This is a genomic window from Devosia sp. 1635 (genome assembly GCF_013185955.1).
GTDB lineage: Bacteria > Pseudomonadota > Alphaproteobacteria > Rhizobiales > Devosiaceae > Devosia.
In genome coordinates this window covers 1,059,500-1,115,431 of record NZ_JABAOM010000001.1, presented here as the reverse complement: position 1 = coordinate 1,115,431, position 55,932 = coordinate 1,059,500, and the positions used below count along the sequence as shown (strand labels likewise).

Annotated in this window: 57 protein-coding genes, 1 tRNA gene and 1 pseudogene (2 of these 59 only partly in view); 25 read left to right on the top strand and 34 right to left on the bottom strand. The window is 62.2% G+C overall.

From position 1 onward, the window contains the following. The 18 genes from HRU92_RS05755 to HRU92_RS05670 all read right to left on the bottom strand — a co-directional run. Window positions 1-1,359, bottom strand: partial view of an NADH-quinone oxidoreductase subunit M gene (locus HRU92_RS05755; protein ID WP_172123306.1) — the 5' portion only. The gene continues 150 nt to the left of window position 1, outside the view; 1,359 of the gene's 1,509 nt are visible here — the first part of the coding sequence; the start codon lies at window positions 1,357-1,359; its stop codon lies off the left edge, out of view. After that, a complete protein-coding gene (gene nuoL, locus HRU92_RS05750) occupies window positions 1,359-3,470 on the bottom strand; it encodes an NADH-quinone oxidoreductase subunit L (RefSeq protein WP_172123305.1) in 2,112 nt (703 codons plus the stop codon). The genes HRU92_RS05755 and nuoL overlap by 1 nt, the downstream gene beginning before the upstream one ends. 11 nt (window positions 3,471-3,481) lie before the next feature. After that, window positions 3,482-3,790, bottom strand: coding sequence for an NADH-quinone oxidoreductase subunit NuoK (gene nuoK, locus HRU92_RS05745; RefSeq protein WP_127755220.1), 309 nt, complete (start codon window positions 3,788-3,790; stop codon window positions 3,482-3,484). 14 nt (window positions 3,791-3,804) lie between these two features. Then, window positions 3,805-4,413 (bottom strand): NADH-quinone oxidoreductase subunit J, encoded by a 609-nt coding sequence (locus HRU92_RS05740; RefSeq protein ID WP_127753048.1) that lies wholly within the window; start codon window positions 4,411-4,413, stop codon window positions 3,805-3,807. Between the two features lie 11 nt (window positions 4,414-4,424). Then, on the bottom strand, window positions 4,425-4,913 hold the full coding sequence (gene nuoI, locus HRU92_RS05735; protein ID WP_127753047.1) for an NADH-quinone oxidoreductase subunit NuoI: 489 nt from the start codon (window positions 4,911-4,913) through the stop codon (window positions 4,425-4,427). Next, on the bottom strand, window positions 4,913-5,995 hold the full coding sequence (nuoH, locus tag HRU92_RS05730) for an NADH-quinone oxidoreductase subunit NuoH (RefSeq protein ID WP_248305287.1): 1,083 nt from the start codon (window positions 5,993-5,995) through the stop codon (window positions 4,913-4,915). The genes nuoI and nuoH overlap by 1 nt, the downstream gene beginning before the upstream one ends. Before the next feature lie 21 nt (window positions 5,996-6,016). Next, window positions 6,017-8,083, bottom strand: a complete 2,067-nt coding sequence (gene nuoG, locus HRU92_RS05725) for an NADH-quinone oxidoreductase subunit NuoG (protein ID WP_172123304.1) — start codon at window positions 8,081-8,083, stop codon at window positions 6,017-6,019. A 6-nt stretch (window positions 8,084-8,089) separates the two neighbouring features. Beyond that, window positions 8,090-9,397 (bottom strand): NADH-quinone oxidoreductase subunit NuoF, encoded by a 1,308-nt coding sequence (gene nuoF / locus HRU92_RS05720; RefSeq protein ID WP_127753044.1) that lies wholly within the window; start codon window positions 9,395-9,397, stop codon window positions 8,090-8,092. 2 nt (window positions 9,398-9,399) lie between these two features. Then, window positions 9,400-10,581 (bottom strand): NADH-quinone oxidoreductase subunit NuoE, encoded by a 1,182-nt coding sequence (gene nuoE, locus HRU92_RS05715; RefSeq protein ID WP_172123303.1) that lies wholly within the window; start codon window positions 10,579-10,581, stop codon window positions 9,400-9,402. Then, the gene (locus tag HRU92_RS05710) at window positions 10,581-11,777 is read right to left on the bottom strand and encodes an NADH-quinone oxidoreductase subunit D (protein ID WP_127753042.1); all 1,197 of its coding nucleotides are present in this window, start codon (window positions 11,775-11,777) and stop codon (window positions 10,581-10,583) included. Before HRU92_RS05710 ends, nuoE begins: the two co-directional genes overlap by 1 nt. Beyond that, window positions 11,774-12,391 carry an NADH-quinone oxidoreductase subunit C gene (locus tag HRU92_RS05705; RefSeq protein WP_127753041.1) on the bottom strand — a complete coding sequence of 206 codons (618 nt, stop codon included), beginning with the start codon at window positions 12,389-12,391 and terminating at the stop codon, window positions 11,774-11,776. Before HRU92_RS05705 ends, HRU92_RS05710 begins: the two co-directional genes overlap by 4 nt. 12 nt (window positions 12,392-12,403) lie before the next feature. Continuing rightward, entirely contained in the window at window positions 12,404-12,988 is a 585-nt protein-coding gene (locus tag HRU92_RS05700) for an NADH-quinone oxidoreductase subunit B (RefSeq protein ID WP_127753040.1), read from the bottom strand. Further along, the gene (locus tag HRU92_RS05695) at window positions 12,979-13,344 is read right to left on the bottom strand and encodes an NADH-quinone oxidoreductase subunit A (RefSeq protein WP_127753039.1); all 366 of its coding nucleotides are present in this window, start codon (window positions 13,342-13,344) and stop codon (window positions 12,979-12,981) included. Before HRU92_RS05695 ends, HRU92_RS05700 begins: the two co-directional genes overlap by 10 nt. 271 nt (window positions 13,345-13,615) lie before the next feature. Next, window positions 13,616-14,182, bottom strand: a complete 567-nt coding sequence (locus HRU92_RS05690; RefSeq protein ID WP_164854804.1) for an outer membrane beta-barrel protein — start codon at window positions 14,180-14,182, stop codon at window positions 13,616-13,618. A 245-nt stretch (window positions 14,183-14,427) separates the two neighbouring features. Beyond that, window positions 14,428-14,985: an outer membrane beta-barrel protein gene (locus HRU92_RS05685; RefSeq protein WP_127753037.1), complete on the bottom strand. Its 558-nt coding sequence runs from the start codon at window positions 14,983-14,985 to the stop codon at window positions 14,428-14,430. 281 nt (window positions 14,986-15,266) lie between these two features. After that, entirely contained in the window at window positions 15,267-15,809 is a 543-nt protein-coding gene (locus HRU92_RS05680; RefSeq protein ID WP_172123302.1) for a porin family protein, read from the bottom strand. Window positions 15,810-15,880: 71 nt separating this feature from the next. After that, window positions 15,881-16,543, bottom strand: a complete 663-nt coding sequence (gene msrA, locus HRU92_RS05675) for a peptide-methionine (S)-S-oxide reductase MsrA (protein ID WP_349236737.1) — start codon at window positions 16,541-16,543, stop codon at window positions 15,881-15,883. 169 nt (window positions 16,544-16,712) lie between these two features. Beyond that, on the bottom strand, window positions 16,713-17,525 hold the full coding sequence (locus HRU92_RS05670) for a DUF1206 domain-containing protein (protein ID WP_173087784.1): 813 nt from the start codon (window positions 17,523-17,525) through the stop codon (window positions 16,713-16,715). Window positions 17,526-17,840: 315 nt separating this feature from the next. Here HRU92_RS05670 and HRU92_RS05665 point away from each other — a divergent pair, with 315 nt between their 5' ends. Then, a complete protein-coding gene (locus tag HRU92_RS05665; protein WP_127753034.1) occupies window positions 17,841-18,302 on the top strand; it encodes a MucR family transcriptional regulator in 462 nt (153 codons plus the stop codon). 133 nt (window positions 18,303-18,435) lie between these two features. Here HRU92_RS05665 and HRU92_RS05660 read toward each other — a convergent pair. Then, window positions 18,436-18,512 (bottom strand) — tRNA-Asp (locus tag HRU92_RS05660). A gap of 590 nt (window positions 18,513-19,102) precedes the next feature. Then, the gene (locus HRU92_RS05655; RefSeq protein WP_172123300.1) at window positions 19,103-19,690 is read right to left on the bottom strand and encodes a hypothetical protein; all 588 of its coding nucleotides are present in this window, start codon (window positions 19,688-19,690) and stop codon (window positions 19,103-19,105) included. A gap of 457 nt (window positions 19,691-20,147) precedes the next feature. Between HRU92_RS05655 and HRU92_RS05650 the strand changes: the two genes are divergently transcribed. The 9 genes from HRU92_RS05650 (at window position 20,148) to HRU92_RS05610 (ending at window position 28,006) form a co-directional block, all read left to right on the top strand. Continuing rightward, on the top strand, window positions 20,148-23,093 hold the full coding sequence (locus HRU92_RS05650) for a monovalent cation/H+ antiporter subunit A (protein ID WP_172123299.1): 2,946 nt from the start codon (window positions 20,148-20,150) through the stop codon (window positions 23,091-23,093). Next, window positions 23,093-23,434 carry a Na+/H+ antiporter subunit C gene (locus HRU92_RS05645; RefSeq protein ID WP_172123298.1) on the top strand — a complete coding sequence of 114 codons (342 nt, stop codon included), beginning with the start codon at window positions 23,093-23,095 and terminating at the stop codon, window positions 23,432-23,434. The genes HRU92_RS05650 and HRU92_RS05645 overlap by 1 nt, the downstream gene beginning before the upstream one ends. Then, a complete protein-coding gene (locus HRU92_RS05640; protein ID WP_172123297.1) occupies window positions 23,431-25,059 on the top strand; it encodes a monovalent cation/H+ antiporter subunit D in 1,629 nt (542 codons plus the stop codon). Before HRU92_RS05645 ends, HRU92_RS05640 begins: the two co-directional genes overlap by 4 nt. Beyond that, complete coding sequence (locus tag HRU92_RS05635) at window positions 25,056-25,544, top strand: Na+/H+ antiporter subunit E (protein WP_172123296.1); 489 nt, start codon at window positions 25,056-25,058, stop codon at window positions 25,542-25,544. Before HRU92_RS05640 ends, HRU92_RS05635 begins: the two co-directional genes overlap by 4 nt. After that, window positions 25,541-25,822, top strand: a complete 282-nt coding sequence (locus HRU92_RS05630) for a K+/H+ antiporter subunit F (protein ID WP_127753029.1) — start codon at window positions 25,541-25,543, stop codon at window positions 25,820-25,822. Before HRU92_RS05635 ends, HRU92_RS05630 begins: the two co-directional genes overlap by 4 nt. Then, window positions 25,819-26,199 (top strand): monovalent cation/H(+) antiporter subunit G, encoded by a 381-nt coding sequence (mnhG, locus tag HRU92_RS05625; RefSeq protein WP_172123295.1) that lies wholly within the window; start codon window positions 25,819-25,821, stop codon window positions 26,197-26,199. Before HRU92_RS05630 ends, mnhG begins: the two co-directional genes overlap by 4 nt. A gap of 280 nt (window positions 26,200-26,479) precedes the next feature. Next, on the top strand, window positions 26,480-26,893 hold the full coding sequence (rnk, locus tag HRU92_RS05620) for a nucleoside diphosphate kinase regulator (protein ID WP_172123294.1): 414 nt from the start codon (window positions 26,480-26,482) through the stop codon (window positions 26,891-26,893). A 124-nt stretch (window positions 26,894-27,017) separates the two neighbouring features. After that, window positions 27,018-27,569 carry a nucleoside-diphosphate kinase gene (locus tag HRU92_RS05615; protein WP_172123293.1) on the top strand — a complete coding sequence of 184 codons (552 nt, stop codon included), beginning with the start codon at window positions 27,018-27,020 and terminating at the stop codon, window positions 27,567-27,569. A 44-nt stretch (window positions 27,570-27,613) separates the two neighbouring features. Beyond that, window positions 27,614-28,006 (top strand): GreA/GreB family elongation factor, encoded by a 393-nt coding sequence (locus HRU92_RS05610; RefSeq protein WP_127753025.1) that lies wholly within the window; start codon window positions 27,614-27,616, stop codon window positions 28,004-28,006. Between the two features lie 664 nt (window positions 28,007-28,670). Here HRU92_RS05610 and HRU92_RS05605 read toward each other — a convergent pair. From HRU92_RS05605 to HRU92_RS05560, 10 genes are all read right to left on the bottom strand, one after another. Next, the gene (locus tag HRU92_RS05605; RefSeq protein WP_164854802.1) at window positions 28,671-29,396 is read right to left on the bottom strand and encodes an RraA family protein; all 726 of its coding nucleotides are present in this window, start codon (window positions 29,394-29,396) and stop codon (window positions 28,671-28,673) included. 55 nt (window positions 29,397-29,451) lie between these two features. Beyond that, window positions 29,452-30,627, bottom strand: a complete 1,176-nt coding sequence (ugpC, locus tag HRU92_RS05600) for a sn-glycerol-3-phosphate ABC transporter ATP-binding protein UgpC (RefSeq protein WP_172123292.1) — start codon at window positions 30,625-30,627, stop codon at window positions 29,452-29,454. Between the two features lie 17 nt (window positions 30,628-30,644). Next, on the bottom strand, window positions 30,645-31,541 hold the full coding sequence (locus HRU92_RS05595) for a carbohydrate ABC transporter permease (protein WP_172123291.1): 897 nt from the start codon (window positions 31,539-31,541) through the stop codon (window positions 30,645-30,647). Continuing rightward, window positions 31,528-32,505, bottom strand: coding sequence for a sugar ABC transporter permease (locus HRU92_RS05590; RefSeq protein WP_248306964.1), 978 nt, complete (start codon window positions 32,503-32,505; stop codon window positions 31,528-31,530). The genes HRU92_RS05595 and HRU92_RS05590 overlap by 14 nt, the downstream gene beginning before the upstream one ends. Before the next feature lie 121 nt (window positions 32,506-32,626). After that, window positions 32,627-33,970: an extracellular solute-binding protein gene (locus HRU92_RS05585; RefSeq protein WP_172123290.1), complete on the bottom strand. Its 1,344-nt coding sequence runs from the start codon at window positions 33,968-33,970 to the stop codon at window positions 32,627-32,629. Window positions 33,971-34,283: 313 nt separating this feature from the next. Continuing rightward, window positions 34,284-34,580 carry a YciI family protein gene (locus HRU92_RS05580; RefSeq protein WP_164854799.1) on the bottom strand — a complete coding sequence of 99 codons (297 nt, stop codon included), beginning with the start codon at window positions 34,578-34,580 and terminating at the stop codon, window positions 34,284-34,286. Between the two features lie 4 nt (window positions 34,581-34,584). Beyond that, window positions 34,585-35,487: an NAD(P)-dependent oxidoreductase gene (locus HRU92_RS05575; RefSeq protein ID WP_172123289.1), complete on the bottom strand. Its 903-nt coding sequence runs from the start codon at window positions 35,485-35,487 to the stop codon at window positions 34,585-34,587. A 2-nt stretch (window positions 35,488-35,489) separates the two neighbouring features. Then, complete coding sequence (locus HRU92_RS05570; RefSeq protein WP_172123288.1) at window positions 35,490-36,395, bottom strand: amidohydrolase family protein; 906 nt, start codon at window positions 36,393-36,395, stop codon at window positions 35,490-35,492. A 53-nt stretch (window positions 36,396-36,448) separates the two neighbouring features. Continuing rightward, entirely contained in the window at window positions 36,449-37,225 is a 777-nt protein-coding gene (locus tag HRU92_RS05565) for an RraA family protein (RefSeq protein WP_172123287.1), read from the bottom strand. Between the two features lie 206 nt (window positions 37,226-37,431). After that, on the bottom strand, window positions 37,432-38,127 hold the full coding sequence (locus HRU92_RS05560; RefSeq protein WP_127753016.1) for a GntR family transcriptional regulator: 696 nt from the start codon (window positions 38,125-38,127) through the stop codon (window positions 37,432-37,434). A 144-nt stretch (window positions 38,128-38,271) separates the two neighbouring features. On the opposite strand from HRU92_RS05560, the gene HRU92_RS05555 reads away from it, so the two are divergent. The 3 genes from HRU92_RS05555 to HRU92_RS05545 are packed head-to-tail and all read left to right on the top strand — an operon-like array spanning window position 38,272 to window position 42,061. Then, window positions 38,272-39,498, top strand: coding sequence for a CoA transferase (locus HRU92_RS05555; protein WP_172123286.1), 1,227 nt, complete (start codon window positions 38,272-38,274; stop codon window positions 39,496-39,498). Beyond that, the gene (locus HRU92_RS05550; RefSeq protein ID WP_172123285.1) at window positions 39,495-40,283 is read left to right on the top strand and encodes an enoyl-CoA hydratase; all 789 of its coding nucleotides are present in this window, start codon (window positions 39,495-39,497) and stop codon (window positions 40,281-40,283) included. Before HRU92_RS05555 ends, HRU92_RS05550 begins: the two co-directional genes overlap by 4 nt. Before the next feature lie 20 nt (window positions 40,284-40,303). Next, window positions 40,304-42,061 (top strand): DUF4038 domain-containing protein, encoded by a 1,758-nt coding sequence (locus HRU92_RS05545; protein WP_172123284.1) that lies wholly within the window; start codon window positions 40,304-40,306, stop codon window positions 42,059-42,061. Between the two features lie 117 nt (window positions 42,062-42,178). Here HRU92_RS05545 and HRU92_RS05540 read toward each other — a convergent pair whose 3' ends face one another. Then, the gene (locus HRU92_RS05540) at window positions 42,179-42,955 is read right to left on the bottom strand and encodes an RraA family protein (protein ID WP_172123283.1); all 777 of its coding nucleotides are present in this window, start codon (window positions 42,953-42,955) and stop codon (window positions 42,179-42,181) included. A 25-nt stretch (window positions 42,956-42,980) separates the two neighbouring features. Beyond that, window positions 42,981-43,193 (bottom strand): annotated as a pseudogene (locus HRU92_RS05535) (RpiB/LacA/LacB family sugar-phosphate isomerase); the annotation flags it as partial. A gap of 30 nt (window positions 43,194-43,223) precedes the next feature. Here HRU92_RS05535 and HRU92_RS05530 point away from each other — a divergent pair. Then, on the top strand, window positions 43,224-44,294 hold the full coding sequence (locus HRU92_RS05530; protein WP_172123280.1) for a M42 family metallopeptidase: 1,071 nt from the start codon (window positions 43,224-43,226) through the stop codon (window positions 44,292-44,294). A 15-nt stretch (window positions 44,295-44,309) separates the two neighbouring features. Here the strand turns inward: HRU92_RS05530 and HRU92_RS05525 are convergent, their stop codons facing one another. After that, entirely contained in the window at window positions 44,310-44,693 is a 384-nt protein-coding gene (locus tag HRU92_RS05525) for a rhodanese-like domain-containing protein (RefSeq protein WP_172123279.1), read from the bottom strand. Window positions 44,694-44,847: 154 nt separating this feature from the next. Between HRU92_RS05525 and HRU92_RS05520 the strand changes: the two genes are divergently transcribed. The 7 genes from HRU92_RS05520 to HRU92_RS05490 all read left to right on the top strand — a co-directional run bounded on the left by HRU92_RS05520 (window position 44,848) and on the right by HRU92_RS05490 (window position 50,399). Then, a complete protein-coding gene (locus HRU92_RS05520; protein WP_172123278.1) occupies window positions 44,848-45,318 on the top strand; it encodes a GNAT family N-acetyltransferase in 471 nt (156 codons plus the stop codon). 77 nt (window positions 45,319-45,395) lie between these two features. Beyond that, window positions 45,396-45,902, top strand: coding sequence for an SH3 domain-containing protein (locus tag HRU92_RS05515; RefSeq protein WP_172123277.1), 507 nt, complete (start codon window positions 45,396-45,398; stop codon window positions 45,900-45,902). 152 nt (window positions 45,903-46,054) lie between these two features. Then, complete coding sequence (locus HRU92_RS05510; protein WP_172123276.1) at window positions 46,055-46,528, top strand: BA14K family protein; 474 nt, start codon at window positions 46,055-46,057, stop codon at window positions 46,526-46,528. Window positions 46,529-46,758: 230 nt separating this feature from the next. Then, window positions 46,759-46,995, top strand: coding sequence for a hypothetical protein (locus HRU92_RS05505; protein WP_172123275.1), 237 nt, complete (start codon window positions 46,759-46,761; stop codon window positions 46,993-46,995). A 101-nt stretch (window positions 46,996-47,096) separates the two neighbouring features. Next, window positions 47,097-47,393 (top strand): DUF2934 domain-containing protein, encoded by a 297-nt coding sequence (locus HRU92_RS05500; protein WP_172123274.1) that lies wholly within the window; start codon window positions 47,097-47,099, stop codon window positions 47,391-47,393. Between the two features lie 268 nt (window positions 47,394-47,661). Then, window positions 47,662-49,674, top strand: coding sequence for an ATP-dependent zinc metalloprotease FtsH (gene ftsH / locus HRU92_RS05495; protein WP_172123273.1), 2,013 nt, complete (start codon window positions 47,662-47,664; stop codon window positions 49,672-49,674). A gap of 32 nt (window positions 49,675-49,706) precedes the next feature. Beyond that, window positions 49,707-50,399: a VIT family protein gene (locus tag HRU92_RS05490; protein WP_127753001.1), complete on the top strand. Its 693-nt coding sequence runs from the start codon at window positions 49,707-49,709 to the stop codon at window positions 50,397-50,399. A 100-nt stretch (window positions 50,400-50,499) separates the two neighbouring features. Here HRU92_RS05490 and clcA read toward each other — a convergent pair whose 3' ends face one another. Further along, a complete protein-coding gene (gene clcA / locus HRU92_RS05485; protein WP_172123272.1) occupies window positions 50,500-51,840 on the bottom strand; it encodes a H(+)/Cl(-) exchange transporter ClcA in 1,341 nt (446 codons plus the stop codon). 890 nt (window positions 51,841-52,730) lie between these two features. On the opposite strand from clcA, the gene HRU92_RS05480 reads away from it, so the two are divergent. The 4 genes in view from HRU92_RS05480 to HRU92_RS05465 are tightly spaced (each overlapping or abutting the next) and all read left to right on the top strand, a layout consistent with a single transcriptional unit that may run on beyond the window. Beyond that, window positions 52,731-53,894: a transporter substrate-binding protein gene (locus tag HRU92_RS05480; protein ID WP_210259489.1), complete on the top strand. Its 1,164-nt coding sequence runs from the start codon at window positions 52,731-52,733 to the stop codon at window positions 53,892-53,894. Next, window positions 53,891-54,499, top strand: coding sequence for an ANTAR domain-containing protein (locus tag HRU92_RS05475; protein WP_172123271.1), 609 nt, complete (start codon window positions 53,891-53,893; stop codon window positions 54,497-54,499). Before HRU92_RS05480 ends, HRU92_RS05475 begins: the two co-directional genes overlap by 4 nt. Continuing rightward, entirely contained in the window at window positions 54,477-55,391 is a 915-nt protein-coding gene (locus HRU92_RS05470) for an ABC transporter permease (RefSeq protein WP_172123270.1), read from the top strand. The genes HRU92_RS05475 and HRU92_RS05470 overlap by 23 nt, the downstream gene beginning before the upstream one ends. Beyond that, a protein-coding gene (locus HRU92_RS05465; RefSeq protein WP_172123269.1) for an ABC transporter permease crosses the window boundary here: on the top strand, window positions 55,388-55,932 show its 5' portion. It continues 376 nt past the right edge of the window; only the first 545 of its 921 coding nucleotides appear in the window; its start codon is at window positions 55,388-55,390; its stop codon lies beyond the right edge, outside the window. The genes HRU92_RS05470 and HRU92_RS05465 overlap by 4 nt, the downstream gene beginning before the upstream one ends.

Genomic DNA, 55,932 nt, shown 5'->3' with positions numbered 1-55,932 from the left:
CGTCAGTTTTTCGCGCAGGTTGAGGTCGAGCATACCCCGCAGCGTTTCCTTGGTGAACGCGCCAAAGATCACACGTCGATACAGCCACAGCGCGTAGCAAGCCGACAGGATAATGCCGAAGGCCGCGAAGAACGCCACCCAGGTATTGACCTGGAAAGCACCCATCATGGTCAGGAACTCGCCGACAAAGCCGGACGTGCCGGGAAGGCCGACATTGGCCATGGTGAAGACCATGAACGCCACGGCATAGCGCGGCATGGGCGAAACCAGCCCACCATAAGCGGCAATGTCGCGCGTATGCAGCCGGTCATAAATGACGCCAACCGACAGGAACAAGGCACCCGAGACCACGCCGTGCGAGAGCATCTGGAAGATGCCACCCTGGATGCCGAACTGGTTGCCGGCAAAAATACCCATCGTCACAAAGCCCATATGGGCCACAGACGAATAGGCGATCAGCTTCTTGATGTCCTGCTGCACGAGGGCGATCAGCGAAGTGATGATGATCGCCGCCACCGACAGTACGAAGATGACATTGGCAAACTGTGCCGAAGCATCGGGGAACATGGGCAGCGAGAAGCGCAGGAAGCCATAGCCACCCAGCTTGAGCAGGATTGCCGCAAGGATCACCGAGCCAGCGGTCGGCGCTTCGACGTGCGCTTCGGGCAGCCAGCGGTGCAACGGCCACATCGGCATCTTGACCGCGAGCGAAGCGAAGAACGCCCACCACAGCCAGGGCTGCATTTCGATGGGGAAATCATGGGTCAACAGGCGCGCGATATTGGTGGTGCCGGCACTCCAATACATGGCCATCATGGCCAGCAGCATCAGCACCGAGCCGACAAAGGTGTAAAAGAAGAACTTGTAGCTGGCCTGGATCCGGCGCTTGCCGCCCCAAATGCCGATGATCAGGAACATCGGCAGCAAGGTGCCTTCGAAGAACACATAGAACATGGCCAGATCGAGCGTGGTGAAAACGCCGATCATCAGCATCTCGAGCACGAGGAAGATGCTCATATATTCCTTCACCCGGAAGGATATCGACTCCCAGCTGGCCAGGATGCAGAACGGCATCAACAGTGCCGAGAGCACCACAAACAGCACCGAGATGCCGTCCACGCCCACACGGTAACCGATATTATCGCCGATCCAGGGGCGGTCGACGACGAACTGGAAACCGGGATTTGCCGGGTCGAACATCGACCACATCCACAGCGACAGCACGAAGGTCACCACCGTGGTCGCCAATGCGGTCCAGCGGATCGCGTCGAACGCCGTCCTGGGCATGAAGAGGATCGCCACTGCGCCAAAAAGCGGCAGGAAAGTCAGGATCGTCAGGATAGTGTTGGCGAAGGTCATCAGATCAGTCCCCCGGCCGCAATGGCCCAGGTCAAAAGCGCCGCAATGCCGATCAGCATCACAAATGCGTAGTGGTAGAGATAGCCGGACTGGAGCTTGACGACCCATGAGGTGACGTTGTTGACCCGCCGTCCAACACCTTCGGTCAGCTTGGCATCGATCAACCAGTCATCAAAGCCATGCCAAAGCGCGCGGCCGATCCACAAGGCAGGACGCACGAAGATCGTGTTGTAGAGCTCGTCGAAGTACCACTTGTTGAGCAGGAACTTGTAGAGGCCAGGATTGGTCTCAGCGAGCCGGCGTGGGGTTTCAGGCGAGCGGATATACATATACCAGGCCGTCACAAACCCAATGATCATCGCGAAAGTGGCTGACCACTTCACCCACAATGGCACATGGTGCGCAGCCTCGATGATCTCAGGCTCAATAACGACCGAGCCGGCGAAGAAGTGTTCGATATGGCCCACGTCATGGAAGAACATGCCGTAGAACACCGCACCCGAGAACACTGCGCCAACTGCGAGCACATATAGCGGCACCAGCATGACATTGGGCGCCTCGTGGGCGTTGTAATAAGCACTGCCGTGATGACCATGAGCATGATCGTCATGGGCAGCATGCGCATCGCTGGCCGTCGCCGGCTCATGATGGGTTTCGGAGTCGCTATGCTCTGGCTCGGGATGAGCCGTCAGCGCATGCTGGGCATCGCGGGGCGAGCCGTGGAAGGTCAGGTGAATGAGGCGCCACGAGTAAAAGCTCGTGAACACGGCCGCGATCACCAGCAGCCAGAAGGCCATCGAGCCCACATTGCCGCCATAGGCGTAAGCCGCCTCGATGATGGAGTCCTTGGAGAAGAACCCGGCAAAGCCGATGAACTCGGTGCCCGGAATACCCACACCCGTCAGCGCCAGGGTGCCGATCAGCATCATGGCATAGGTGATCGGGATCTTCTTGGCGAGGCCACCCATGTTGCGCATGTCCTGCTCGTGATGCATGGCGTGGATCACGGCGCCCGCACCCAGGAACAGCAATGCCTTGAAGAAGGCGTGCGTGAAGAGGTGGAACACGCCGGCCGTATAAGCCCCCGTCCCCAGCGCCACGAACATGTAGCCCAGCTGCGAACAGGTGGAATAAGCGATCACGCGCTTGATGTCGTTCTGCACCAGACCGACCGTCGCGGCAAAGAACGCGGTGATCGCGCCGATGACGATGATGAAGGTCAGTGCCGTCGGCGAGGTTTCGAATAGCGGCGACAGCCGTGCAACCATGAACACGCCGGCCGTCACCATGGTCGCGGCATGGATCAGCGCAGACACGGGCGTTGGGCCTTCCATGGCGTCGGGCAGCCAGGTGTGGAGCAGGAACTGCGCCGACTTGCCCATGGCACCCATGAACAACAACAGGCAGATCACCGTCATCGCATGCAGGTCCCAGTTCAGGAACCGCATGCTCGCTTCGGCTGCCTCTGGGGCAGCATGGAACGCGCTGTCAAAGTCGAGATGGCCGAGCACCATGAAGGCGCCAAAGATGCCGAGCATGAAGCCGAAGTCGCCCACGCGGTTGACGATGAAGGCCTTCATGGCGGCAGCATTGGCCGATGGACGGGTGTACCAGAAGCCGATCAGCAGATAGGAGGCGAGGCCCACGCCTTCCCAACCAAAGAACATCTGGAGGAAGTTGTCGGCGGTCACCAGCATCAGCATGGCGAACGTAAAGAGCGACAGATAGGCGAAGAAGCGCGAGCGATGCGGATCCTCGGCCATGTAACCAATGGAATAAACGTGCACGAGGCTGGAAACGGTGGTGACGACCACCAACATGATAGCCGTGAGCGTGTCGACGCGCAGCGTCCAGTGCATGTTCATGCTGCCGACCTGAATCCAGCGCATCAGGTCGACCTTGAGCACCGCGGCATGGCTGCCCTCGGCAATCTCGGCTCCGACCAGCCCGCCGCCAAAGGCGATGGGCAGGAAGACGATCCAGCTCAGCACTGCGGCAATGATCAGCAAGCCGGTGGTGACGAATTCGCTCGGCCGATGGCCGATAATACGGCCCAGCAGGCCGGCAATGAGGGCGCCCGCGAGGGGCAGGAAAACAATCGCTTGGATCATAGCGGTGCTGCTTAGCCCTTCATCTGGTTGACGTCTTCAACCGCAATCGAGCCGAGATTGCGGTAGAAAATTACGAGAATGGCGAGGCCAATGGCCGCCTCGGCAGCCGCCACCGTCAGGATCAACAGCGCAAAGACCTGCCCCTGCAGATCGCCCAGATGCGCGCTGAATGCCACGAGGTTGAGGTTGACCGCCAGGAGGATCAACTCGATCGACATCAGAATAACGATGATGTTGCGGCGGTTGAGGAAAATGCCGAACACGCCCAGCGTGAACAGGATTGCCGCGACGGTCAGGTAGTGACCGAGGCCGATTGCCAAGCCCATGATTGCTCCTACAGCCCTTGACCGCTTTTGACTTTGACGACTTCCAGCGTGTCCGCGGGCTGGCGATTGACCTGCACCGACGGGTCCTGGCGCTTGATGCCGGGCTTGTGGCGCAGCGTCAGCACAATTGCACCGATCATTGCCACCAGCAGAATCGCGGCCGCGCCCTGGAACAGGAACACGTAGCGCGTATAAAGCACCTGCCCTAATGCGCGCGTATTTTCAACGCCCGCGTCGATCGGCAAAGCGCCAATTCCACCTGCTTCCGGTGCGATCCAGGAGCTGCCGGCCACGAGCAGGAGCTCGAGCAGCAATACGATCCCCACAAGGACGCCGATCGGTGCATATTGCAGCGAGCCGCGGCGCAGGTCCTTGAAGTCAACGTCCAGCATCATGACGACAAACAGGAACAGCACTGCCACAGCGCCGACATAAACCACGATCAGGATCAGGGCGAGGAACTCGGCGCCGGCCAGCATGAAGAGGCCTGCAGCGTTGACGAACACCACGATCAAAAACAGCACCGCGTGCACGGGATTGCGCGAGGACACGACCATGAACGCCGAAGCGATCGCCACGACCGAGAAGAGATAGAAAAAGAACAGGGGAAGGCTCATCCGGTCTTCCTTCAGCGATAAGGTGCGTCGGTGGCGATGTTGTGAGCGATTTCGCGCTCCCAGCGGTCGCCATTGGCCAGCAGACGCTCCTTGGAGAAGTAAAGCTCCTCACGCGTTTCGGTGGCGAACTCGAAATTGGGGCCCTCAACGATCGCATCCACCGGGCAGGCTTCCTGGCAGAAGCCGCAATAGATGCACTTCACCATGTCGATGTCGTAGCGCACCGTGCGCCGGGTGCCGTCATTCTGGCGGGGGCCAGCTTCGATGGTAATGGCCTGTGCAGGACACACCGCTTCACACAGCTTGCAGGCAATGCAGCGCTCTTCCCCATTGGGGTAGCGGCGCAGGGCATGCTCGCCACGAAAGCGCGGGCTTACCGGGTTCTTTTCGAACGGGTAGTTCACCGTCGGCTTGGGCGTGAAGAAGTAGCGCATGGCGAGGAAGAACCCCGTCACGAACTCCTTGAGCAGCAGCGAATTTACAAATCTCAGGGCGTGCATCAGGCAACCCCTCCATGCCAGCCCCAGCCAGTCAGCTGCAGGACGAATGCGAGAACAATGACCGAAACCAAGGAAAGCGGCAGGAAGATCTTCCAGCCCAGGCGCATCAACTGGTCATAGCGATAGCGCGGCACGATGGATTTGGTCATGGCGTAAAAGAAGAAGAAGAAACACACCTTGAGCACGAACCACACCGCACCCGGGATCCAGGTGAAGGGCGGCAGGTCGATCGGCGATGTCCAGCCGCCCATGAACATGATGGTCATCAGCGCGCACATCAGGATGATGGCGATATACTCGCCCAGCATGAACAACAGGTAAGGCGTAGAGGAATATTCCACCATGAAGCCGGCCACCAGTTCCGACTCTGCTTCGGGCAGGTCAAATGGCGGGCGGTTGGTTTCGGCCAGAGCCGAAATCATGAACACGATGAACATCGGGAACAGCGGCAGCCAGAACCAGTTGAGGAAGGTCAGCCAGGGCAGCCCGATCATGTGCGCCAGGCCCATCTCATACTGCGCCTGCACGATATCGGTCAGGTTCAGTGAGCCCACGCAGAGCAGCACCGTGATGATCACGAGGCCGATCGAGACTTCGTAGCTGACCATCTGCGCCGCCGAACGCAGCGCGCCCAGGAACGGGTATTTCGAGTTCGAGGCCCAGCCGCCGATGATCACGCCGTAAACGCCGAGCGAGGAGATCGCGAGCACGTAAAGAATGCCCACATTGATGTCGGCAATCGCCCAGCCGGGGCTGATGGGAATAACCACCCAGGCCGACAGCGACAGGGTCGCAGTGATCAGCGGCGCCAAAAGGAACATGAGCTTGTCCGACCCAGCGGGCAGGATAGGTTCCTTGAACACGAATTTGAGTAGGTCGGCAAAGCTCTGCAGCAGGCCAAACGGGCCCACGACGTTGGGGCCACGGCGGATCTGCACGGCCGCCCAGATCTTGCGGTCGGCGAGCAGGATGAAGGCGGTGAAAATCAGCAGCGTAACGAGGAGCAGCAGCCCCTTATACACGAAGCCGACCTGGGTCCCCCCGAGGAAGGGCACGCCAAGCAGGTAGTCAAGAACGGCCATAACAGAGTCCATAGCGCTCCCCTACTCCGCTGCCTGACGCAGGCCGGCGGCCATGGCAGCGCATTCGCCCATGGTTGCCGATGCGCGCGCGATCGGGTTGCTGAGATAAAAATCACTGACCGGAGAAGCAAAGCTGAGCTTCTTGCCGCGGGTCGAGCCCTTGGCCAGCTTGGTGATGTCGGCCAGCTTCGTGGGCGCAACATCATCGATCCGGGCCAGATGCGGGTATTCAGCATAAAGCGCGGCGCGCAGCTGCGGCAGCGAATTGAACGGCAGGGTCACGCCGGCAACTGCCGAAAGCGCCCGCAGGATGGCCCAGTCTTCCTTGGCCTCACCTGGGGGGAACACGGCGCGGTTGGTGACCTGCACCCGCCCTTCCGTGTTGACATAGGTCGCGCTCTTTTCGGTATAGGCGGCGCCGGGCAGGATGACGTCGGCGCGGTGAGCGCCATTGTCGCCGTGGGTGCCCAGATACACCACCATGGTGTCGCCAAGACCGGTCAAATCGTGTTCGTCGGCGCCCAGCAGGAACAACACGTCAACGCCGCCCGCCAGCATGGCCGCCGTATCCGCAGCGCCCTTGGCGGGCACGAAACCGACATCGAGAGCGCCGACGCGAGCTGCCGCATTGTGCAGCACGGCAAAGCCGTTCCAGCCTTCTGCCAGTTCCGGATTGCCGGTGGCGAGCTGTGCGGCCGCAGCCAGGACATCGGCCGTGGCAGCGCCTTCGCCCACGATCACCAGCGGTCGCTTGGCCTGCTTCCAGGTATCGGCGAACGAGCCGAGACCCGCAGCCAGGTCCAGCAGCGTGTTGTTACCGTGACCAAGGTGCTCATAGGTGTAGGTCAGGTCAGCGGCTTCTCCGATCACGCCGATCGGCAGGCCGGTGGCGCGCCACACCTTGCGGATGCGGGCATTGAGCACGGCCGCTTCACGGCGGGGATTGGTGCCGACGAGGAGAATGGCGTCAGCCTGCTCGATCCCGGCAATAGTGGGATTGAACACATAGCTGGCGCGACCGCCGGCAGGGCTCAGGGCCGATCCAACCGGGCGCGCATCGATATTGCTCGAGCCGAGCGAGGCCAAAAGCGTCTTGAGCGCAAACATTTCCTCAACGCCGGCAAGGTCGCCGGCAATGGCACCGATGCGCACGCCCGGCTTCTTGACGGCCTTGGCAACGGTCGCGAACGCGTCTTCCCAGGTGGTGGGAGCCAGTTTGCGGTTGCGCCGGACATAGGGGCGGTCAAGGCGCTGGGACTTGAGCGCATCCCACACATAGCGGGTCTTGTCGGAAATCCACTCTTCGTTGATCGCCTCATTGACGCGCGGCAGGATGCGCATCACTTCGCGACCACGGCTATCGACGCGGATGGCCGAACCCAGGGCATCCATGACATCGATGCTCTCGGTCTTGCTCAATTCCCACGGACGGAACGAGAAGGCATAGGGCTTTGATGTGAGCGCGCCCACCGGGCACAGATCAACCACATTGCCCTGCAGCTCGCTCGACAGCGCCTTTTCGAGATAGGAGGTGATCTCGGCGTCCTCGCCGCGACCCAGCAGGCCCATCTCGGCAATGCCGGCCACTTCGGTGGTGAAGCGAACGCACCGCGTGCAGTGAATGCAGCGGTTCATCGAGGTCTTGACCAGCGGCCCAAGATACTTGTCCTCGACCGCGCGCTTGTTTTCGGCAAAGCGGTTCTTGTCCACGCCATAGGCCATGGCCTGGTCCTGCAGATCGCACTCGCCGCCCTGATCGCAGATCGGGCAATCGAGTGGATGGTTGATCAGCAGGAATTCCATCACGCCTTCGCGGGCCTTCTTGACCATTGGCGTGTTGGTGAACATTTCGGGCGGCTCGCCATTGGGGCCGGGACGCAGGTCCTTGACCGCCATGGCGCAGGACGCCTGTGGCTTGGGGGGGCCGCCCTTCACCTCGACCAGGCACATGCGGCAGTTGCCGGCCACCGACAGGCGCTCATGGTAACAAAAGCGCGGGATTTCGGCGCCGGCCGCTTCGGCAGCCTGCATCAGGGTGAAGTGATCGGGAACTTCGACGAGTTGGCCGTCGACTTTGATATTTGCCATCGGGCCCTACTCCGCCGCGATCGACGGCACCGCGCCGTCGGAGGTGGATGAATATGTGTACTGGTCGATCCGCTCTTCGATCACGTGCCGGAAGTTGCGGATCAGGCCCTGGATCGGCCAAGCCGCGGCATCGCCCAGCGCGCAAATGGTGTGGCCCTCGATCTGCTTGGTCACTTCGAACAGCATGTCGATCTCGCGCTTCTGGGCGCGACCTTCAACCATGCGATCCATGACGCGCATCATCCAGCCCGTGCCTTCGCGGCAGGGCGTGCACTGGCCGCAGCTTTCGTGCTTGTAGAAAGCGGCAAGGCGCCAGATGGCCTTGATGATGTCCGTCGACTTGTCCATCACGATGATGCCGGCGGTGCCGAGCGAGCCGCCCACTTCGCGCAGGCCGTCGAAGTCATAGATGGCGTGGCGGATCTTTTCGCCGGGCACGCAGGGCACGGACGAGCCGCCGGGGATCACGGCGAGCAGATTGTCCCACCCGCCGCGAATACCGCCGCAATGCTTCTCGATGATCTCTTCAAAGGTGCAGCCAAGCGCTTCCTCGAAGGTCGCGGGCTTGTTGACGTGCCCCGAAACGCACATCAGCTTGGTGCCGGTATTGTTGGCGCGGCCGATAGAAGCGAACCAAGCGCCCGAACGACGCAGGATTTCGGGCACAACGGCGATGGACTCGACATTGTTGACCGTGGTCGGGTTGCCGTAAACGCCCATGCCGGCGGGGAATGGCGGCTTGAGCCGGGGCTGGCCCTTCTTGCCTTCCAGCGATTCCATCAGCGCAGTTTCTTCGCCGCAGATATAGGCCCCCGCGCCGTGATGGACGATGATGTCCAGGTCCCAGCCATGGATGTTGTTCTTGCCGATCAGCTTGGCGTCATAGGCCTCCTGAACGGCCTGCTCCAGGTGCTGCCGCTCGCGGATGAATTCGCCGCGCACATAGATAAAGGCCAGGTGCGCATCCATGGCGCGGGCCGCCAGAAGGCACCCCTCCACCAGATGGTGCGGATCATGGCGCAGAATATCGCGGTCCTTGCAGGTGCCGGGCTCGGATTCGTCGGCATTGACCAAGAGGTAATGCGGGCGCCCGTCAGACACCTTGGGCATGAAGGTCCACTTCAGCGCCGTCGGGAACCCTGCCCCGCCGCGGCCGCGCAAGCCCGAAGCCTTGACCTCGTTGGTGATCCAGTCGCGGCCAGCATCGATGAACTCGCGGGTGCCTTCCCAGGCACCGCGCGAGCGCGCACCGGCCAGTGTCCAGTCGCCCTGACCATAGAGATTGGTGAAAATGCGATCTTTGTCAGCGAGCACGATTATGACTCCGACTTGTCGTCGTTGGAGATGTCGCCGCCATGTTCCACGGTCGGCTTCAAATCCTCGGTTTTGGGCTTGCGGCGCCGAACGGGCTTTTTGGCCGCAGCATCAACGGCTGCCGCGTCTTCCCCGCTCAACTCCTTGCTGTCGACCACCGTGCTGCCGGAGGTCGATTCCGCTTCTTGGGCATCTGGCTGCGTACCGCCGCCGGCGGCGCCATCGCTGCTGCCCGAGCGGCTTTCCTTGCCTGGAGCCTTGCCACCGTCGATCTTGCTGGCGTCGCTTTCCGCGCCAGTGGCGTCAGGCCGCATCGCCTTGTTGGGCTCGCCATCGGCATTGGCTTCGCGGTCGAATTCCTTGCGCTCGGCTTCGGCATGGGCCTGTGAAACCTTGCCCTGGGGCGCCGGTCCCTTGAAGGCAGGTGCAGAGTCTTCGTTGACATCACGCGGCTTGGCCGCAGTGGTCGGCGCCTGGGGCGCTGCCGGCTTGGGTGCAGCAGGCGCGGCACCTGCCGGTGCGGCAGCGTCGGCCGGAGGCGCTGGCGGCACGAACTTTTCGCGCTTCGCGGTCGGTGGCTCGTTGAGCGTCGTGCGTCCGCCTTCGGCCGCGGAATTCAGCCGCTCGATCTGGGTGCCCGTCTTGATGCTGGCGCCCTGCCCCGCCGCAAAGGCATCGACGATCTCTTCGAAGCGCTCTGGGCTCAGGTCTTCGTAGGTGTCGTGGAAGATGGCGACCATGGGAGCATTGACGCAGGCGCCCAGGCACTCGACCTCTTCCCAGGACATGGTGCCATCCGCATTGGTATGGCGCTGTTCAGGATGGATCTTGCTTTTGCACACCTTAATCAGCGCTTCCGAACCGCGCAGCATGCAGGGCGTCGTGCCGCAAACCTGAATATGGGCGCGGGTGCCGACAGGTGCCAGTTGGAACTGCGTATAAAAAGTCGCAACTTCCAGCACCCGGATATAGGCCATGCCAAGCATATCCGCGATCGTCTCGATCGTGGCCCGGGTGACCCAGCCATCCTGATCCTGTGCCCGCATCAGCAGCGGAATCACTGCCGATTGCTGGCGTCCTTCGGGATAAAGGCCAATGGTGCGTTCCGCCCAGCGGGCGTTTTCCGAATTGAACGCGAAAGTAGCCGGTTGAACCGACTCGTCTGCAAGGCGACGCGCAACCATCAGCGATCAACCTCTCCGAACACGATGTCTAGTGAGCCCAGGATCGCCGAAACGTCCGCCAGCATGTGGCCGCGACACAGGAAATCCATGGCTTGAAGATGGGCAAAGCCGGGAGCCCGGACCTTGCAGCGATACGGCTTGTTGGTGCCGTCCGAGACCAGATAGACGCCGAACTCGCCCTTGGGCGCTTCGACGGCGGCATAGACCTCGCCGGCGGGCACCTTGAAGCCCTCGGTATAAAGCTTGAAGTGATGAATCAGCGCTTCCATCGACCGCTTCATCTCACTGCGCTTAGGGGGCACGACCTTGCCGTCGAGCGCAGCGATCGGACCCTTGCCTTCCGGGGCATTAAGGCGATCGATGCACTGCTTCATCAGCGAGGTCGACTGGCGCATTTCTTCCATGCGGATCAGGTAGCGATCATAGCAATCGCCATTCTTGCCGATCGGAATGTCGAACTCGAGCTCTTCGTAGCACTCATAGGGCTGGCTCTTGCGCAGGTCCCAGGCAGCGCCGGCGCTGCGCACCATGATCCCCGAGAAACCCCAGTTCCAGGCATCCTCGAGTGACACGACGCCGATATCGACATTGCGCTGCTTGAAGATACGGCTGTCCGTCAGCAGCGTGCCGATATCCTCGAGCGCTGAAGGGAAGGTCTTGGTAGCAAAAGCCTCGATATCGTCGATCAGGTCCTGCGGCAGGTCCTGGTGCACGCCACCGGGGCGGAAGTAAGCGGCGTGCAGGCGACTGCCCGACGCGCGCTCATAAAACATCATCAGCTGTTCGCGCTGCTCAAAGCCCCAAAGCGGCGGGGTAAGTGCGCCGACGTCCATGGCCTGGGTGGTCACGTTCATCAGGTGCGACAGCAGCCGGCTGATTTCACAGAACAGAACGCGGATCAGTTGCGCGCGGCGCGGCACTTCGATGCCGAGCAGCTTTTCCACTGCAAGGCAGAAGGCGTGCTCCTGGCTCATCGGCGCGACATAATCGAGGCGATCGAAATAGGGCACGGCCTGCAGATAGGTCTTGTGCTCGATCAGCTTTTCGGTGCCGCGATGCAAGAGGCCAACATGCGGGTCCACGCGTTCGATGATTTCGCCATCAAGCTCAAGGATGAGGCGCAGCACGCCGTGCGCCGAAGGGTGCACGGGACCGAAATTGAGTGTGAAATTGCGGACTTCGGCTTCTAAAGTCATTGCTTCGCCTTCTCGTCGCCCGGCAGCACGTAATCGGTGCCTTCCCAGGGCGACAGGTAATCGAAAGAGCGGAATTCCTGGTGCAGCCGGACCGGCTCATAGACCACCCGCTTGCGCTCCTCATCGTAGCGAACTTCGATGAAGCCAGTGAGCGGGAAGTCCTTGCGCAGGGGATGACCGTCAAAGCCGTAGTCAGTCAGCAGACGTCGCAGGTCCGGATGGCCCGAGAACAGCACGCCGTAAAGATCATAGGCCTCGCGCTCGAACCAGTCGGCGCCCTTGAACACGCCCGTGATGCTGGGCACCGGCACGATGTCGTCGGCGGCCAGCTTCACGCGGATGCGCAAATTCGTATAGGGGCTGAGGAAGTGGTACACTACCTCGAAGCGTTCCTCACGCTCGGGGTAGTCGGCGCCGCAAATGTCGATGATGCTGACCATCCGGCATTGCGGGTCGGTGCGCAAGAATTCAGCTACCGCCACAATCGAGTCGCGCTCGACCATAACCGTCAGTTCGCCAAAAGCGATAGCGGTCTCCAGCACGGCGCTGCCAAGCGAGCGCGCTACATGCTCGCCCAGGGCGGCGAGTGGATCGACCTGGATTGCCTCATCCATACCCAAAAGACCTTATCGCTCGATGGTACCGGTGCGGCGGATCTTCTTTTGCAGCAGCAGAATGCCGTAAAGAAGCGCCTCCGCGGTTGGGGGGCAGCCAGGAACATAGATGTCGACCGGCAAGATGCGATCGCAGCCACGCACCACCGAATAGGAATAGTGGTAGTAGCCGCCGCCATTGGCACAGGAGCCCATGGAGATCACATAGCGCGGCTCGGGCATCTGGTCATAGACCTTGCGCAGGGCCGGAGCCATCTTGTTGGTCAGCGTGCCCGCCACGATCAACACGTCAGATTGGCGTGGAGACGCGCGCGGTGCGGTACCGAACCGCTCCACGTCATAGCGCGGCATCGACATCTGCATCATCTCGACGGCGCAGCAGGCCAGGCCCGTCTGCATCCACATCAGCGAGCCGGTACGTGCCCAATTGATCAACTGGGAAACGCTGGAAACCAGGAAGCCCTTGTCGGCCAGCTCGTCGGTCACATCCGTGAAGAACGGATCGTCGGCGCCGGCCGGCTTGTTGGTGCGCGGGTCGATCAGGCCACTGGGACGAGGCGTCACCAGCGTGCCGTTGTTTTGTTCACTCAATCCCATTCAAGTGCACCTTTCCGCCATTCATAGAGGAAGCCGACGGTCAACACGCCCAGGAAGATCATCATCGACCAGAAGCCGAACCAACCCACATCCCGGAAAGCCACGGCCCAGGGGAACAGGAACGCAACTTCAAGATCGAAGATGATGAAGAGAATCGAGACGAGATAGAATCGCACATCGAACTTCATGCGGGCGTCGTCAAAGGCATCAAAGCCCGCCTCAAAGGCCGATACTTTTTCTGGATCGGGGCGCTTCACTGCAATCAGGAACGGCGCGATCAGCAGTGACATGGCGATCAAGCCAGCCAAACCGACAAAAAGCACGATGGGCAGGTAGTTGCTGAGCAATTCAGTCATGCGGCAGCCTGTGTTCAAGACCCGACCGGGCGGTCGGTTTGCGCGCCGGCAGCGCAAGCAATTGGGGCGAGCGACGCGGGGCGAAATTGATGCCTCCGCTTAGACCTTCCACCCGGTTGTTTCAAGGGAAAGAAAATCTGATCTAACAGATCATGTATAGGCGAGCAGACGTGCCGACGTTTCGACCGCTTATTTAGTGCAGAGCAGGCAAAAGAAAAGGCCCCGCAATGCGGGGCCTCAACACTAGACCGTCATCAAACAGTCGGCATTCTTAGAAGTGGTAGAACACACCAACGGTGGCCTTGCCAGCAGCGAAGAAGTCGTCGTTGCCGTCGATGTCATCGTCGTCGTCCAGGTTGCCCAGGCCGAGAACTTCACCACGGAGCGACACGGAGTCGGTCAGGGCAACTTCAACGCCAGCGCCGAGAGCATAGACGCCCTGTTCGTCGTCGCCACCAACGGTGGAGCCGAGACCACCAGCTGCGTAGATCAGGACCGAGTCGGTCAGCAGAGCGCCAACGCGACCGAGGGCCAGGATCAGGCCGGCATCATCGTCGCCGTCCAGGAACAGGTAATCAGCCTGCAGCTCGATACCGACAACGATCGGATCGGCAACGGTGAAGTTCACACCGATGATACCGCCGACCAGGCCGGTGGTGTCGACGTCGTCGGCAAAGATGCCGCCGGCTTCGATACCAGCATAGAGGCCATCCCAGCTGAAGCCGGCAGCTTCATAGATTGGCTCTGGGGTGGTTGGGATGATGAGATCGGCAGCCTGCGCGCCGACCGAAGCAACAACGGCGATGGAAGCGCCAAGGAGAAGAGAACGAATGGCCATTAAAGCCCCCATATCAAGGAAGAATACGAGAGTAGTGGGGCAAGTACAGATTCGCCGCAAGGGCGATTGTGGCCTTCCGGGTCGGCCGGGCAACGCTTGTTGGCAGCTGTTGCACTAAGGCCGCACTGTGGCAGGTCGTGTTAACACCTTGTTAAAACCAAAACGGCGAACCGCGGTGCGGTTCGCCGAATTGGGTTTGCAAGTTTGTGCTGGCAGGGCGTCACCGCCCTGCCCGCTTGCAGATCTTAGAAGTGGTAGAACACGCCAACGGTTGCCTTGGCAGCGTTGAAGAAGTCGTCGTTGGAATCGTCGTCGTCGTCGAGCGAGCCGAGACCAAGAACTTCACCGCGCAGCGACACGGAGTCGGTCAGAGCAACTTCAACGCCACCGCCGAGAGCGAAGACGCCTTCTTCGTCGTCACCACCAACAGTGGTGCCAACGCCGCCAGCTGCGTAGACCAGGACCGAGTCGGTCACAACGGCGCCAACGCGGCCGAGAGCCAGGATCAGGCCGGCGTCATCGCCGTCCAGGAACAGGTAGTCAGCCTGCAGCTCGATACCGACAACGATCGGATCGGCAACAGTGAAGTTCACACCAACGATACCACCGACCAGGCCGGTCGTGTCGACGTCGTCGGCAAAGATGCCGCCGGCTTCGATACCAGCATAGAGGCCATCCCAGCTGAAGCCAGCAGCTTCATAGATTGGCTCTGGAGCGGTTGGGATGATGAGGTCGGCAGCCGAAGCGCCGGAAACGAGGAGCGCCGTAGCGGCGACACCGAGGGTAAGCGAACGTACAAACATAATCTTGCACTCCCATAGAGTTAACCGTAGTCGACGGCTTAGATGCCTCACTACAATGCGCGAGGCAACCCTATGGTGACGCAAAAATGGCACCGCAGCTAACACCTGGTGACCATTCGGGGGTCGGTGTTGCCAGAATACCGCGCTTTTGGCTCAGTTTGATACAATTGGGCAGGCGGCAGCAAGAATTCTGGCGGCAATGTGTCACAACCGAGGCAGCTTGGCGACTCAAATTGTGAAGAATGCAGGCAGATTCGCGCGCTCACCGGCAAATGGGGCACTCAGAAGTGGAATCGCGCCCCGAGGGTGACCTGATCGCTTGATTCCTCTCCTGCGATCGGGAACCCATGGAGATACTGCGCCTCGACCGTTACGCTCTCGCTTACCGCGAACTCGAGGCCTCCACCCAGCAGCACCTCTTCTTGTTCGGGCGCGCCCCGGTCGATCCCATAGCCTCCGGCGGCATAAACCAGCACGTCATCGGCGACGATCAGGCCGGCGCGGCCCAGGATCTGCCCGTAGCTGGCTCCCCCCACATCCCCGGAAAGCCCCTGCACGGAGACTTCCGCCCCCACGAGATAGAAGTCGAACTGGAGATTGACGCCAGCCTGGATGCCAAGCATGGCTTGGGTGTCCGAACCGGTGGCGCGCGCGCCACCATAGATGCCAGCGTAAAAGCCGCTCCAATCGAATGGAGCCTCTTCATATAAGGGCAAGGCGGCCGGGGTGCTGGTTTCCACGAGGATCGGATCAGCCGCATGCGCTGCGCTCACCCCGAGAAGGGTCAGCAGCACCGGTACAATTAGCTTTCCCGTTCTGGCCATGGCGTGCGTCCTTGCCTGGCCAACCAACGTGGCGGCCACGCAGCAGTTCCTCTGCCCGGCAAATGTGCTCTTTATAGGGTACCCACGAGTACGGGCTCCTCGCGGAACCGCTCGGGAAAGAGTGCCTTGAGCGCGGTGATCTTGGGCAGGTCATGCACCGCAATGTAGGGCCAGGTTGGATTGAGCGTCAGAAAGTCCTGGTGATATTGCTCGGCCGGGTAGAACGCCATCAAGGGCTCCAGCGTCGTGACGATCGGGCCTTCGAACAGTTCGGCACCATCAAGCTGTTTGATATAGGCAGCCGCGATTCGCTCCTGCTCAGGGTTTTGCACGAAGATGGTCGAGCGATACTGGGTGCCGTGATCGGGCCCCTGGTAGTTCAGTTGCGTCGGATTATGGGCAACGGAGAAATACACCTGGAGCAGATCGCCATAGCTCACCACGGAAGGGTCATAGGTCACTTCAACCGCTTCGGCGTGCCCCGTGGTCCCGCTGCTGGTCAGATCATAGGTCGCGGTTTCGGCCGCGCCACCGGAATATCCCGATACAGCCTTGGTAACGCCCTCCAGGTGCTGGAACACCCCCTGCACCCCCCAAAAGCAGCCGCCGGCAAAGACTGCCACGGCGGTGTTGCCGGTTTGGGTCAAGTCGACCGTAGGTGGGGGAATCTCCACGGCCTTTTCCTGCGCCATCAGCGGGGCGCAGAACCAGGCCAGGGCTAGCAGGGGCAATATAAAGAGAGTGGCCCAAAATCCGGTTGAGCTAGAGGCACGCAAGGCAGCAGCGGAACGGTTCGATGGCACGGGATGATCCTCTCGGGCGGCTGGGCCGCATTGCCCAACAATATGGAGCCGGCCACGCCAGAGTTCACGGGGCTCACCACAAGGTGAAATTGCCGCCCGGCTAGGTCAAGGCCGCGGCCGCCTGGCGGAGATCGGGCGCGTCAATGCGCCGGTAGCGGGCCTGCACCAGACCATAAAGCCCGAACGCCACGAGGCCCAGCGCAGCCAGACCATATAGAATGCGGCCGAACGGCAGGTGGCGGATATAATCGAGGGCTTCGGTTGTGCTCCCAGCTTGCTGCGGATCGACCGCCAGCGCCGCAAACACGAACAATACGCCCACCACTGCAAACAGGACGCCCCGCGCTGCCAGGCCGAACAGGCTCACTGCATGGATTTTGCCGGCATGTTCGGCCGGAATGGAAAGGCGGTCTTGGTACTTCTTGGAGTAACCGCGCCAAATCTGGAACAAGCCGCCACCAATGATGGCGATCCCCACCGCGCCGACCAGCCAGCGGCCGAAAGGTTGTCCCATCAACCAGGCGGTCATGCTGTCTTCGCGGTTGGAGCCGCCCTGCCCACCCGCTCCCAGGGCGAGGCTTGCTGCGGCGATCGCCAATGTAGCGTTACCCGCCGCGCTGATCAGGCTGGCGGCCCTGGCGCCCAGACCCTTGGCATCGCTGCCGTGGTGATCGGCATCGAGAAAGGCCTGCGCCAGCCGCCACGCCACATAGCCAAACAGGCCCACCGCCACTGCGCTCAGCAGCACTCGCCCAAAAGGCGCGCCCAGGAGGTTCCCCAAAGCATTCTCGTTACTGGCTTGCTGGCCTGCGCCATAGAACGCGCTGGCGAGCGCCAAGCCGCCGAGCAGGACATAAACAATCCCGCGCGCCGCATATCCCCACCGCGCCAATAACTCGAACTTGTTCTTCATGCCGCTCTCCAAATCAGGCCTGAGGAACTGCCTGCACGCGAGCAGGTTCCCTTCGCCGATCTCGGGGAGCGCACTGGCTGCATCAAAGGGACTTCTACCCATTGAACGCCTGGCAAAGCCCGAGGTGATGCTCTGCGAGCAGTACCGCTGCTGATTGGCCACCTGGGGTGACGATCGGCGACAACCTCAAGAACACCGCCTAGCGCCCCGGACCCAAGCTCCCTCGCCTCAGCTATGCTGGCTAATCACCTAATGACTTTTGTGGAGTGGGTGAGCGCGGAAAAAACGCCAATTCTGGGCCGGTGAACTCACCGAATGAACATGACTGAACCGCTCACCAAAGCTCAGGTCTTTCAAGCCGCCGCGACCGTTGCCAGTGGCTATTTCGCTGGCAGTCCCACCGCTTTGGCGGAGGTTGGGCCGGCCTTTGCCAAAATTCTCCAGATCGTGGCTGCGGCCGGCGGTCCGGGTGGCAATATCTCGGGCCTCGAGCCCGCGGTCCCGTTCGATCAATCCATCAAGCGCGACTTCATCATCTGCATGGTCTGCGGAAAAAAGCTGCGCAGCCTCAAGCACCATCTGCGCTCGCTCCACAGCCTCACCCCAGAGCACTACCGCTCGATGTGGAACCTGCCCGACAACTATCCGATGGTCGCCGAAGAACTGTCACTGGTGCGCTCCGACATTTCGCGCAAGACCCAGGCCGACTTCAAGGCCGCGCACGGCATGTCCCTGCCCCGCGCCAAGCCACCGCGACGCCGGCAACGCAGCGCCTAGGCAGGCACCACAGCCCAAAAAGACAAATTCTAGGCGTCGCAGAAGCCCGAGAATATCTGTAATGAAGGGGATCGGGCCACCTGCCCGCACAACGCGCCCCCTTCCAAAGTCTCGACAAGATCAAGAAGAAGGGTGGCGCGAGAGACGGGGCTCGAACCCGCGACCTCCGGCGTGACAGGCCGGCGCTCTAACCAACTGAGCTACTCCCGCAGCGGCAAACTGTCTGTCTGCGCAACGTGTGGTGGATGTACCCAGCGCCCCCTGCCAAGTCAAGCAGCCAAAACCGTTTCGGCGAGAAATTTCGCTTGGCCTGCAGCGCTGTGGATAACTTTGCGCTCGCGCTACCCGAGCCTCGCCGGCCTTCTGTCACCCCTCAGCAAAAGGCGCCGCAGATCAGCCCCGGATGTCTCAAAACAAATCATCCCGCAGCTTGGCGCGAGCGACGGCGCCGGCATGAACTGCCCAAACAAAGTGCTGGCTTGCACACGCCCGCGCCAAACAAGCCGCCGGCCGTTTTCTTGGACCGTATCAGACAGCCCTAGCCGTAGCGCTGCTTTCCAGGCGCTGCAGTCGGCAAAATTGCTTGCCGCAACACGCCCGCACCCTCACGCCAATGGCTTCAGCTCACCTCGGGCGGTGGGACACAAAAAGAACCGGTCCGCCGATCCGGGATCGACATTTCCGTCAGGAAAGCCCGATTTTTCCGTCGCCGTGCCATCCAACGCGGCGAATCTGCGCGGAATCAGCCGCGCTGCCCCCGACTCGCACGGCGTCGGCTCATTCATCGCTCGGCCAAGAGGCTAAAGCTTGAAGCGCAGGCCCAGCGTCGCCGCGTTTGACCCGTCGATCTCGGCGATCACTCCATACCCTCCCGAGCGGTGATGAATGCGGGCAAACATTTCGAGGTCCGGGAAGTCGGCATGCGATACGGCAATTTCCGGGCCCATATAAAAGAGCACCGGTACGTTCCGGTCGATCCAGCCGGCCCGCTCCTTTTCGACCCCGATAGTGTCGGACACCATCGAGATGCCGCCGGTGATCGCTGGCGAGATGGTGACATCGCCGATGGTCACGCCATCGTTCTTGAGCACCACCCCCGTCCAGATCTCGGCTGATGCTTCCTGCCCCACCCGCATCCCCACCCCAAGCTCGAGGCCAAAGTGAAAATTGGCCGGCAGGTCGGCAACAAAGGTCTGGTAGCCTGCCCCCACGAAATAGTTGTCTTCATAATGGGGCCGCCAGAACGCGGCAGTTTCCCAGACCCACTCGTCCTGAAAGCGTCCCCCGAAAATAAAGACGTTTGAGCCATCGGTAATTGGTCCGGCATAGCTCGGCGCTGCTGACAATGCAGCCACGGCAATGCAGGCCCCGATTTTGGCACGGTACATATGCAATACTCCGCATGCCCCCCGCCCAACCGTACCGGCTACGCCGGCCATGGGCAATAAATCTCCCGGTGATTGTGAACGCATAAGGTAAAGCTGGCGTTCTGCCTTGGGGACTGGCGCCACTGCCCCGAGCGCAGCCCACTGCTTGATCACCATTTTCGGAGGGAAAGTGTCTGGGAAAACGGCGCCACAGCGAAAATGCCGCCCGCTGCTCCTGGCCGTATTTCGGATGGGGTCCATCCCTGCCGCTGCGGGAGATAATCGCCCCGCCAGGGTCATGATCTCGGGTTGGAGCGGGGCGGCCGGGCCAAAGGACTGGTCGGGGTGCCAACAAGTTGCAGGCCAGGACAAGCGCTTCCGCGACAATGTTTCGGGTTGCGCTGAGCTGCTACTCCAGTAACAAGCATCTGGTATCCCAGCCTCCCCCCAAAACTACTCAAAGGTGCCCGCCCGGACAATGACCCCGTCTGTTTTGCTGATCGCGGTTCTGCTCTTGCCCTTCATGGCTGCTATTGTCGCAGCGGTGTTGCCCTCAAATGCGCGGAACGCGGAAGCGTGGCTGGCGGGTGCCGTGGCGGCACTGGGCTTTGCCGCCATGGTCTGGCTGTTCCCCCAGATCGGCGATGGCGATGTGATCCGCCACGAGATCAGCTGGGTGCCGGCACTCAATCTCAATCTCGTGCTGCGGCTGGATGGGTTTTCCTGGCTCTTCGGGGTTCTGGTCACCGGCGTCGGGTTTTTGGTGGTGCTTTATGCCCGCTATTATATGTCGCCCAATGACGCGGTACCGCGCTTTTTCGCGTTCTTTCTGGCCTTTATGGGCTCGATGCTGGGCCTGGTGCTCTCGGGCAACATCATCCAGATGGCAGTGTTCTGGGAGCTGACCTCGATCACCTCGTTCCTGCTGATCGGGTACTGGTTCCATCTCGGGCAGGCGCGCGACGGCGCGCGCATGGCCCTCACTGTCACCGGACTTGGCGGCCTGTGCCTGCTCGTCGGCATGCTGCTGATCGGCCATATTGTGGGCAGCTATGACCTTGATGTGGTGCTGGCTTCGGGCGATACGATTCGCAATCACCCGCTTTACCTGCCTACCTTGCTGCTGGTGCTGATGGGGGCGCTGACCAAATCGGCCCAGTTCCCGTTCCATTTCTGGCTGCCCCACGCCATGGCGGCCCCCACCCCCGTTTCGGCCTATCTGCACTCGGCGACGATGGTGAAGGCGGGCGTGTTCCTCCTTGTCCGCTTCTGGCCAGTTCTGGCCGGCACCGACCAATGGTTCTGGATTGTCACCTCCGCCGGACTGATCACCTTGGTCTTTGGGGCCTTCGTCGCCATCTTCCAGACCGATCTCAAGGGCCTGCTGGCTTATTCAACCATCAGCCATCTCGGCCTGATCACCGCCCTTTTGGGCATGTCGACCCCGCTCGCGACCGTGGCAGCGATCTTCCACATCGCCAATCACGCGACCTTCAAGGCTTCGCTCTTCATGGCGGCGGGCATCATCGACCATGAAACCGGCACCCGCGACATCCGCAAGCTCAGCGGCTTGTTCCGCTACATGCCCTTTACCGCCACCCTTGCGATGGTCGCCAGCGCCGCCATGGCCGGAGTGCCGCTGCTCAACGGCTTTTTGTCCAAGGAGATGTTCTTCGCCGAAACGGCGCAGCGCGACGCCAATCCCTTTGTCAACATTGCCCTGCCTGCTGCCGCCATTCTCGGCAGCCTCTTTGCCGTCACCTATTCGCTGCGCTTCGTGCTGGGCGTCTTCTTCGGTCCCCCGCCGCAGGGCCTGACCAAAGTGCCGCATGAGCCCCCGGCGCTGATGCGCCGGCCCATCGAAATTCTCGTTCTGCTTTGCCTTGTCGTGGGCGTAGTTCCCGGCATCACTATCGGCCCCTATCTGGCGGCGGCCGTGGTTTCGGTCACCGGCCCCGACACCCCTTATTACAGCCTCTCGGTCTGGCATGGCTGGAACTTTGCTCTGTTCATGAGCCTGATCGCCCTGGTCGGCGGCGCCCTGCTGTATTGGGCGCTCCATGCTTATCTGCAAAAGGGCATCGAAGGTCCCCCGCTGCTGCGCCGGCTCAAGGGCAAGCGCATCTTCGAGCGCATCATGCTTACCGTCACCTCCAAATGGGCCCGACGGCTGGAAAGCTTGTTCGGCACGCGTCGGCTGCAGCCGCAATTGTTTCTGCTGTTTTTCGCCGCCACGGCCGCTGCAGCCGTCATCCTTGCCGGCCGCTTGGGACGGCTCGAACTGGGGCTCGACGGGTTCGATCCGGTGTTCGCCCTTCTTTGGCTCATCGGCATCGTTTGCGCCGTCACTGCCGCGCAGCAGGCCAAGTTCCACCGGTTGGTGTCGCTGGTTCTTCTGGGCGGCACGGGCCTTGTCACGTGCATGACCTTTGTTTGGTTCTCCGCGCCCGACCTTGCCGTCACCCAGCTCCTCGTCGAGATCGTCACCACCGTGCTGATCCTCCTCGGCCTGCGCTGGCTGCCCAAGCGGGTCGAGGACATGCGCGACGTGGTGGTCCTGCGCCGAGCCCGCTTCCGTCGCTATCGCGATCTCGCCCTGTCGCTGGTGGCAGGCCTCGGCCTCGGTCTGCTGTCCTATGCGGTGATGACGCGCCAGCTCCCCAACGGCATTTCCGAGTTCTTCCTCGAAAACGCCTACAAGCTTGGCGGCGGCACCAATGTGGTCAATGTCATGCTGGTGGATTTCCGCGCCTTCGATACGCTGGGCGAAATTACCGTCCTGGGCATTGTAGCCGTCACGGTCTTTGCCATTCTGCGCCGCTTCCGCCCTGCGGCCGACTCGATCGACAAGCCCGAGCAACAGTTGATCCAGAATGCCTTCGATGACCGGGCGCCCGAGCGCAGCCCGGGCGACACAGTCAATGAATACCTGCTGATCCCCGCCGTGATCATGCAGTGGATGTTCCCCGTCATCATCGTTCTGGCCCTGCACCTGTTCCTGCGCGGCCATGATCAGCCCGGCGGCGGCTTTGCGGCTGGCATCGTCATGTCGATCGGCTTCATCCTGCAATATATGGCAGGGGGCACGCGCTGGGTGGAGGACCGCCTTCGCATCTTGCCCGTACGCTGGATCGGCAGCGGTCTGCTTCTGGCGCTGCTGGTGGGCATGGCTTCCTTCGTCTTTGACTATCCCTTCATGACCACGGCATTCCAATATGCCGACCTGCCGCTGATCGGCCGGGTGCCCTTGGCAAGCGCGCTGTTATTTGACCTTGGCGTGTTCAGCCTCGTGATCGGCGCGACCGTGCTGATCCTGATCGCCCTTGCTCACCAGTCGATTCGTTCGCCCAAGCCCGCGCGGCGACCCGTGCCGCCGGTGCCCGAAGCGGAAGTGTCGGCCGATGCACCGGTGGAGGCTCGCTGATGGAACTCGTTCTTGCAATCAGTATTGGCGTCTTGGCCAGCTGCGGCGTTTACCTGATGCTGCGCCCGCGCACCTTCCAGGTCATCATTGGCCTGTCGCTCCTGTCCTATGCGGTGAACCTCTTCATTTTCGCCATGGGCCGCCTCAAGATGAACGGCGCGCCCGTTCTGGGCAAAGATGGCGTGGTCGACCCCAGCCTTTATGCCGATCCCGTGCCGCAGGCCCTGGTGCTGACGGCCATCGTCATCGGCTTTGCCATGACGGCGCTGTTTCTTGTGGTGCTGCTGGCCGCGCGCGGTTTGACCGGAACCGACCATGTCGACGGGAGGGAACGGCGGTGACCGGCTTTATCGATAACCTGATCATCCTGCCCATCCTCTTGCCCATGGCCACCGGTGCGCTGCTGCTGATGTTCGATGATCGCCTGCGCAATGCGCGGGCGCTGGTCAGCCTCGGCTCGACAGTCATGCTGCTGGTGGGCTCGGTCCTGCTCGTGATGCAGGCCAATGCCCAACCCACCGGCGCGCTTGCCGTTTACGAGCTTGGCAACTGGCCGGCCCCCTTTGGCATCGTCCTTGTAGCCGATCGCCTTTCGGCCATGATGGTGCTGGTGACCGCGATCCTTGGCATCTCGGCGCTGGTGTATTCCCTTGCCCGCTGGCACTCCGCGGGCAGCAGCTTCCACAGCTTGTTCCAGTTCCTCTTGATGGGCGTCAACGGCGCCTTTCTCACCGGCGACGTCTTCAACCTCTTTGTGTTCTTCGAGGTGATGCTGGCCGCCTCCTATGGTCTGGCCCTGCACGGCCAGGGCGCCGCGCGCGTCAAGGCCTCGCTGCACTATATCGCCGTCAATCTGGCCGCCTCCTTCCTGTTCCTGATCGGGGCGGCGCTGATCTATGGCGTCACCGGCACCCTCAACATGGCCGATCTCGCGGGCAAGGTCGCCAACATCGCCGAAACGGATCGGGGCCTGCTCGAAACCGGCGCCGCCATTCTGGGCGTCGCCTTCCTGATCAAGGCGGGCATGTGGCCGCTCGGCTTCTGGTTGCCCACCTCCTATGCAGCAGCCGCCGCACCGGTCGCGGCGGTCTTTGCCATCATGACCAAGGTCGGCGTTTACGCCGTGTTGCGGATTTCGACCCTCGCCTTCGGGGCCGAAGCGGGGGTTTCCGCTGGGTTCGGAAACACCGTTCTCTTGATGGGCGGCCTTGCCACCCTCGCCTTTGGGACCATTGGCGTGCTGGCCGCCCAGACGACGTCCCGGCTCGCCGGGTACAGCGTCCTTGTCTCTTCGGGCACCCTGCTCGCCACCATGGGCATGGGCAATGCCGGCGCCACCAGCGGCGCGCTCTTTTACCTCGTCGTCTCGACCCTCGCCATCTCGGCCTTCTTCATGCTGGTGGAACTGCTCGACCGGGTGCGTATTGAAGGCGCTGATGTGCTCGCCGTCACCATGGAAGCCTATGGCGATGACGAGGAAGGTGATGAAGAAGACGAAATCGGCGTCGCCATTCCCGCGACCCTCGCCGTACTCAGCATCAGCTTTGGCCTTTGTATCCTGCTGATCGCCGGCCTGCCGCCGCTGGCCGGTTTTGTGGCCAAGGTCGCGATCATCTCCGCCATCTTCAACCCCGATGGCCTTACTCAAACCGCGCCCATTCCACCCTCCGCCTGGTGGCTCACCGCCTTGCTGATCTTTTCCGGTTTTGCGGCGCTTGTGGCGCTGACCCGCACCTGGATCAACACCTTCTGGGCCACCATGTCCGAACGCCCAGCGCCGGTCCGGGTGATCGAGATCGCCCCGGTGCTCCTGCTCCTCTGCCTCACTGTCGCGACCACCATCCTGGCCGGACCTGCCCTTAGCTACACCCAGGCCATCGCCGACCAGCTCTACACCCCCGCGCCCGTAATCGAGGAAGTGCTGGAGCCACCCGCGCCGGGTCAGCTGGTGGAGGTGGTGCCATGAGAAAGCTGCTGCCTTACCCCATCCTGTCGCTCAGCCTTCTGGTGCTGTGGCTGCTTCTGCAGCAGTCCCTTGGCCTCGGACAAATCCTGCTTGGCGCCGTCATCGCCGTGCTGGCCGCCCGTGCCTTTGCGGCGCTTGAGCCCCAACAGCCCCGCGCCCGTAAGCTCGGCAGCATTTTCCGGCTCGCCGCCTATGTGGTGGTTGATGTGATGCGCTCCAACCTTGCCGTCGCCAGCATTGTGCTACGGGATCGGCACCACCAGCGAACCGCTGGCTTCGTCGTCATGCCGCTGACGCTGCGCGACCGCTCAGGCCTTGCCATTCTCGCCTGCATCATCACCGCGACGCCTGGCAGTGCCTGGCTCGAATATGACGCTGTGCATGCCACCGTGCTGATCCATGTGCTTGACCTCGTTGATGAAGCGACCTGGATCGATACCATCAAGAACCGCTATGAGCGTTTGCTGCTGGAGATTTTCCAATGAGCGCAGCCATTCTCCATTGGTGCCTGTTGCTGTCGCAATTGCTGGTCGGCCTCGCCTTGATCCTTGCCACCTACCGGATGATCCGCGGGCCCCGCGCGCAGGACCGCATTCTTGCGCTCGATGCCTTTTACGTCGCCGCCATGCTCATGCTGGTGCTGTTCGGCATCCGCATTGGCTCCAACATTTATTTCGAAGTGGCTCTGCTGATCGGGGCCCTGAGCTTTGTCGGCACCGTCGCCCTGGCCAAGTTCCTCATGCGCGGCGAGGTCATTGAATGAGCGAAATTCCTGTTTGGCTCGCGGTCTTGGTTGGCGGCCTGTCCATTCTGGGCGCCGCCTTCACCCTCCTGGGCTGCATCGGCTTGGCTCGCTTTGACAGCTTTTACGCCCGCATCCACGCGCCGACCCTCGGCACGAGCCTTGGCAGCATCGCGATTCTCCTCGCTTCGATAGTCTACTTCACCGTGTCGGCCCAGCGCCCGGCCGTGCATGAAGTGCTGATCCTGGTGTTCGTGTCGATCACGACGCCCGTTACCCTGATGCTGCTGGCCCGCGCCGCGCTGTACCGCGACCGCGCGGAACGCAGCGGCGACGTTCCGCCGCAATGGGGCCAGGATATCGTGGTGGAACGCACCGACGCCCCGACCGAGGGCTGAGTTCCCTTCGCTCTGCGCCGCTGCCCTCCTGAGCGGCACGGCGTCCCACACTGGCTTGACTTTAGTTCTGTTGCGCCTACCTTGGGTGCATGAACCCTTGTTTCAACATCCTCCACGCGTTTGCTCGCCGGGCCACTCCGGTCGAAGGATAGTTGCCCTAAGCCTGGCGCTTCGTCGCAAGGTTTAGGGATAGGGATTTCCACAAGTCATTGTTATAGCTTGCTGCGCAGGGTCTTTTCAGATCTGGCGCTGCTTGCTGCTATTTACGCGGAGAAGCGTCATGCGCACCCACAATCTACGGCCTGCTCTCACGGTGGCCCAAACCGAACATCGTCAACTGCTGGCCCTCGCCGCTTCAGGCGGCGGCTCGCTAAGCGCTGCGGCCGAACGTCTCCTCGAGGAGATGGAGCGGGCCCGCGTCGTGCCCGACGCCAAGCTGCCCAAGGACATCGTGCGCATGGGCTCCACGGTTCAGTACCGCACCGACCAGGACGAGGTTGTCGAGGTCACCCTCGTCTACCCCGCCAAGGCCGATATCTCGCAGGGCCGCATTTCCGTGCTGACCCCCGTGGGCGCGGCGCTTATCGGCTTGCGCACCGGTCAGTCCATCACCTGGGAAACCCGCGACGGACGCAAGCACGTGCTCACCGTCATGTCCGTCATCCAGCCCGTCGATGAACCTGCGGAGGCCTAGATGCGCCCGTCTTTCCCAGCGGTACGGCACACCCAAGCAAGACCTTTTCCCCTGATCCGCTAGGCATCGTCCTCCGGGTCAGGGGTCTCGTCTGCTGCCAATCCCCCCTGTTCTGGAGTTTCTCATGTCCGACCAGCTCGCGTCCGACCAACCCGAAATCATTTTGACCGCCAAGGACTTTGCCCTCCTGCAAAGCCTCTTGCACGAATACGGCGAACCCTTTGCCGGTGCGGCGGAAATCATCCGCCATAAGCTCGGCGTCGCTCAGGTCATGTTCCCGGCCGATATCCCGGGCGATGTGGTCACCCTCAATAGCCGGGTGCGCTTTCGCGTCGGCAGTGCGCCCACCCAGGATCGCTCCCTCGTCGCGGGGCCCAGCGAAGAAGTCTATGGCCTCACCGTGCTCCTGACCGTGCCACGCGGCCTTGCCCTTTTGGGTGCAAGGGCGGGGCAAACGGTGCAGGCCCGTCGCCGCGACGGCTCGGTGGAAAATCTCGTGATCGAAGCCGTGCTGTTCCAGCCCGAGCGCCGGCGCTCTTCGCCACCCTTGCAGGTCGTCGCTCGCAACGAGGCCACACCCTCCCCGCTCGCCCCGCTCGCCCCCCGCAGCCCGTCCTCGCGCTTCGTGCCTGCGGGCTTGGGCGGCGGCGACGATCCCGGCCCGAGCGCCGCCTGATCGCCCAAGAGGCACAACCACACTTCAATCATCTGGAGGATGACATGGGTATTTTCGGATCCGATCTTCCCCCCATCATGGTGGGTGAAGCCGATCGTCACGATCTGCTGGTTCTGGCCATGGGCGGCATCGGCCACAGCCCCGACCAGGCCGACGACCTGCTCTACGAACTCGGCCGCGCCAAGCTCGTCGCCGACAAGCGCCTCCCGCCCGATGTGGTGCGCATGGGTTCGCGCGTGGTGGTCAGCTTCAACGGCGCGCCCCCGCAAAGCGGTGTGCTCTCCTATCCCCGCCAAGAAGGGCGCGAGCGCATCTCGATCTTCTCACCCCTCGGCACCGCCCTAATCGGCCTGCGCGCCGGCCAATCCATGCGCTGGACCGACCGCACCGGCCAGCAACACGAAATCCGGCTTTATTCGGTCAGCAATCCTGGCTAACCCGCTCGGGGGCGGCACCCCGCCCCGGGTACCTTGGCTGTGATAGCCGCCCTCGCCCTTCGAGGCCGCTACGCGGCACCTCAGGATGAGGGCTCATCGAGGTCCCGCAACCGACCAGATCTATCTGAAGCCCTCATGGTGAGGTGCGTAGCGTAGCGTAGCCTCGAACCACGAGGGCGGCCAACACCAGTCCCCGCGGCGCCTCCCCCCACAAACTTATCCCCGCCCCCGAAAACCTCAGGCACAATCCCCCTTGTTCCCGGGCAAGCTGCGCGGTCGCGACGAACGGTCGGTGCGGGAATATCGGATGAGTTTGGGGTCGCCCAAGCTCCTTCGGGACGAGGATGATCCGGGACCGATTTCATCCCCCGGTCCAATGAAGCTTCAGGGCTTCTGGCGTTTGGCACGGGTCTAGCCACGGACGGTCCTCACCGAAGAGTCTCCGATAGAGCATGGGGCGAAGCTTGCTTCACCTTCTATTTCCCGCCGGACGACCGGCACCGAGGCGAACTTCGCCCCATGTCGCAGTTCTTGCTGCGATGCCCGTCTGCCCCATACCCGCAGGGCCCAAGGCCGGTGCGGCTTTAGCTGCACCGGCACGGTTTAGCCGGCTGGCAGCAGGCACCAAGAAGTCGCCCGCTGACCTGCTGCCCTGCCGCGCCGACTACCAGGGGCGCTCTTCCAGTGCCACGGTCTTGTCCATGGGCATGCCCAACTTTTCATAAAAGGCGCGGCGCATGCGACGGTCCTTGTCCTGCACTCTCCACGCCCGCTTGGCGACTTCCTCGCCGTCTTCGTGCGGGATCACGACAATGCCGTCATCATCGGCGATCACGCCGTCGCCGGGGCGGACATAAACGCCGCCGCAGGTGATGGGCTTGCCCATGGAAGAAAGTTCCAGCCGCCCGGCCATGTGCCGCATGGAGCGAACCGAGCAGAACACGGGATCCTTCTGCATGATGCATTCGCCCGTGTCCCGGCAGGCGCCGTCGATAACGAAGCCCACTGACCCTTTCACCCGGGCATCGAGCAGATTGTTGGAGCCAAGCAAGCCGCAACGCGACTGCTTGGTATCGATTACGTGCACTTCGTCGGGCGCCCCAAAGCTGTGCCCCGCAGGCCAAAGCGCTTCTGGATGGCTGGAGCGATCCTCGTGGCGCTTGTATTGCCGGTCGTCAAATTCCTCATAGGTCATCGCAGGGATGTGGCGGTTGATGATGTTGAATTCGGCAGTGCTGGCAATCCCAGCGAAGAACACGCCCGGAAACAGCGGCCGCAGCCGCGGGTCCATCTCATAGGTGTTCATATAACCCATAGAGTCGAGCGCGTCAGTGACGTCTGATGTACGTACCTTCCGAAGGATCTCGAGAGTACTGGAGCTGATAGCCATTATTGTTTCCTTTGCTGCTGGGATTGCCTACGGCGCTCGGACGCCGCGGGCGGTTTCAGTCGAGAATGGAAAGCCCGCTCTCGCCGTCGAAATAGTGCATGCGGGTGGTGTCGAGGCGGACCGTCACGGTTTGCCCCAGCCGCACCTGGCATTTGGCCGGGAATCGGGCGACGCAGCGCGATTTCCCCTCCTGCACCTTGATCTCATCAAGACTGTCGGAGCTGCGGATATCGGCGGCCGGCGCATCGATGCCGAAATGGACGATGACGTCCGAGCCAAGCGCTTCCACGAGGCTCACATCCGCGGTGATTGTATCGGCAGCGCCGGTCTGATCCACTCCGGCCTCGGCGATGTCCTCGGGGCGGATGCCCACGACGACCCGCTTGCCGGCATAGCGGCGCAGCCCCTGATGCTCAGCTAGGCTTTGCGCCGGCATCCGGATCAGATAGCTGCCCAGACGTACGCCCAAACCATCGCCCTGCCCTTCCAGCGTCGCCCAGTAAAGGTTCATGGTGGGCGAGCCGATAAAGGCGGCCACGAAGGTGTTAGCGGGCTTGTTGTAGATGTTGCTCGGCGTGTCCACCTGCTGCAGCACACCGTCCTTGAGCAGCGCCACACGGTGGCCCATGGTCATGGCTTCCACCTGGTCGTGGGTCACGTAAACGGTCGTGACGCCCAGCCTGTGCTGCAGCGAGGCGATCTCGGCCCGCATCTGCACCCGAAGCTTGGCGTCGAGGTTGGACAGCGGCTCGTCCATGAGAAAGACGGCCGGCTGGCGCACAATGGCTCGTCCCATCGCTACACGCTGGCGCTGCCCGCCTGAAAGCTGGCCCGGTCGGCGCTTGAGATAATTCTCAAGCTCCAGAATGCGCGCTGCTTCCTGCACCCGCCGGTCGACTTCATCCTTGGGCAGCTTGGCGATCTGCAGCGGAAAGGCGATGTTGTCGTAGACCGTCATATGCGGATAAAGCGCATAGGACTGGAAGACCATGGCAATGTCGCGGTCCTTGGGATGGGTGTCGTTGACGAAATCGTCGCCAATCCACACTGCACCATCGGTGATTTCCTCGAGGCCCGCGATCATGCGCAGTGCGGTGGACTTGCCGCAGCCTGACGGGCCGACCAGAACGAGGAACTCCCCATCCTCGATGTCGAGTGAAATACCGTTGACCGCCCGCAGCTGGCCGCCGGCATAGGTCTTGGTCAGATTTTGAAGCGTTACGCTGGCCATGATTTACTCCGACCGGATCACTTGAAGCCTTGGGTAGCGATGCCCTTGGTGAGCAGACGCTGCGAAGCGAGGAAGAAGCCGAGAACCGGACCGATGGACACCAGCACCATGGCGAACAGCCCGCCAAACGAGGATGAGCCACTGCTGGGGTCAAGGAACAGCCGCAGCGCCACGGGCACTGTCATGCGGTCGGTGTCGGTCAGGTAGATCAGCTGGCTGAAAAAGTCGTTGTAGGTATTGATGAAGGTGAACACCGCCGTTGTCGCCAGCGCCGGCATCGATAGCGGCAGGATGATGCGCCAGTAGCGCTGCCAGTAGGAGGCGCCATCAACCACCGCCGCCTGCTCCAGCTCGCTGGGCAGCGAACGCATGAACTGCACCATCAGGAAGATGAAGAAGGCGTCGTGCGCCAGGAACTTGGGCACGATCAGCGGCAGTATGGTGTTCACCCAACCGATGTTGAGAAAGAAGATATATTGCGGAATGAGCTGCACATGGATGGGCAGCATCATCGTGCCGAGCATGATCCCAAACAGGATCCACTTGCCCCGGAACTCCAGGCGGGCAAACGCATAGGCAGCCATGGAACAGGCCAGGAGATTGCCGACAATCGCCAGCGCGCAGATGATGAAGGAGTTGATGTAGAACTGCGTGAAGGTCAGATTGCCGTATAAATTCCAACCGCGGACAAAGTTCTCAAACGTCCAGTTGGTGGGTATGAAGCCCATATCCCCAAAGATCTCGGCTTCCGGGCGAAGCGCGCTGAACACCATCCAGATCACGGGATAAAGCATGATCCCGAGCAGCGCGATCAACACCAGGTGCAGTCCCAACCCCTTGATGCGGCGCCAGTTCGCGCGCCGCCGGCGTTCCAGGTGCAGCAGTTCGGGATCATAGGTTTTAGCGGTCGCCATAGAACACCCAGAAGCGCGAGGACCAGAACAGCAGCGCGGTCGCGATGCCGATGGCGATCAGCAGGATCCAGGCCATCGCCGAGGCGTAGCCCATCTGCAGCTGCTGGAAGGCCTGCTGGTAGAGATAGAGGGAGTAGAGCAGCGTCGAGTCTACCGGGCCGCCGCGACCATTGGAGACCACGAAAGCCTGGGTGAAGGACTGGAACGAGTTGATCAGCAGCAGGACGGTATTAAAGAAGATCACGGGCGTGATCAGCGGCAAGGTGATGCGGCGGAATCTTTGCCAGGCATTGGCGCCATCGATAGAGGCCGCTTCATAATAGGAGTCCGGGATCTGCCGAAGCGCGGCCAGGAAAATCACCATTGAGGCGCCGAAGGTCCAGACGTTCAGCGCGATAACGGATGGCAGCGCAAAGGTGGGATTGTTGATCCAGCCCCGACCGGCAATGCCAAACCATCCCAGCATGTGATTGACCACGCCGCGTTCGCCAAAGACTTCCTTCCACAGCAAGCCGATGCCGACACTCGCACCGATTAGCGAGGGCACGTAAAACAGCGACCGGTAGATGGCGAGACCGCGCAAGCCCCGGTTGAGGAATACAGCGACCGTAAGCGAGAACAGCAGCACCAGCGGCACGGAAAAGCCGACATATTTCAGCGTCACCCAAATGGAGGTGACGAAGCGCCGGTCCGAGGTGAACAGGCGAACATAGTTCTCCAGCCCAATCCAGCTCGGCCACCCGATCACCGCATAATTGGTGAAGCTGAGATAAAGCGAAGCCAGCATCGGCAGTGCAGTAATGAGGATAATGCCAGCGAGCCACGGCGCCAGGAAGAGGTAGGCGGCTCGGTTCTCCGCCTTCCTGAACGCCGAGCCCGTCCGGTTCTGGGGTATCGTGCGCACCGGGCGCCCAACCTCCGCGACGGGCAGAACCGGATTGTTTGCAGCATCCAACATGCTCATGTGAACTCACCTCCCGTCAGGGTCTAAGCCGCCGGAGCAATGCCGGGGACAGCCTAATCCGGCGCTTGTTCCACCGCTTGGGTGCGGACCGGATCAGCGGTCCGCACCGCGAGTGTCTAGGTCAGCGTGCTGCCTGATCGAGCTGCTGCTGCAGTTCGGCGATCAGTTGGTCAGCACCCTCTTCCACGCTGAGCTGACCGAAAGCCACCGCGTCATAGGTGCGGTTGAGCACATCGGTCATCGCCTGGTAGCCGCCGGCTGGCCAGAACACGGGCTTGGCCGTATCCACCACCTGGTTATAGAGCTCGATATGGCGGACCTGGGTGGGCTGAGTGTCGGGGTCCTGCGCCTGGGCAGCGGCGAGTTCGGGAATGGCCACTACGCCATTATCGGATTCATAGATGCCCGCCGCTTCCGGATCCTGGGTCCAGAAATTGATCCATGCCGCGGTCGCCGGAATATTCTCAGCGGCGCAACTGGCGCCAATGGCGATGCCGTTGGAGCCCAGATCCATGCCTACTGTCCCATCCTCGCCAACTGGATATGGCCGGGTGTTGATGGTAGCGCCAGGGTTGACCGTGTTGGTCACCGTCTGCACCGAACCGAGTTGGTTGGGTGGACGATTGGTGGCGTAGCCACGGCCATTGGCGAGGTTCGATTCCTCAACGAGAGCGCTGTTCTCGCTGATCATGCCCTCAGGTGACTCGGTCACCCCTTCGTTGCGCAGGGTTTCCCAGTATTCAAACCACTCCATCGCCAAATCGCGAGAGAACGCGACCTTGGAGCCGTCGAACACCTTTTCGCCGTGCGATTGCACCCAAGGAACAAAGGCGTCGGGCTCACGCCCCATATTATGGGTCGCAACTGCGCCTTCCGGCAGGGTTGGCTGGACGGCGCGCAGATGGTCGGCATATTGCGTCCAAGTATAGGGCCACTCGAGTGGCTCCACGCCGGCCGCGACTGCATTTTCGAGCATCTGCTCGTTGTACATGAGGGCGAAATAGAACACCCCGTGCGGGATCATATATAGATTGCCGTCCGCGCCGCGGGCCGCATTCATCACCGCCTCAGGTATACCCTCGACGTTGAGCGTACCATCAGCGACCATCTCGTCTAGCGGCAGCAGGATGTCCGGACGGGCATAGGTCGCCAGCCAGCGGGATTGCATGGTGATCGCGCAAGGTTGGTTGTTGCCGGTCGACTGGATGGTCAGGCGTTCCCAATAGGGGGCAAAGTCCGCGTTTTCGCGGGTTATGCTGACGCCCGGGTTCTTTTGCTCGAACAGCTGGATGATCCGGTCGGTCTTGTCGTTACGAACCTGGCCACCCCACCAGCTGAAGCGGATGTCGCCCGTTAAGCCGCTGTCTTGCGCACCGGCGCCGGTGGGCACTGCCGCCAAGGCCAGAGCCAGCAGCGAGGTCGCAATCAGCGGCCGGACCGTCTTAGTCAAAAGCGTCTTCGGCATAAGTTCCTCCCTTTGCATTCAGTTGTGCCCACAAGCCAAGCGCGCGGCATCGTGAGCCCGCTTGCGCTTTCTGTGGCGATAAAGCTCTCCTCCTCAGAACCGCTTTATCCTCAACACCTGAGCATTCTTGTATGCAAGAAACCGAGGTGTCAACGTCTATAAGATCATAATTTTATACCCTGCATCGACGGCGGAGATTCTTATCCAGCACTGAGCTGGCGGCACCTTCCCGTGCAAAAAGCTAGTGGGACTCGTAACTGTCTCTTAGAGAACACTTACGAGCCAGCAACCGGCTTTTGTATGCAATCCAAGCTCATGAGACGAGGTCGTCCGGCCGCTTCATGAACCAATCCCATCTAGAAATATCGAGCGTTTCGAACACACCTTGTGTCCAGTACGGATCGGCACGGGCGAACCGCTCAGCCGTTTCCTGATCTGCGGCCCGCATTACGATCATGCTGCCGATGGGCTCGCCCGCAGGGTCCAGGTACGGACCGGCGAGCACCAGATCATCCCCGAGCGCCGCGTAGTAGGCACGGTGCTCGGACCGGAATTCAAGCCGGCCTTCAATCCCCCCGGGTTTGTCTCGCCCGCTTACAATGAACAGCACGGACCTATTCCTTGCGATCAGCGTCCTGGTAGAGACGCGAAACCGAGGCGCCATCCTCCATCTCGTTGCCGGCCTCCACATATCTCCGGTACTGGCTAACAGCGACCTGGATCAAAGGCAGTTCGAGCCCCAGCTCATCCACATAGTGGGCAACGGATTTCAGGTCCTTGTCGACCTGACGGGCATAGCTGCGCGGCGGATCGAAATCCTCGGCGCTCATCTGGGTGTAAATGCGCTGCAAAATCGCACTGTCGGCGAGCCCACCCTTAAGACATACCGGCAACAAGTCCGGATCGATCCCGGCCGCCCGGCAGGCGGCGAGAACTTCGGCCATGAGGATATAGTTGGCACCGACAATTGCCTGGTTGAGGATCTTGGTCTTTTGGCCCGAACCGAGCTGGCCCATATAGGTCACGTTCTGACCCATTACCCGTAGCAGGGCCTCGGCTTGGTGGAATGCCTCCTCGTTCCCTCCAACCATGACGGTAAGCTCCCCGTCCCGGGCGGGCTTTGGCCCGCCGGAGACGGGCGCATCTAGCCACTCGGCCCCGACCTCCTTCCTGAGCCGCTGGCCCAGTTCCAGGGTTGCGTCTGGAGAGGTGGTGGAAAGGTCGATGAGAACGCTGGCCCCAGCGCCAGCCTTGGCAAAGCCGTCCTCCCCGAAGCAAACACTTTCAATGGCATCGTCGCCTAGAACGCAGACCAGAACAGCGTCGGAGGCCCGCCACACCTCGGCCGGTGATTGCGCCCACTGAGCGCCGCTATCCTTCACCCGGTCGTAATAATCTGGCTCAAGGTTCCATACCGTGAGCTCATAGCCTTGATCGCGCAGCCGTTGCGCGATCGGCGCGCCCATGATGCCTAGCCCAACCAGCCCCAGGCGCATCTTCTTGGTATTGTCCGACATGCTCAATTCCCTTCGGATAAATCGATGCGATAGAAGCGGGCCGCATTACCGCAAAACAGCGCCTCGTGATCGGCGGCAGGCAGGTCCGCAACGCTTTGGCGGAAGCCATCAAAGATCGTGGCAAAGCTGGCGACGAGGCTGTCGACGGGGAAATTGGAGGCGAACATGCAGCGCTCCACGCCAAAAATCTCGATCGTCTCGCGAATGATCGGACGATTGGCCTCCACCGTCCAGGGCTGCTCCTTCTGACCGAGACCCGAAATCTTGACTGCGATATTGGGGCACCCCGCTGCCTCTCGCATGGCGGCGCGCCACCCGTTAAGCCCGCTGTCGCTTCGATCCGATGGCAGTCCGGTATGATTGATGATGATCTGCGTTTGCGGGAAAGCCCGCGCCAATTCGGCAGCTTCTGGCAGGTGCCACCACGGCGTTTGCAGGTCGAAGCTCAGCCCGTTGGGTGCCAGCATGGCAAAGCCTCGGCGGAACGCCGCATCCCCCATGGAACCGGGCGCCCCTGCCACCACCTCATCGGGCCGCGTGGCTGCTTTGGGCTTGTGTCTGATCCCCCGCGCAAATGGAACCTGCCCTAAGGCCCCCAGCACCTGCTCTGCATCCTCGCGGTCGAGCCAGGCCTGCGCGACCATGACGCTAGGGAGGGCTTCTCGTGCTCGTAGATTGTCAACCCAGGCCACTTCCCCCATGGGATCCTCGGGGTTCCACTCAGTCTCGATGAACACGCTGCCGGCAAGCTCATAGCCTTCGGCATCGCGCCGATAGTCGGGGGGCATGTAGTTGCGCTTCAGGGCATCGTAATTGCCGTAGCGGAAACTCACGGGTTTGTCGGCCAGCCACGGAAGATAGTTGGCATCCAGATCCCAGAAATGCTGGTGCGCGTCGAGAATCCGCACGGTGTCCTCCCCGATACAAAAGGGACCGGTCGCGCCGACCCCTTCCCTTCGCCTCAGGCGCCAAGCTCGGCGTAGAAGTGCTCGATCGCGTCGGTATCAACAGTCTCGTCATGGGCACGCCCAAGGACATCATAGCGCCGGCGGCGCGCATTCATGTCGGCCAGCAGCACCGCTTTGGCATGCAGTGCCACCTGCTTGGCGATCTCGATGGGCACCACCACCAGCCCGTCATCGTCGCAACCAACAATGTCGCCCGGACGAACCTGAGCGCCACCGATGCCGACGGGCGTGTTGAGTTCCACCACTTCGATGCGACCGGGTATGATGGTGCGCCCGCGCTCTCGGCAGACCATTGGCGTTTTTTGCATGGTGACTTCACCGGTGTCCCGGCAGTGGCCATTAGTGACAATTCCCACGGCGCCGCCGGCCTGCAGGGCCAGGACGTTCTCTGAGCCAAAAAAGCCTACTTCGTTGGAGCTGCCGACGTCCGTCACCACCACGCATCCGGGCTCGAGGAGATCGGCGAGACCCCGCCCATTGTGGCCATAGCGGTTGAACCAGAGCCCATGGGCACCAACGATTTCCTCGGTTGTTTGCAATGGCCACATTGGCTTGTTTGCTGGCACGCAGCGCTGCGTAACAGCAGGACCCCAGAACTTCATGCCCAGCCAGAGCGGCCGGATTTCCTGCGACACCAAGCCGATGTTGAAATAGCCCAAGCCATCCATTGCATCGACGACATCGACCACGCGGAGCGGCTCGAAATAGCGGCGGACATGGTAGGGATCCACGGCGTTGCCCTGGGTGTCCTTTGGCTCATAGCTCGACATGACAAATCCTTGCTGGCGCAGGCTGCTGCGCCGCCACAAATTGGTGTGATTTGGCAGGGCTCCTCCCCAGCCACCGTTATTCTTGTATGCAAGAGTCGAGTGAGTCAACGGCTCACTTTGACTTTTTGTTTGCCGACAAAAACCAGCATAGGCTCACCTGATCGGCGAACTCTCGTGCACGAGCACCAATACAGAAAAGATGCGCTTTAGTCGCCGGAGCGCTGCAGGAAGGGCAAGCTGTTCACGAAGTGCTCACGAGTAAGCTGGTTGAGCTGTTTACCGTCCCGCGCCGCGAGGACCGTGAACATCTTGGTGTGTTCGAACAGCGCACCGGTCCATCGCCCAGTGTCTAGATTGGCAAGCGCCCGAGCTCGTTCCACTCGGGGCACAAGGGACTGCCACACCGAATACAGCACGGGATTGGCTGCGATCTCGACGGTTCTCCGGTGGATTTCCTGGTTGATCCGCATATAGGGCGCACGCTCCTTGCGGGTGTGATAGTCCACCATCTCGGCCAACAGGCGGCCGATCTCGGCGATTTCCCCCTCGGTGATCCGCTGGCAAGCCAGTTCTGCTGCCAACCCTTCCACTGCGCCGAACACCACAAACAGGTGCTCCAGATCAGGCGCGTGCAACTGCGACACCAATACGCTTCGATTGGGCAGCAGATCCACGAGACCCTCTGCAGCAAGGGTGCGCAATGCCTCCCGTACCGGGGTGCGGGATACGCCAAGCTGCTCGCAGAGTTGGAGCTCGCGTAGGCGCGCTCCTGGCGGCAACTCGCCGGATAGGATCATGCTCCTGAGCCGGGCTGCCGCTTCTGTATGCAAATGCCCCTTGCGGCGACTGCCGCCGTCGGTGGCAAGCTCCGGTAACTCAGCGAAATCAGCATCTTTGTCCATGCTTGCTCGTATGCAAATCCATGGAAAAAAGCAACATCGGGCACCTGCCCCCTTGATTTCCACAAAACGGCAGTCTTGTATGCAAGATTAGGAGGCCGGCGATCAGGCTCGCTGCATCGTCTTGCCCCGTGGAGGGAGGAACTTATGTCGCAAGGTGCCGAACCGGTGCAGCCCAGCGAGGCTTCCGCACATCTGCCGCCACTAACCGGCCTGCGCGTACTTGATCTGAGCCAGGTTATGGCGGGCCCGTTTTGCTGCATGCTGCTGGGCGACATGGGTGCCGATGTGATCAAGGTGGAACCGCCCGGCGTGGGGGACCAAACCCGCAAGTCCATGGGCTTTCGCATGAAAGGGGAAGACAGCCCCGGCTTTCTTGCCCTCAACCGCAACAAACGCAGCATAACCCTTGATCTGAAAACCGAGCACGGACAGCAAGTGCTGCACCGGCTGGTGGAAACCGCCGACATTCTGGTCGAGAACAGCCGTCCGGGCGTCACCAAAAAGCTTGGGGCGGATTACGACACCCTTTCACGCATCAATCCCCGCCTGATCTATGCCAGTATCTCGGGCTTTGGCCAGACCGGTCCCTGGTCGCAACGGCCGGGCTTTGATCTGATCGCCCAGGCCATGGGCGGCATCATCAGCGCGACCGGCATCCCGGGAGCGGAGCCAGTCAAGTCGGGTATTCCCGTGGGCGATCTTGGCGCTGGCATGTTCGCCTGTTATGGCATCCTGTCGGCTGTGATCGGCCGCGAACGCACTGGCCGCGGGCAATATGTCGATAGCTCATTGCTGGACGCGGCGCTGTCGCTCTCAGTCTGGGAAAGCACCGAATACTGGGCGACCGGTAAATCGCCCGGCCCGCTAGGGACCGCGAACCGCATGAGCGCCCCCTACCAAGCCTTTGCCGCCTCCGACAACAACTTCGTGGTGGGCGCAGCCAATCAGAAGCTGTGGTTGATCTTTTGCGACGTCATCGGCCGCCCCGAACTCAAGAGTGACCCGCGCTATGCTGGCGCGGTCGACCGCGTGAAACTGCGCAGCGAACTGGCCGACGAACTGCGGCCGACCTTCCGCACCCGCACAGCGAGCGAATGGGTGGATATGTTTCTTGCCGCTGGCGTTCCCGCCGGTCCGATCTACGATTACAGCGTCGCCCTTGACAATGAACATGTGCACCACCGCAAGGCCGTGATTGAAATCGATCACCCGGTGGAGGGCAGCTTCAAAGCCCTGGGCTTTCCCGCCAAGCTTTCAGATACGCCCGCCAGTGTCAGGCGCCCTCCCCCCTTGCTCGGCCAGCACAACGACGAGATCCTTGCTGAGTTGGGCCTGCTTGATCCCCAACCGGCCGGCGGAACGTCCGCATGAGCCAGGACAATAACCTTGGGCAAGTCCGGCTGGACCGAGAGGGCGCTATTGCCCGCATCCTCTTTGACCGGCCAGCTGCCCACAATGCCTTTACCTGGTCGATGTGGGAAGAACTGGACGCTGTTTTGGCCGAGGTCAGCGCTGACCCTAATTTGCGTGTCGTTACTTTGCGCGGCGCCGGGGGCAAGGCCTTCGTTGCCGGGTCGGACATCGCCCAGTTCCGCGACTTCACCGGTGGGCAGGACGGGATCGCCTACGAAGCCAAGATGAACAGCTATTTCGAACGGCTTCTTGCCGTGCCGATACCCACTGTGGCCATTGTGGATGGTTGGGCTGCGGGTGGCGGTCTCAATCTCGCGGCCTGCTGTGACATCCGCGTCGCCAGCCGCCGCGCGAAATTCGGCAGCCCTATCGCCCGCACCATCGGCAACTGTGTCTCCATGCAGACCTATGCACGCGTGCTGAATGGCTTTGGCGAGGCCCGGGCAAAGCGCATGCTGCTCTTGGCCGAGTTCATCGACGCCGAAGAAGCCTTTGCCAGCGGGTTCCTGGCGCGCCTGGCCGAGCCCGAGGCACTGGAAGCCGTTGCCGATGAGGTAGTGGCCCGCCTGCTTGAAAACGCGCCTTTGACCCTGCGCGTCAGCAAGGCCGCTTTTGGACGCATTCTCGCGCGCGACATCGATCCAGCTGACGATCTCATCTCGCTTATTTATGGCAGCGAGGACTTCCGCCGGGGCGTCGAAGCCTTTGTGGAGAAAACCAAGCCGGAATGGCTGGGCCGCTAACGGCTGAGGGAGGAATAATCGTGACCACTGCACAAGGCCACGTAAAGGTATGGGCCAAGCTGGACCTCATCTTCCAGGCCGCCAGCAGCTTGTCCAATCCCTACGCCGACGTTCTGGTGTGGGTTGATCTGGAAGGGCCCGGTTTTGCCAGGAGAGTTTATGGTTTTTGGAATGGTGGCAACGAGTTTGTCGTGCGCGTGCTTGCCACTGCGCCGGGCGAATGGCGCTGGACCAGCGGCAGCACCCCGGCGGATGCGGGTCTTTCCGGCAGAAGCGGCAGCTTCGTTGCCGAAGCTTGGAGTTCTCAAGAGCTTGAGGAGAACCCCAATCGCCGCGGCATGGTCGCCGCCACGCCAGATGGACGAGGCTTGCAATACAACGATGGCACGCCGTTTTTTCTCCTCGGCGATACCTGGTGGTCCCTGCCCAGCTTCCGCTTCCCATTCGCTGACAGGCTAGCATCCCCCGGCCCGCTCGGTCCCCAGTCCACCCTCAATGACTATGTTGCCTTCCGGAAGGCGCAGGGTTTCAACTGCGTTGGTCTGATCGCCGCGCAGCCCGCCTGGGCCAATGACGGCGCACCCAACAGCCTGCAGATGCCTGATGGAACTTGGGTGCGCGCGGCCTGGAAGCAGCCCGGCACGCAGTCAGCCAAGGATATGCACAATGAAGGGGGCCGCCCGTTCGAGTTTCCCGGCAAGGTGCCCGGTTTCGAGCAGATCTTTCCGGACATGGACCGGATCAACCCGGAATACTTCAAGGCACTCGATCGCAAGATCGACTACCTCAATGAACAAGGCATCGTCCCCTTCATCGAGTTCTCGCGTCGAGACGCCGGCCAGTGCTGGCAGAAATTCTACGACTGGCCGGAATCCTATAGCCGGTACGTGCAGTATCTGATCGCCCGCTATGGCGCCAATATCAGCCTGCTTAGCCCGATCCACTACGACTATTTCGAGCAGACCATCCCGGCCGAAGACTACAACATCCCCATCAAGCTGGCGCTTGAACGCTATGGCAAGCCGCCCTTCGGCAATATGCTCACCGCCAATCCTAATCCCTCTACCCTGGTCAATTTCGGACCGGGCAGCTGGGTCGATCTGCATCAGTCGGGCAATGTGCGCGAGCACTACACCTACTGGTATCTCACCGAAATTTTCGAAACCGAGCGAAAGCCTGCCATCAATGGCGAGCCCTATTATGCCGGCCTGCACCAGTTGGGCCAGCCCTACCCTTTGCGCGTGCCGCCCGACAGCGAAGACGACCGCATCTATGTGCGATCGGGCCTTTATGGCAGCTTCCTATCCGGGGGGTTGGCTGGCTTCATCTATGGCGCGGAAGGCATCTGGCAGTCTGACATTGAAGAGCAATCGCTCCACAAGATGTGGGACAGCTTTGGATGGCACTCGGCCGCGGAGGTCCAACACCTCAAGAGCTTTGCCACTGTGTTGGGCCAGCGCTACCTGGAGCTCGAACCCGATGTCGAACTGATCGTGCCCAATAAGACCGGGCCGGGATTTGCCTACAAGGGCTGGAACTATTGCGCCCGCACCCAGGATCGCTCCTGGTTCATGCTGTATTTCGAGGCCGACGCGCCGATCGAGGCAAAGCTCCGCGGCGTCACCGCCGGTGACCGTTACCGCCCGCGCTTTTTTGATCCGCGCAGTGGTCAATGGAGCGAACCGGGCGAGACCATCGAGGTTCCCCGCAGTTCTGTCCTCCCCCTGCCCCCTCGCCCCGACAGCAGCGATTGGGGCATGATGCTCGAGCGCGTTTAGCGCCGATCCTTCCTCCCAAGGAAGAAGCGCCGAACCCTGCAAGGTTCGGCGTTTTCTTTTGTCTTACGGCAAAGATAAGAGGCGCGCGCAGGCGCCTCCAAACTCATTGCTTCGGCTTCACTTGCGACCCAGCCGCTTCATGAAGTCCTCCCGGTTCTTGCGGTATGGATGGGCTGGCATATCTGGGAACATGGACTGCGTTGATTCATCGGGCGCGATGCCAAGCGCCTCGAACAGCATGCTCCGGTCATAGCGATCATTCTCGGATTCCTGCTTGGCGTAATAGATTACGTCCTCGATTACGTCCTGCGGCACCACAATGGCCCCGTCGCCGTCGGCCACCACCAGATCGCCTGGCCGGACGGTTGCGCCACCGATCTCCACTGTCGAATTGGGTTCACCGAATTCAACGCGCCCCTGATACATGGGCTGCACCACCCAGCGGTGCCAACACGGCATGGCCTTTTGGTACAGCTGCTCGTCCGTGTCTCGTGCGCCACCATTGGTCAGCACGCCCTTGACCCCGCGCGCAGCCCAGACCATCGAATCCATCGAGCCGATGGCCGGCGTCTTTTGCCCCAGCGTGTCAATCACCAGGAAGTCGCCTTCGCCGACCTGCTCGCGGAAATCTCCCATGTTCCAGAGCTGACTGTACCAATATTCATAAGCCCATTTGGTGTAATCGGCCGGTGACAGTTCCGGCACCCGGATCTGAGTGGGTATATGCTTGTAGGTCTGCGCGAACCCGGCCGCTTTGGTTCGGTAGAGTGGCCGGATCTCGGGATCGACCGTGCCCACATGATGCAAACCCACCCAATCCATGCCATCGCGAATATCGGTCACCCTGAGCTTGGCGACGGTATCCAGAACTTCCCTGCGCTTGTTGGCGTCCATCCAATCCTCCCTTTCAAATCAACGATCAGGCGCCGCGTGCCCGGTCCATTTCGGCGAGCTTTTCTACCCGGCGGCGGAATTGCGGTTCGGTGCTGAATTGCGCCGCCAGGAAGGCACGCGTGACCTCGGCTGCAATCTGTGGACCCACGATCCAGGCGCCGATGCACAGCACATTGACGTCGTCATGCTCCACGCATTGGCGAGCCACGTAAGTGTCATGGGCGACCGCTGCGCGGATGCTCGCTCACCCTTTGTTGGAAACCAAGCCATGCGGGATCAGTCCCTCCAGTTTTTACGCGATCTGGTGCAAACGCCTTCCCCGAGCGGTTATGAGCAGCGCGTTGCCCAGCGCTACCGCAGCTATGTCGAGCCGCTTGCGGACGCGGTGTCCGTTGACCTGCATGGCAACGTCATTGCCGCCCTCAACCCGGCCGCATCCACCAAGATCATGCTGGCCGGCCACATGGACGAGATCGGCTTCATCCTCCACTATATCGGCGAGGAGGGGCTGCTGTATTTCAGCGCCATCGGCGGGCATGACAGCGTCATCCCGGTTGGCCAGACGATGTGGGTCCATGGTCGCAACGGACGCGTTGCCGGCGTTGTTGGTCGCAAGGCCATTCACCTGATGGATCCGGACGAGCTCAAGGAAAAGCCCAAGCTCAAGGAGCTCTGGATCGACATCGGCGCCGGCTCGCGGGCCGAGGCGCAAGCGGTGGTCGCGCTTGGCGACGTGGTCACCTACCAGCAGGAGTTTCAGCCATTGCTGGGCGATCGGGCGGTCGGCCGCGCTTTTGACAACAAGGCGGGCCTGTTTATCGTGGCTGAAGCCCTCCGGCTGCTGGCGGAGAACGGTGGCCTCCACCCCGAGGTCGGCGTTTATGCGGTGGGCACCGTGCAAGAGGAGATCGGTTCGCGCGGCGCTCGCACCGCCGCCTTCGCCATTGGGGCGCAAAGCGGGATTGCCGTGGATATGGAACATGCCATCGACTACCCTGGGGTGAGCCCGTCCCAGCACGGGCAACTCGAGCTGGGCAAGGGCCCAACGGTGTCCCTCGGCGCCAACACCAATCGCGTCCTGTTCGACCTGGTGACGCAGGCCGCCGAACGGGAAGCTATTCCCTACCAGGTGCAGGTCGCGCCGGGCGCCACCCCGACCGACGCCAACGCCTTGCAGCTCAACCAGGCCGGCATGGCCACGGGCCTGCTCGGCGTGCCATTGCGCTACATGCATACGCCGGGCGAGGTGGTCAGCCTCACCGATGTCGAGCATTGCGCGCGCTTGGTTGCCGCTTATTGCCGGATGGTCACGCCGGAAACTGACTTCACCCCGCGCTAAACGGGGGGATCCCGGCTAGGAAAGCTTTTCGACCTCGCCGCCATCCTCGACCCAGTCCTTGAAGCCACCAAGGTTAAACACCTGCTGATAGCCCATATCCTTGAGGGTCTTGCCGGCAAGGGCCGAGCGGCCGCCGGAGGCACAATGCAGGATCACCGGGCGGTCCTTGGACAGGTTGGGGTCATGATATTGCGTCGCCTCGTCGGCTCGAAACTCGAGCATCCCACGCGGGATGTGGACCGAACCCGGAATTTTGCCGCTGGCCTGCAACTCGGGCATGTCGCGCACATCCACGATCACCGCATGCTCTTCGGCAACCATCCGGCGCGCGTCCTCGGGCGAGATCCGTGGCACTTCCGCATTGGCCGCCGACAAAAGCTCTTTCACATTGGTCGTCATCGCGTCCTCCTCTTGATCAGGCACAACCTACGCCTCTGCGCCATCCGAGGCCAGTCACCCCGTCGGGGAGCCTACCCGCCCGGCGACCACTGCCACCTCCTCGGGGAACCTGCCGCATTGACCCGCCAGGAGCGAAGGGCCTATTGCTCGCATCATGTCCCCACCAGCCGTAACGATCCGCCAGGCACGGCTTGAAGACCGGCCGTTGCTGAACCAGGTGATGCTCAATGCTTCGCTTGCCGTTGAAACGGGCGAGGTGCTGCGCCGCCTGACCGAAGCGCCGGGGCATTTCCGGATCGACGAAGATTTGCTCCGTCACGGCCAGATCGTCGTAGCCGAAGCCAATGGGGCGCCGGTAGGCTTTGCCGCCTTCAGCATCGGGGGCAGCGAGTTTGCCGAGCTGGCCGGCATGTTCGTTGATCCACCTTATTGGCGCCGCGGCATTGGCCGGCAGATCCTTGAGGCGGTTGAGCGCGAGCTGCTGGTGCGGCAAGCCACCGGCATCCGGGTGGTGGCCGGCACCACAGCAGTGCCGTTCTACCAGGCACAAGGTTTCACCGTTGTCGGCAAAGAAAAAACCCCGCTTGGCCCCGTGGTGCCGGTGATGACCAAATCCATTGGCTAGCACCACAACGGTTTCCCGCTCCGTTCAGGCGCGGTTCACCTCACCCCTTCTAGTGTCGGCGCAAAGAGGAGGTAGCCATGTCCAAGATCAAGCTTTTGCTTATTGCCGGCGCGACCGCGCTGTCGGCCTTGCTGGGCTTGGGCGTCGCCGCTCAGGCTCAGGTGGTGCAAGGGGAGGAACATTGCGTCGTCAACATCCCCGCCACTGATGCGCTCAACGTCCGCTCCCGTCCGGGTGCCAGCAGCCGGGTCGTGACTACCCTGCCCTATGGCAGTTGCGGGGTCATGGTCATGGCGGCATGCCAGGGTTCATGGTGCCCCATCGAGGACGGGCACTATTCCGGCTGGGTCAACCGCCGCTATATCTCCATGGTATCGCCGGCAATCTATTGCGTCAGTGGCGTTGCGCGGAATGACGTCCTTAACCTGCGTGCTTATCCCTCCCCAAGCTCGCGCATCCTGACGGGCCTTAGCCCACGTGAATGCGACATCGCCTTCCTGCCCTATGCAGTTGGCAGCTGGCAGAAGGTGCGGGCCGCTGGCTGGGAAGGCTGGGCTAGCCGCCGCTATTTGTCAGGCCAGTGAGGAACACTGGGGCATCTCCTCGCCCGCGGCTTTATCGCCCGTTTGATGTAGATGCTCTCGATCTGTTGAACTTAATTTTCGTTCATACCCGAACGATTTATCCCCCGCGGCATTCCCTAATCATCGCGGTGGGCGAACAAGGAGCAAAAAACATGAAAAAGATTATGGCGGGCGCCTGCGCCGCTCTTATGGCAATCACCAGCTTTGGCGCAGCAAGCGTCCCGGCAGCAGCACAGCCGCTGCAAATCACTTCCGAAGCGCAGTTCCTCACTGTCCAGAACCGTGGATGGGATCGCGGTCGTGACCGTGACCACCGCCGTGGTGGCTTCGAGCGCCGTGGCAACTATGGCTACTATAATGGTCACCGTGGCTCGCGGGAACGCCGCTCGGGCTGGCGTCAGCACAATGGCTACTGGTTCCCACCGGCGGCCTTCATCGCTGGTGCCATCATCGGTGGTGCGATTTCCAACCAGAACAACAACAACAGCAATTCGGGCCCGGTCCGCATCACCCGCGAGCATCTGCGCTGGTGCGAAAGCCAGTACCGCTCGTACCGCGCTTCGGACAACACCTTCCAGCCCTTTAACGGGCCGCGCCAGCAGTGCGTATCCCCCTATATGCGCTAAGCGCGTCTAAAATCCTCCAGCGAGGCGGCTCTTCGGAGCCGCCTTTTTTGTTTTGGGCGGAGCTTACCGCGGCACCTGAACACTGGCGATCCGGAACCAAAACTGCCGGTCCGCCGCCGATTGATCCTTCCGGTGTGCATGTCGGTGCCTGCGGGCGATCAGCCCTAGACGGCGCAGCACCGGTGTTAAAAACTCGCCCCTCCGTGCTAGACTGCAGCTTTGGAGTGAGCATGAGTACCAGCGAGCAGCACGAATATCGGGTGGAATCCTACAACACCGATCCTGAGGGGCGCGCCCAGCAGTCGGAGGTGAGCACGGTATTCGCCTCCACCCCGGAAGCGGCCGCGATGAAAGTGCTGCACGAAGAACTGCACACCATCGGCGATATCACCCGCCTGCGCGCCCGGGTGACGCAACTCAACCAACCAAGCCCGGAGCGGGTCACGACGCTTTACAGCAAGGCGTGATCGCTGGTCCGCGTCCGGGAAACATCGGGCGCTAACCTGGGCAGCAATGGCCGAACCCTCCCCTTTTGTCGCGCATTTCGGGCGCTAAGGAGGAGATCCAAATGCCGACACTCGACGACGAAGACATCAAGCGCCGCGCGCACCAGATCTGGGAACGGGAAGGCCGACCCGAAGGACGTGAGTTCCAGAATTACATGGATGCCGTCGCGGAATTGACGGCGGAAGACGAGAACAGCTCGGATCGCCCGACCCAGGCGCTGTCCGGCCTCAGGACCAATCTGCAGCCCGGCGGCATTGCGCCGGTCGGCGGGGCGCCCAACGTGGGCAGCATTGGCACCGGTGGCGGCCAAACCGCTGGCAACGCCACCGGCACTGCGCGGGGCGAAAATTCCGAATAGCGCCAGGGCGCCCTTCTCGCGGCGACCGCGCCAGGGGCCCTAGCCCGCGCCCCTTGCCCGCTCCGTTTCGCCGCGGAGCGAGCGAGGCACAATCCTTAAGGATAAGTCCCGCCTTGCCCAGGTAGGAGCGGAACCAATGGTTTTCGCCCTCCGTTTGCCTGCATTGAGCTGAGGCGCACCACGCCCCGCCATTCCTTCAATCATCCAGTGATGACCGTAGCACATCGACTTAGACTTCGTTGTCCAGCTTAGCTTCAAGGTGGGATGAATGTCAGGAAACCAGGCCAGCATACCGCCGGAGCGCAAACCGCCCGAGCGCACGCCGACGGGCACCAAGCCGCAGCCGACAATGCCATCCCGGCGTACTTGGCTGTGGTTCCTGGCGCTGCTGGCAATCAACTATCTCGTCGTCAGTTTGTTGTTTCCGGCGCCCGGAGCCCCCGAGCCGATCTCCTACACGACCTTCCGTGCGGAACTGGCGCGCGACAATGTGGAAGCCATCCATACCCAGGGCGACCGGGTCGAGGGCAGGTTCAAGGCGCCCATCGAATGGGCGCCGCCCGCCACGGAGGGGCAACCCGCCGGCACCCCGCGCACCATTCAGGATTTTACCACCATCCTGCCCATGTTCGTCGACCCAGGGCTCGATACCGAGCTGATCGAGCATGGCGTGGATATCCGCGCCACCCCGCTCCAGACCGAACCCAATCTGTTTGTCACCCTGCTTTATGCCTTCGGGCCGGCCCTGATCATTATCGGGCTTTATGTCTGGCTGTTCCGCCGCGCCGCCAAGCAAGGCGGTGGCATGTTGGGCGGCATGGCCGGTATATCGGGGATCGGCAAAAGCCGGGCCAAACGCTTCGACAAGGAAACCGACAGCAAGGTTACCTTCAACGATGTTGCGGGCATCGAGGAAGCCAAGAACGAACTGGTGGAAATCGTTGATTTCCTGCGCAATCCCGCCAAATACACCCGCCTCGGCGGCACCGCGCCCAAGGGGGTTCTGCTCGTTGGTGCGCCCGGCACCGGCAAGACACTGCTCGCTCGCGCCGTGGCCGGAGAAGCCGATGTGCCGTTCTTTTCCATGAGTGGTTCGGAGTTCGTGGAAATGATCGTGGGCGTTGGCGCCGCCCGCGTGCGGGACCTGTTTCAGGATGCCCGCAAACATGCACCCGCCATCATCTTCATCGATGAGATCGACTCGATCGGTCGCGCCCGCGGCCAGGCGGTGCTCGGCGGCGCCAGCGAACAGGAGCAGACCCTCAACCAGATCCTGACCGAAATGGATGGTTTTTCTAGCCGCGAGGGCATCATCGTGCTCGCCGCCACCAACCAGCCCGACGTGCTGGACCGCGCCCTGCTCCGCCCCGGCCGCTTCGACCGCCGTGTCGTGGTCAATCTTCCCGACAGCAATGGCCGCGAAGCCATCTTCAAGGTGCATACCCGCAAGATCCCCTTGGCCGCCGATGTGGATCTTGCCCATCTCGCCAAAACCACGCCGGGTCTGTCGGGCGCCGATATCCGCAACCTCGTCAACGAAGCCGCGCTCCTCGCCGCTCGCCGCGAAGAAGAAGAAGTGCATCAAAAGGACTTCATCGATGCGCTTGAAAAGATCATCCTGGGTCCCGAGCGCCCCATCATCCTGAGCGAAGCCGACAAGGAGCGCGTCGCTTATCACGAAGGCGGCCACGCCATTCTGGGCCTCGTAGTCCCCGGCGCCGACCCGGTGCAGCGCGTCACCATCGTGCCCCGCGGGCAGGCCTTGGGCGTAACCTATCAGCGGCCCCTCACTGACCGCTACAACTATCCAGAGAGCTATCTCCTGGCCAAGATCGTGGGGATGCTGGGCGGGCGCGCCGCCGAAGAAATCGTTTATGGCACCCGCACCACGGGCGCGGAAAACGACATCGAGCAGGCCACCCAATTGGCCCGCCAGATGGTCACCCGCTGGGGCATGAGCGACAAGCTCGGCATGGTGCAACTGGCCCCGCGCCAGAACGCCTGGACCGGCCAGGGCATGCTAGGCAATGACAAGCCCTATAGCGAGGAAACCGCGCGGCTGGTGGACTCCGAAGTGCTGCGGATCATCAATGAGTGCCATGAGCAAGCCAAAGCCCTGTTGCGCGAACATCGCGGCAAGCTCGATGCCCTTGCCCATGCCCTCCTGGACCGGGAAACGCTTGACGAGCACGAGATTCTGGCCGTCACCGGCCTTTCCGGGGAAACCAACCAGCCAGACCAGCCGCCCCAGGAAGCGCTGACACCCGCTGGCGCCGACTAGATGGGGCTGCAGCCCCGCGCAAAGGAACCCTCATGGCCGCGCATCGGGAAGACCATGTTACCAATCGGATCGGCTGGCTGCGTGCCGCAGTTCTGGGCGCCAATGACGGACTGCTTTCAACGGCTAGCCTCGTTGCCGGTGTGGCCGCCGGCTCGGGCGACAGGACCGCTATCCTCCTCGCCGGACTGGCCGGGGCGATCTCGGGCGCTTTGTCGATGGCGGCAGGCGAATATGTTTCGGTCAGTTCGCAACGCGACGCCGAGCGCTCGGACCTTGCCCGCGAAACCCAGGAACTCCAAGCCGACCCCGAAGGTGAACTCAACGAGCTCACTGCCATCTATGCGTCGCGCGGGCTTGATGAAGCCCTGGCCCGCACCGTCGCCACGCAGATGATGCAACACGACGCGCTGGCCGTGCATGCCCGCGAGGAACTCGGCATCGATCAGGGCACCCTGGCTCGCCCGGTGCAGGCCGCCGCTGCTTCTGCCGCCAGTTTTGCCGCCGGCGCCATCATCCCCGTTGCCACAGCCTATTTCGCCGCTGCCGGTCAAACCCTGCTGCCGCTGTATGCGGTAACGCTGGCAGGGCTCGCTCTTCTGGGAGGGCTTGGTGCCTGGGCCGGCAAAACCCCGATCTTCATGCCCATGGTCCGGGTGGTCGGCTGGGGGGCGCTCGCGATGGTGATCACCTCGGCTGCCGGCTGGCTCTTCGGCGTCGCCCTTTAGCTGCCGGCGGCCCCGGGGCCACAATGCAGAGCCGGTAATCAGCCCGGCAAAAGCGCTTTTCGGCAAGCCCTTGCGCCGGGCCATCACCCCGGCGTCGCCGTTATCCATCATTGGCCGGCTTTGCCGGTGCTTTGATGCCGGCCAGCGTGAGCGTGCGCTCCAGCAACTGCTCGTAGATCGGTCGGCCGCCTAACCACTGCGCAGCCAGATTGGCTGCAAGGCAGGTGGTCAGCAGCGGCACCGTCGCGCCGTAGGCACCGGTAAGTTCGAGCGTCAACACCACCCCCACCATCGGCGCGCGGACCGAGGCGGTGAAAAGTCCGCCCATTGCGGCAATGGCAAAGGCCGCCGGCACCACGCCGGCATCGGGCATTGCAGCACTGGCAAGGGCGGCGAAGGCCAGCCCAACGCATCCCGCCAGCGACAGGATCGGCGCGAAGATCCCACCCGGCACGCCCGTTGAATAGCTACCGACCGTGGTGCAGAACCGCGCGGCCGCCAGGGCCAGCAGCACCACCACGCCGGGCTGCTCACGCACCAGTGCCGGGATCAGCGCTTCTCCGCCCGTCACCGTTTGTGGAGACAGGGCCAGCAGCGCCCCAACCAGCAGCCCGACCACGGCCGGGTACAGATAGGGCGCCCGTTCCTGCGCTGCTCCGGCAAAAGCCAGGGCCTTGAGGATGCAAGCGTTGAGCGCGACGCCCACACCACCAAGCACACAGCCGAGCAGCACGAACAAGGGCAGCATGGGCAACGGCACTTCCGGCGCAGCGAGCACAAGGTCCGGGGCAGCGCCGCCGATCCATTGGGTCACCACGGTGGCGAGCAGCGCGGCAATGATCACGCCCATATAGGTGCTGTAGCGATAGGGAAATTGCCGCCGCATTTCCTCGATCACGAACAAAACCGCGGCAATCGGCGAATTGAAGGCACAAGCCAAGCCCGCGGCCGCGCCCGCCGCCAGCAAGCCGCTGCGCTCCGTGGCCGTCAGCCCGAAGCGCGCCGAGACCATCGCCGCCACCGACGCGCCGATGTGGATGGTCGGCCCTTCGCGTCCCAGCACCAGCCCCGAGCCGATCGCCGCCGCACCGGCGAAAAACTTGATCGGCAGCACTCGCGTCCAGTGGATCTCGCGCAGGCCATCCATCGCCCCTTCCACTTCCTGGACACCGCTGCCGCTGGCCTCGGGCGCCCAATGGCGCACGAGCGCCACAGCTGCCACCGTTACTGTCATGGTGATCAGCGCTGCCGCGAGTACCAGCAGCGGCCCGTCCACAATTTGGCGCAGCTGCGCGGGCCATTGCAGCAGGGCATTGATCGCGAGGTGGAACATCGACCCGATCGTCCCCGCGATAATCCCCACCATCACGGCCAGGGCGAGATACCGCCGCTGCGCCCGGCGCTCGTCGGGTCTGGATCGTGCTGGAGCAGGATAGTCCATGCGTCCACCCCTCCGGGCCAACACTGCGGCGGCCCGCAGCTTCAAAGGCTGGCCAGCTCTGAAGGGTTACGCGCGAGGGCGGGAAACGAACCCCCTGCCGGGACAAGTTTGTTTAACCATGGTTTCCACTTCCATTCGCGCAGCCGGCATCCGCGCGCCGCCCTCCGGAATTCGAGGCTCCGCTGTGCACCCCACCACAAGGGCTCCGGAGGTCCAAAATGCGCGGAAATGCGCGGGAGCCCTCATGGTGAGTTGCGAAGCGTAGCGCAGCCTCGAACCACGAGGGCGGCCATCACCACCCCCAAAACTTATCCCCGCCCCCGAAAACCTCAGGCACAATCCCCTTGTTCCCGGGCAAGCTGCGCGGTCGCGACGAACGGTCGGTGCGGGAATATCGGATGGGTTTGGGGTCGCCCAAATTCCTTCGGGACGAGGATGATCCGGGACCGATTTCATCCCCCGGTCCATGAAGCCCCAGGGCTTCTGGCGTTTGGCACGGGTCTAGCCACGGACGGTCCTCACCGAAGAGTCTCCGATAGAACATGGGGCGAAGCTTGCTTCACCTTCTATTTCCCGCCGGACGACCGGCACCGAGGCGAACTTCGCCCCATGTCGCAGTTCTTGCTGCGATGCCCGCCTGCCCCATACCCGCACGGCCCAAGGCCGGTGCGGCTTTTAGTGCAGGCGCGTCAGCTCGCTGCCGCCACAATGTGAGCACTCTGCCCAATGGTTCGGCACCGCAACTTCTTGCCCAACACGAAGGCCGATTCTGATTGACTTGGCTCCAAGCCGGTGCTGCACTGCCAAGAACATAAGCCTTGCGGGCATTTGCGCCCCATTCGGACGACCATCTGGCCGCCGGGTGGGGCTTTTTTGTTTTGGAGCCTGGTTTGTCCGTTCTCGAACAAACTGTGACAGTTGGCCTACTGTTCTCCACCACCGGCGCCTATGCGGCGCTCGGGCGCGAAGGCCTTGCCGGGGCGCAGCTCGCCGTCCAGGCGCTTAATGCCAGCGGCACCCTGCCCTTCCGCATTCTAGCCGAGCATCGCGATCCGCATGGCATCACCGAGCGCTATGCCGGCATGGCGGCGGAGATCATTGCAACCGGCGCCCGCCATATCATTGGCTGCACCACTTCATGGAGCCGCAAGGAAGTTATCCCCGTGCTCGAAAAGCACGACGCAACCCTCTGGTACCCCTGCCCTTATGAAGGCTTCGAGTGCAACGAGCAGGTGGTCTATCTCGGCGCCTGCCCCAACCAGCACATCCTGCCGCTGCTGCAGCACATCCTGCCCCGCTTCGGCAACAACGGCTATCTTGTGGGCTCCAATTATATCTGGGGCTGGGAAACCAACCGCATCGCCCGCGACATCATCGAGCAGTCCGGGGGCTCAGTTGCGGGTGAACGCTATGCGCCTCTCGGCGACGCTGATCTCGGCCATATCCTGCGGGACATCCGTCTCAAGCGCCCCGACTTCGTGCTCAATACGCTGATCGGTCCATCTTCCTATTCGTTCCTCGAGGCGTATCATGCCCTGGGTGAGGCCGATCCCGATTTCTCCATGGAGAAGCGCCCGGTGGTGAGCTGCAATCTGGCCGAAGGGGAAGCGGCGCTGCTCGGCCACAAGGCCGCGGGGCTCTACACGATCGCCCCCTACTTCCAGGCCCTGCGGACATCAGCCAACCAGCATTTCCTCGGTCAGCTCGACGCCACCAGCCAGCCGGTCTCGGCCTTCTTCGCCCAGGCCTATAGCGCCGTCCAGCTGCTCGTCGCCGGCCTCCTTGCAGCGGAAACGGAGGACGGCAGATCCGTGCTCGCCTCGCTTAACCAGGCCACGCCCTCCACCCCCCTGGGGCCGCTGCAAATCATGGCTGCCAACAACCATGCCGTTCTCACCCCTCACATCGCCCGGGTCACCGCCAGCGGCGCGCTCGCCATCATCGAGCAGCGCGACGAGCCGATCGCACCCGACCCCTATCTCGCCCATACCAGCCTCGTCGTTTCCGCCGCGGACCGGGTGCGCGCCGGCAGCAATTTGCGAGTGGTGAAATGAGAACGGCCGATCTCACCCCCAATTTCGTCGGCCAGCGCGCCGCGATCCTGCACCGCCCGCATGCCGTGGTCGACGCCATTGTGCGCCAGCTCGAACAGCTGGGCATCCGGCCAACCCTGTGCTGGCCCGAACTGCCCTCCGACTCCGCCACTGCCCCCGCCGACCTGCTGTTTTTCGACGCCGATATGGGCCACGACGGCCAGTTCCCCTGGCCTGCCGGCACCGCGCCCATGCCCACCATTGCCCTCATTGGCTCGGAAGCGCCCGGGCGGCTCGCTTGGGCTCTCCGGCAAGGCGCCGATGCGCATCTGCTCAAGCCGGTGGGCAGTGGCGGCATCTATGCGGCACTGGTGATCGCCACATCGGCCTTCCGGCAGCGCACCGCGCTCCAGGCCGAACTGTCGGGGCTACGCGACCAGCTCGCCGGCCGCCAGGTGGTGGCGGAAGCCACCGCGCAGCTGATGGCCGCAGGCGCCGGCACGGCCAGTGCGGCCTATGACATCTTGCGCCAGATGGCGATGAGCGAGCGCGTCACCATCGAGATCATGGCTGCCCGCTTGGTGCACCAGGAAGGGGAGCACAATGACCGACGTTCTCGCGCCTGAACTGGCGCCCGGCGGCGTTCCCGCCGCGCCGGTCAAGCCCGCTTCGGTGCTGTCCCAATTGCTCCATCGCCCGCTCGCGGTGATCGGCCTCCTCATCATCACCCTCGTCGTCGCAGCCGCGGTCCTTGCCCCATTGGTCGCCCCCTATGATCCGGGCGAGCAGTTTTTCGAGGGCCTCACCATCGAAGGCGCCCCGTTGCCGCCCAATGCGCAGTTCTGGTTCGGCACGGATCTCCTCGGCCGCGATCTCCTCAGCCGGCTGATCTATGGCGCCCAGACGTCGCTCACCATCGGGGTCGTCGCCAACGGCATTGCCGTGACCATCGGCGCGCTGGTCGGAATCACCGCCGGTTATTTCCGCGGCATCATCGGCACCGTCCTTATGCGCTTCACCGATCTGATGATGAGCTTTCCCGCCCTGCTCCTCGCCATCGTGCTCGCGGCGATCTTCCGCCCGAGCCTCTGGATCGTCGCCATCGTCATCGCCATGGTCAACTGGGTGCAGGTGGCGCGCGTCCTTTACGCCGAAACCAGCTCGCTGGCGGAACGCGACTTCATCACCGCCGAACGCTCGCTGGGTGCCGGCTCGGCCCTCATCCTCTTCCGCCACATCCTGCCCCATCTCGTGTCCACCATCATCGTCTGGGCGACGCTGGGGATCTCCACCACCGTGCTGCTCGAAGCCACGCTGAGCTTTCTGGGTGTCGGGGTGCGGCCGCCCACCCCCTCCTGGGGCAACATCATCTTCGAGAACCAGAGCTATTTCGCCTCCGCGCCCTGGCTCGTCTTCATCCCCGGCTTTGCCATCATCCTCCTGGCCCTGGGCTTCAACCTTGTCGGCGATGCGCTGCGCGACATTCTCGATCCCACCTCGCGGGGGCGCCAGCCATGACCCTTTATGTGCTCCGGCGTCTGCTCCAGGCCGTGCTGATCCTCTTTGGCATCAGCCTCATCACCTATGCCCTGCTTTATCTCCTCCCCGCCGATCCCGTGCGCCAGATCGCCGGCCGCAGCGCCACCGCCGAAACGGTGGAAAGCATTCGCCAGCAACTGGGCCTCGACCGGCCCGTTTACGAGCAATACTGGCGCTATCTCACCGGCCTGCTGCAGGGCGACCTCGGCCGCTCCTATCTGCAGCGCACCGAAGTGGCCGACCTCATCGCCTCGCGCTTGCCGGCGAGCCTCCTGCTGATGGCCGGCGGCATTTTTTGCGAGCTGGTGATCGGCCTCACGTTGGGCGTGCTGGCGGCAGTGCGGCGCGGTTCCGCCTTCGACAATGCCCTCATGGTGGCGTCCTTCGTCGGCGTGTCAGCACCGCAGTTCGTCGCCGGCATCCTGCTGCTTTATGTATTCGCCGTGCAGCTGGGATGGTTCCCCATCGGCGGCTACGGCACCTTCCAGCATCTGGTGCTGCCGTCCCTGACCCTTGGGCT

Bases quoted from the DNA above. Each gene is read 5' to 3' on its own strand.
- HRU92_RS05560 (WP_127753016.1), bottom strand. From the start codon at position 38,127: ATGGACAAAGATGCTGATTTCGCTGAGTTACCGGAGCTTGCCACCGAC.
- HRU92_RS05540 (WP_172123283.1), bottom strand. From the start codon at position 42,955: ATGGACGCCAACAAGCGCAGGGAAGTTCTGGATACCGTCGCCAAGCTC.
- HRU92_RS05605 (WP_164854802.1), bottom strand. From the start codon at position 29,396: ATGGCTATCAGCTCCAGTACTCTCGAGATCCTTCGGAAGGTACGTACA.
- HRU92_RS05655 (WP_172123300.1), bottom strand. From the start codon at position 19,690: ATGTACCGTGCCAAAATCGGGGCCTGCATTGCCGTGGCTGCATTGTCA.
- HRU92_RS05610 (WP_127753025.1), top strand. From the start codon at position 27,614: ATGGGTATTTTCGGATCCGATCTTCCCCCCATCATGGTGGGTGAAGCC.
- HRU92_RS05710 (WP_127753042.1), bottom strand. From the start codon at position 11,777: ATGACTTTAGAAGCCGAAGTCCGCAATTTCACACTCAATTTCGGTCCC.
- HRU92_RS05585 (WP_172123290.1), bottom strand. From the start codon at position 33,970: ATGCCGAAGACGCTTTTGACTAAGACGGTCCGGCCGCTGATTGCGACC.
- HRU92_RS05565 (WP_172123287.1), bottom strand. From the start codon at position 37,225: ATGTCGAGCTATGAGCCAAAGGACACCCAGGGCAACGCCGTGGATCCC.
- nuoH (WP_248305287.1), bottom strand. From the start codon at position 5,995: ATGGCCGTTCTTGACTACCTGCTTGGCGTGCCCTTCCTCGGGGGGACC.
- HRU92_RS05490 (WP_127753001.1), top strand. From the start codon at position 49,707: ATGGCCGCGCATCGGGAAGACCATGTTACCAATCGGATCGGCTGGCTG.
- ugpC (WP_172123292.1), bottom strand. From the start codon at position 30,627: ATGGCCAGCGTAACGCTTCAAAATCTGACCAAGACCTATGCCGGCGGC.
- HRU92_RS05550 (WP_172123285.1), top strand. From the start codon at position 39,495: ATGAGCCAGGACAATAACCTTGGGCAAGTCCGGCTGGACCGAGAGGGC.
- nuoL (WP_172123305.1), bottom strand. From the start codon at position 3,470: ATGATCCAAGCGATTGTTTTCCTGCCCCTCGCGGGCGCCCTCATTGCC.
- HRU92_RS05520 (WP_172123278.1), top strand. From the start codon at position 44,848: ATGTCCCCACCAGCCGTAACGATCCGCCAGGCACGGCTTGAAGACCGG.
- HRU92_RS05515 (WP_172123277.1), top strand. From the start codon at position 45,396: ATGTCCAAGATCAAGCTTTTGCTTATTGCCGGCGCGACCGCGCTGTCG.
- HRU92_RS05670 (WP_173087784.1), bottom strand. From the start codon at position 17,525: ATGAAGAACAAGTTCGAGTTATTGGCGCGGTGGGGATATGCGGCGCGC.
- HRU92_RS05505 (WP_172123275.1), top strand. From the start codon at position 46,759: ATGAGTACCAGCGAGCAGCACGAATATCGGGTGGAATCCTACAACACC.
- nuoE (WP_172123303.1), bottom strand. From the start codon at position 10,581: ATGGTTGCGCGTCGCCTTGCAGACGAGTCGGTTCAACCGGCTACTTTC.
- mnhG (WP_172123295.1), top strand. From the start codon at position 25,819: ATGAGCGAAATTCCTGTTTGGCTCGCGGTCTTGGTTGGCGGCCTGTCC.
- HRU92_RS05680 (WP_172123302.1), bottom strand. From the start codon at position 15,809: ATGGCCAGAACGGGAAAGCTAATTGTACCGGTGCTGCTGACCCTTCTC.
- HRU92_RS05530 (WP_172123280.1), top strand. From the start codon at position 43,224: ATGCGGGATCAGTCCCTCCAGTTTTTACGCGATCTGGTGCAAACGCCT.
- HRU92_RS05705 (WP_127753041.1), bottom strand. From the start codon at position 12,391: ATGGATGAGGCAATCCAGGTCGATCCACTCGCCGCCCTGGGCGAGCAT.
- HRU92_RS05575 (WP_172123289.1), bottom strand. From the start codon at position 35,487: ATGTCGGACAATACCAAGAAGATGCGCCTGGGGCTGGTTGGGCTAGGC.
- HRU92_RS05645 (WP_172123298.1), top strand. From the start codon at position 23,093: ATGGAACTCGTTCTTGCAATCAGTATTGGCGTCTTGGCCAGCTGCGGC.
- HRU92_RS05685 (WP_127753037.1), bottom strand. From the start codon at position 14,985: ATGTTTGTACGTTCGCTTACCCTCGGTGTCGCCGCTACGGCGCTCCTC.
- HRU92_RS05695 (WP_127753039.1), bottom strand. From the start codon at position 13,344: ATGACTGAATTGCTCAGCAACTACCTGCCCATCGTGCTTTTTGTCGGT.
- HRU92_RS05470 (WP_172123270.1), top strand. From the start codon at position 54,477: ATGACCGACGTTCTCGCGCCTGAACTGGCGCCCGGCGGCGTTCCCGCC.
- HRU92_RS05510 (WP_172123276.1), top strand. From the start codon at position 46,055: ATGAAAAAGATTATGGCGGGCGCCTGCGCCGCTCTTATGGCAATCACC.
- HRU92_RS05590 (WP_248306964.1), bottom strand. From the start codon at position 32,505: ATGAGCATGTTGGATGCTGCAAACAATCCGGTTCTGCCCGTCGCGGAG.
- HRU92_RS05500 (WP_172123274.1), top strand. From the start codon at position 47,097: ATGCCGACACTCGACGACGAAGACATCAAGCGCCGCGCGCACCAGATC.
- HRU92_RS05665 (WP_127753034.1), top strand. From the start codon at position 17,841: ATGAACATGACTGAACCGCTCACCAAAGCTCAGGTCTTTCAAGCCGCC.
- HRU92_RS05740 (WP_127753048.1), bottom strand. From the start codon at position 4,413: ATGAGCCTTCCCCTGTTCTTTTTCTATCTCTTCTCGGTCGTGGCGATC.
- nuoI (WP_127753047.1), bottom strand. From the start codon at position 4,913: ATGCACGCCCTGAGATTTGTAAATTCGCTGCTGCTCAAGGAGTTCGTG.
- HRU92_RS05525 (WP_172123279.1), bottom strand. From the start codon at position 44,693: ATGACGACCAATGTGAAAGAGCTTTTGTCGGCGGCCAATGCGGAAGTG.
- rnk (WP_172123294.1), top strand. From the start codon at position 26,480: ATGCGCACCCACAATCTACGGCCTGCTCTCACGGTGGCCCAAACCGAA.
- HRU92_RS05595 (WP_172123291.1), bottom strand. From the start codon at position 31,541: ATGGCGACCGCTAAAACCTATGATCCCGAACTGCTGCACCTGGAACGC.
- HRU92_RS05615 (WP_172123293.1), top strand. From the start codon at position 27,018: ATGTCCGACCAGCTCGCGTCCGACCAACCCGAAATCATTTTGACCGCC.
- HRU92_RS05475 (WP_172123271.1), top strand. From the start codon at position 53,891: ATGAGAACGGCCGATCTCACCCCCAATTTCGTCGGCCAGCGCGCCGCG.
- HRU92_RS05630 (WP_127753029.1), top strand. From the start codon at position 25,541: ATGAGCGCAGCCATTCTCCATTGGTGCCTGTTGCTGTCGCAATTGCTG.
- HRU92_RS05650 (WP_172123299.1), top strand. From the start codon at position 20,148: ATGACCCCGTCTGTTTTGCTGATCGCGGTTCTGCTCTTGCCCTTCATG.
- HRU92_RS05690 (WP_164854804.1), bottom strand. From the start codon at position 14,182: ATGGCCATTCGTTCTCTTCTCCTTGGCGCTTCCATCGCCGTTGTTGCT.
- HRU92_RS05700 (WP_127753040.1), bottom strand. From the start codon at position 12,988: ATGGGATTGAGTGAACAAAACAACGGCACGCTGGTGACGCCTCGTCCC.
- clcA (WP_172123272.1), bottom strand. From the start codon at position 51,840: ATGGACTATCCTGCTCCAGCACGATCCAGACCCGACGAGCGCCGGGCG.
- ftsH (WP_172123273.1), top strand. From the start codon at position 47,662: ATGTCAGGAAACCAGGCCAGCATACCGCCGGAGCGCAAACCGCCCGAG.
- HRU92_RS05555 (WP_172123286.1), top strand. From the start codon at position 38,272: ATGTCGCAAGGTGCCGAACCGGTGCAGCCCAGCGAGGCTTCCGCACAT.
- HRU92_RS05635 (WP_172123296.1), top strand. From the start codon at position 25,056: ATGAGAAAGCTGCTGCCTTACCCCATCCTGTCGCTCAGCCTTCTGGTG.
- nuoG (WP_172123304.1), bottom strand. From the start codon at position 8,083: ATGGCAAATATCAAAGTCGACGGCCAACTCGTCGAAGTTCCCGATCAC.